Below are 56,796 nucleotides of genomic sequence, written 5' to 3' on the forward strand. Positions count from 1 at the left end.
AAAAAGGTAATAAGCAACAATAGTATATTGAGCCAATCAAGCGGCAATAAATAGGTAGCAATCCCCAAACTAATTAGACTAAACGCAAAAGCACGATCACTTTTACCCATTGGTCCATCATAACGTCGAGCGCAACCAACCATCAGACCTAACACGCCAACATACTCCGTTAAAAATGATAACAAAACAATGACTATCACCAAAATAGTATCGACTTGATTTATTTGCGTAAAGATTAATAGCAACGCACAATCCGAAACCACATCACAAATCTCATTCAAATAAGCCCCTAAATTTGATTTTTGGTTATATTCTCTTGCTAACATACCGTCAATAGCATTAAGCGCCATACGGATAAACATCCATATTGGAATAAGACCAAAAATCCATTGATAAGCGGCAAATCGACCAACAATAAAAGCGATTAAAATTGATCCAAAACACGCCATTAGTGTTACCTGATTAGCGGTTATATTGGCACTATAAAGATAATCGGCATAAGGTCGAAGAAATGCTTGGAATTTAGGTTTTAATTGATAAATCGACAACACGACTAATCCTTATTATAAATGCATAACTACGATTAATTTTTATAAACTATACCATAATATTGTGACTATATAATGATTAATTCAATTTAGCCATATAGGCTTTAATGAACTAATCATACTTTCAGTTTATTTTTAATAATCTAATCAAATAGCTAAATCCCCTTTTCTAATCCTTGCTTAGCGATAGCTATCACATTTTTTAAATCAACACCTTGCGCTTTGGCAGCAAAAATGCAACCACAATAACATTGCCGATATACATCATACTCTTTGCAAAGCTCAACCGAACGCTTATAACCATTATTCTTTTTAAAATCAGAAGGAAGATAATTTACTGAAAAAAGCTCTTGAATTTCAAATCCAAGATCATTAATTTTTTGACTATTTTTTTTAGGACTAAGCGTTAATGCACTAGCAAAATAATCAAATCCCAATTCTTGGGCTTTAATCGCAGCTAAGTCTAAACGCATTTTGTAACAAATATGACAACGCTCGCCACCTTCTGGAGCATCACGTAAATGGCTAACTTTCTTAATAAATTCTGCTGGCTGATAAGGTGCTTCTAAAAATTGTACGTTATTACCTGTTTTTTGATTAAAATCAGCAATAAATTTTTGTTGTACCATACTACGATGCTCATATTCAACTCGAGGATGAATGTTTGAATTAGCAAAATAAATAGTAATATCTGCGTACTGCGCTAAGTACTCTAAAACATAGGTACTACAAGGTGCACAGCAACTATGAATCAATAATTTAGGCCGCACCGATTTAGATTGCCAATGAGCTATCACCTCTTTTAATACAGAATCGTAATTTACTTTATTATGTGGATTTAATTTTTCTAGAATATTTTTAGCATTGATTAACATGAGGACTCTTTTATTTGTTATTTTGATGAATAAAGTCTTTATGGCGCGCTATGATATAGATATATATATTGCGACACAAGATCAATAGTTAAATCTTTATATTGAAATGTATAATTTACTTAAAAGATTTTGCCAAAAAACAAATTAATTGATATGACCACAAATAATTTAATTTAAAAAATTGCAATAATAGATCATTTGTAAATAACCAAATGGTATAGAAAACTGAATATTTTTTACAAAATATAATAAAAATAGTTAAATCAATTTTGTTAATACGTCGAATAAATATGATAAAACGGATATATGACAGTATTTAACTTTCTTTACTAGCATTTGCTATCATTGCCTTTTGCACGTACCGCTTTTCTAAAATAAAAGCGATACAGAAATAGACAATAGTTAATATCCATAAATGCCAATATTGTTGGCTAAATTCGGAAAAGTTTGCGCCCATTTGATTAATTTTTACCGAACCGACTATAGCGGGAACGGCTGGAAATATATCACCAATCAGATGAAACAAATAAGGCATTAATTCTTTGGGCCAAGACAATCCTGTCATAAAAAATATAATCATACTTGACGGTATAATTAAGCAAAACACATCGCTGACTGTATGAACAAAATGCGATACAACTTTACCGAATAATGCCGTAGACAAAATAAAGGGAATTATAAATGATAAAGAAACTAAAACGTGACCTAGCCTTGGTAAATCATACCAATAGTTAGCAAATACGGTATAAATAATAAAATAGATCAAATAAAGCGCTAAATAAGTTAATAACTTACCAGAAAGTAATAGTAATGCAGATGATGCTGCGTGACTTTGCTGCTGAATAAACTTTATTTCAAATTCTGAATTTTTACTAAATAAACGACACAACGTGCTACCAATAAGTAATGTTTGGTATAAAATCAAAATAAAAGCAGCAGGAATAATATACGTCGCATACCCCGATTGTGGATTAAATAAACTAATTAACTGCGTATTAAAAGGTGCGGTATTATTAGTGGCTATCGCAGGATCTGTGCCTTGTGCTATTTTCCGTGAAATTGAAATTTTAGCACCAAAATCACCAGCAACAGTATTAATAGCTGTTGCAACATTACTATAAATTAAAATATAGCTTGCATCACCATAATATATAACAGGACTAGGAGCCCCTTCTAAGATATGCTGCTGAAAGCGATATGGGATAAGTAATGCCCCATAGATTTTACGTTGCTCAATAAGTGATTTAGCCGTTTGCAAATCCGCAATATGTAAATCTATTTTTATCGATTTATTCGCATCCATTTGCCTTATTAGCTCTCGACTATAATTGGTATTATCTTGGTCGATCACAGCAATTGGTACATCTCTTATCGCTTCATGTAAATAAGGTTGCGGATAAAAGAAGAAATAAAGAAAGATCCCAATAAACATGACACTTGCGATCGCCTTAGTTTGGAAAATACGCTTTAATTCGTCATAGGAAATTAATAGCAAAGATTTAATCATATTAACCGCCTACGAATCTTTCGTAAATGAAAAGAGATCAGAATTGCCATAACACTAAATTGAATCAATAAATAAAAAAATGGCTCTAATGATGTTATCATATTTGGAGCTCTAAGTGTTTGATCTAGCCGAATTTGTATGTACCATGTCACGGGTAATAAAGCGCCCCAAATAGAAGCAAAAATGTTCATCGCAATACGAGGAAAAATAAGTCCTGTAAAACCAAAACCTGGTGATGCAACTAAACTTGCAGTACCATAAGCTTGCGCCAATGTTGAGCCTGTCAAGCCAAAAAAAATGCCGTATAAACAAGATGTTAAAATAAATCCTATATCACCAATCAAAAGCAATATAAACTGCCCATTGAGCGGTAAATTAAAATAAATTATTAAAATTGCATCAAATAAAATTAGGCAAAATAAAAAATAACAAAAATAAGGAAAGATTCGCCCCAATAAAAAAATAAAAATATTATGATTAGCTAATTGGAATATTTTTTGATAACTTGTTACATCAAACCGATCTCGGGTAACACTAGTAACCATTGCTAGCATAATAATTATCTGCAAAATGGTAGGAATTATGCCACTAATCAAGGTATACAAGTAATTTAATGTTGGGTTATATAATGGATGTAAACTCGTTGGAACAGTTTGCATTTGTTTTTGCGCAACTGGCGCAGCAACCCCTTTTTCTTGTAGTTGTTGCAATACTATTTGACTATTAGCTGTTTTTAACGCAGAGCTCATCGCTCGAAAAATAATCGTGCCTGCCGACATATACTGATTATTATAAAAAGCCACTACTTCTGGTTGATGGCCTGCAATAAGATCTTTTTCAAATTTAGGTTGAATAAAAAGTACCGCATAAACATCACCTTTAATCAAGGCATGCTTAGCAGACGAAAGATCTTGGTAGCGTTTAGCAACCTGTAACTGAGGTGAAGCGGCAACTTGTTGAATCAATAGACGTGATGATGATGTTGTATCCTGATCAACAACAGCTATTGGTACCTGAGTAATCACTCCTGCATGGTACATATAAAAAAACAAAAAAATAAACAATAAAGGATAGATGAAAACCAACAAAAACAAAAAACGCTGTTTAATTAATTTATGCAGTTCCCATATAATCACTTTTAATAGCGAATTAGCCATTAATGCCGTTCCCTTTTGTGTAAAATCTCCACATTATTATGTTAACGAGATTGCCATTTGGTGGTAACGCTCATTCCAGGACGGAGACCAGACACTTGATTAATTGGTTTGGCGCGCATTTCAAAGGTTTTTAAATCAAAGTCACCCGTCGCTTTAGTCGCTTGCCAATTGGCATATTGTCCTAAAGCATTTAAGACAGTTACTTTAACATCAATGACTTGATTATTTAATGCTGGTACCTTTACCTTGAACGTATCACCGACTTTAAGATCGCCTAATAAATCTTCACGAATATTAAAGGTAAACCAAATATCATTCAAATCAATGATAGAATAAAGTGGAGTTCCAGGGCTATATAATTGCCCTACTTCGGCAACACGAGTTGTAATTTGACCATTAATTGGAGAAACTAAAGTTAATTCATTTACATCAGCGTTGACTTGCTCAAGCGCTGCCTTTGATTGTTCAACCTGTACATCGGCTAATTTTTTCTGTTCTACACTGCTACCATTTTCGGCTAATGCTAGGTTAGCTTTAGCTGCTTCATGTGCTTTAATAGCCGCTTGATATTGGTTAAACGATTCATCGTAATTTTGTTTGGAAACCGTTCCATTTTTAACTAAGCGATTAATTCGCTCATAACTGGTTTGCGCTAATAATAAATCAGATTTCGCTTTATCTAACTGTGCTTTTTGCAGATCAATTGTTTCTGGTCTAGTACTATAAGTATTATCTCGACTTGCCATTGCCACTTTTAATTGGGCTTCAGATGTCGCTAACTGCGCTAATAATGCTGGATTTGAAAGATTAAGAAGAATATCACCCTGTTTAACATTATCTCCAACATCATAATTAAATTGAATAACTCGACCTTGTACTCTAGCCGCCACATCAACACGGTTAGATTCAACCTCACCTTGTAATATAATGGTATTAGGTTGATTTACAAAATATATAATTATAACCATGACAATAACAGCCATGATTGCTACAATCAAAGAAAGGCGTTTTTTATGCATAAAATTGTGCTTATAAATGATTAGCGAAAAACTAAAATAGAGTTACTAGAGGCATAATATAAAGCCAAATATTAAAATACGCAATAAAATGTGACTTTATATGGAACACGGTGTTTTTCATATTTGGAATGATTTTTGAAAATATTTATTCTTAGTGAAGGCTGAATTATTAACTTTAAAATTTATTTATTGAAAAGACATTGAATCATAATACACTAAAAACTAGCCATCTAAATATAAATGCAACGCTAAGCTTTCGGACAATAATTTGCGATATCTAAAGCTTTATTTTAGCTATTTCAACAGTAAAGGTATAGATCTACATGATAATAACAACACTACTCTATTACTATTTTTGATTTTGATTAAAAAGGCAAATTTCCTTTTATCGACGAAAATTGCTCAATATTAACACCAAGTGATTTAAAATAATTAACAGCATCAATAATATCAGAGAATTGTTTAATTTGCTCAATGCCATAATCCTCTATAACGTCCATCTTACTTTCAATGATATAAAAAAGGTAAGTGCTATAAAATCCGCTTTTCTTTTTCAATGCATATTGAAAAAAATAGCGCTCTCCATTTATTTCCTTTATTTCATCACATCCCCTGACTTTACCTTTTTCAATAGCGGAAAGTAAATTTTTGATTAAAATATTATCCATCTAAAAGCACCCAGCAGTTTACTACCCAAAGGTTAGTATTTTATTATGTTAAGGTAAAAGTTTGCTCTACTACATTTTTCAATCTTTAGATTATTGCGAATTCTAGCAAATTAGTCATCAACTACATATAATCAACCCAATAATGGATCCAAGTAACGTTAGCACAACAATCATTTTCCTTTCAACATGGCTGTGAGTCAGTTTGAAACGAAAAGCCTGCATTATAACTAGTATTAGCCCCAAGATTGCCATTACTAGACCTATATTACCGGAGCTATCTTTTGGCAATTTAGTCATGGTATTATCCATTTCTTGCATCCAATCGTATTTGCTAGAACCCATAACTAATAAGATAAACATACCGGCTAAGTAAATCACATAGTGTATAATAGCAATAATTTTTCTCATATAAATAAACTTGTAAAGTTGGTTAGAATTAAGTAGAAAGTGACCATAACTTATTGATTACTTTATTTGGATAATGGGATAGATCTTTTTCTCAATTACAAAAACGTTTACTATTTTTAATTCTCTACAACTATTATTTATTGTAGAGCCCAAAACAAAACTGAGTAAAAAATCGCAATTAAATCTAAACATACTAGCTTTATCAAATAAATAGCAGATAAGTAAAGCTGAACGATTTAAACGCCATCCTAAACGTTCATAACTACTTATAACATACTTCACATTGACCAATTACATCAAACACATGATCATAAGTACTTAAGATATAATGTTCATCACATTCGGTATCAAATACTTTATCAAAACAAGATTTTTTTACCAGTTGATATTTTGATTCATCAATCATCGTAATCGTTAAACTTTTTATATCTTTGAACTTAAAATAAACTAAAACTTCACCACTTAGCCCATTATTTAATTGACAAAAAGATAAATCAAGAGAAGTTACTACCTCTAGTTCCAGAGGATACATATCTAATATGACATTTTTTAGAATAAAGGCATCTCTTCCATATACTTCACCATATAGAGTCTTAATAGCCTGATTATTTATTGTTAGCACCTTACTTTTATCCTTGCTTATCCATTTTTGTTAAAATTATTAGATATCATACAATTTTTTTAAGGATCAGGATAAGGTAAAATCAAAAATGGTTAAACTTTATCTGCAAAAAAAAATCACACAGTAATTTAGCCGAAGAATATGATCTGGCATCCCTGCACTTTAGATCACTAAATAAATCAAGCAAAGTGTCTCATTCAAACCTACAGATCATCACAACCAGAAGAAAATAATCTGTTTGCATTACACAAAAAGCTTAAACAGTTGCAAATGGGAAATGGCATCCTAAATGCAAACCAATATCGTTATTCTGGTTACCTTATATAACTACTTAGAGGGCATTAAGAAATTAGGTTCATATTGTCAGGCTATTCTCCTCCTGTAGAATTTAACAAATCGCTTCTCTCTTAATTTTTTGTTTGCAAATGAGTTGCCATTCCAAAATATTGTAAATTTTATCTTACTTGTTCCTATGCTTATGCCCATAACAATTACCATACATAATTATAGAGTTAAATTCTATATGCTTGACAACACTTATGATCTTTGCATAATTGCAATCTAACATAAAATTAAATGATGATTTATGCCAATATTTTAATAAGGATTTATCAATGGAAAAAATACTAAAGATAGGTGTTGCCTCTTTGGTTTTAATTGGCGCTTTGCACACTGCTAATGCCTATGAAATTACTTGTCCAATAGCGGTGAAAGTTAAATCTGCTCAATTTGATATTGATAGTGCTCCTGATGGTTGGGAAGTTTCAGAAAAAAGAAATGAGCGTAAAGTACTTAATGTCGCAGGTATTTATTCCGATAAACCTGTTAAATTAATTCAATTAAAACCTGAAGTAGGTATTATTGATGGCAAAAAATATGAGTCGACTTGGAGTGTTAATACCATTTATGATAATGAGGGTAACTGGATTAGCTGTGGCTATAATAGCGACGAAGTGCAATTAATAAAGAAAATCGATCCATCAATGAAAAGCTGCTGGATGACTAGTTCAAAAGATCAATTCGATAATCCTCAAATTGTATTTAAATGCAGCACGAGTGAATTACAAGAAATTCATTAAGCCTATAACTAATTTTCACTCGTAGTAAAAGATTAGTCGAGTGACAAGCTATAAACTATTTCCCGAAAAATGCAAAATCAAATTTGAATGTAGAAAAATATCAGCTCATTAAACAAAATTAATATAGCAAGCGGTGAAAAACGATGTTTTATCTGTATTAAAGCGCTTTATTAAACGCCATTTTTTTGTTAATGGCAAGCGCAACATAATGAGACAGAAAGCTAAATCTGAGTTTCTAAGAGGCTAAAAGTTAGAAATAATTAAACTAAACAGATAATTGCAAGAAGAAAAGGATAACAACTCAATAAGGCTAAAACTGTTATTTCTTCAAGGGACATAAATGCTTATCAAAAAAGCTTAAAATAAGTATAAAACGACGAAAGATAATAAAGAGAAATATAACTGCAAAATAGTACTATTGCTAATATTGTACAGATAAACTTTAAAAATTTATTTTTACATGCAAAAACGATAATTATACTCAATACAAAAACAGCCAAATACACCCACCAAAAAACAATCAGCGATAATAAAAACATATCAATAATATTTAGTGGCATAGTCATAAACGCCCTTGTTTATTAAATATAAAAATTAGATAAATCATATAATGGTGGCCCCTACTGGACTTGAACCAGTGACCAATCGATTATGAGTCGACTGCTCTGACCAACTGAGCTAAGGGGCCATTTCGGCGTGCTACTAAGTTAGTAGGGTTGCGATTATAATAGAGTTAAATCTAATTTGCTATAATTAATTAATAAACCAGGTTAGTTTGATTATTTCTTAATCTGAAATGTGTTTATAAAGTTTTCCTCTCGCTTAATTACTAATATTTTTTGCTTAATGAAACTGATACAATAACTTGGTTCATTATTATTTTTTATTATATTGGCTAAGGAAATATTATGTCTATCAAAAAATCAGTATTTGTTGGTGTTGTAATATTAGCAACTTTGCTTTTAAGTGCGTGTAGTAGCGATAAATATCAACCGACTGCTGCTGGTCGCCAAGTCCAATTTATTGATACTAAGCCTGCAGATTCTTGCCAGTTTTTGGGGAAAACAGAGGGGCGTCGTAGCAGTTTCTTTTCTGGACTTAAAACACATAGTGAACTTATTCGCGATGCGGCATCAGAACTTATGAACAAAGCGGCTACGATGGGTGGTAATGTGATTTATAATGCGCAAGATACTTCCATGCAATATATTTCGGATATTGCACCAACAGATGCGGTTATGGTTGGTGAAGTATATAGTTGCAAATAGGGCTAGTTAATTAAAAAAGGGAGGTCTTACCTTTCCTTTTTTAATTGGCGTCACTACTTGTATAGCTTTTAGCTATTTTGCTTTTCAAATTGCTGCATAAAGTCAATTAAATAATTGACCCCTTCTTGATCCATGGCGTTATAAATTGATGCACGCATTCCTCCGGCAATTCGATGCCCTTTAATACCAATAATGTTAGCTTGGCTTGCTTCGCTTACAAATTTTTTATCTAGCTCTTCATTTGGCGATAAGAAAGTTACATTCATAATTGATCTGTTAGCGGTTGCAACAGTATTTCGGTAAAAATTAGATTGGTCGATATATTGGTATAGCGATTGTGCTTTGGCTTGGTTACGTTGCTGCATGGCTTTTAGCCCACCAAGATTTTTTATCCATTTAAACACTAACCCCGACAAGTACCATGCAAAGGTAGGTGGTGTATTAAACATAGAATCGTTATCCATTAAAATTTTGTAATCTAATATTGATGGTAAGATTTTTTGTGCATGACCGATTAGATCTTCACGCACAATAACAATAGTAATACCTGATGGACCAATGTTTTTTTGGGCACCCGCATAAATGATACCATATCGGCTTATATCAATTGGTTGTGATAATATGCATGATGATAGATCGGCAACGACTGTTTTATTACCAAAATTTGGCTCTTCAAAAATTTCAATACCATCAATTGTTTCGTTGGGACAATAGTGTACATAAGCGGAATCATCATTTAATTGCCATTCAGACATAGGTTTGATAACGGTTAATCCATTTTGCTTTATGACCACATTTTGCTCGTGAATTTGGCAATATTTACTGGCTTCTTTGGCAGCACACTGGCTCCAATAACCGCTATTGATATAGTCTGCATTGGTTTTATTGCCTAAAATATTTAATGGCACTGCGGCAAATTGTGCTCTAGCACCACCTTGGCAATAGAGAATTTTGTAATTATTAGGGATATCTAATATTTCACGCAGGTCGTTAGAAGCGTCAACAGCACAGGCATCAAAATCTTTACCTCTATGACTCAATTCCATCACCGATGCACCTGTATTATGCCAATTCAATAACTCAGCTTGAACTTGTTTTAATACATCTGCAGGTAATTTTGCAGGACCTGCACTAAAGTTATAACTTTTACTCATAACAATTCACTTTAATCCATTCAAAAAAGAATTCTATTTTTACACCGTCTTAACAGATATACAATCAGATTTTTTAAGAAAAAGATGCATACGTCTATACCCTTTGGCTATTTTATCTCTGTAATCAAAAACTATTGCTTTATATGGCATTATTGATTTAATTGATATAAAAATACCGGCAAATGCCGGCATAGTTATGAAGAAGAGTGAAAAGGCTAGGATAATTGTTGCTTTGCATTTTTAATTGCTAATTTAACTTGTTGTGGTGAAACCCCGCCTTTAGCGCAACGTTTGGCTAAGCATGATTCTAACGATAATATTGAATAAACGTCATTACCAATGACAGGGCTAAATTTCTGTAATTCCTCAAGCGAGAGCTCTTCAAGCGCCTTTTTCTTAGTGATTGCATCAATTACTGCTTCACCAACAATATGATGTGCTTCCCGAAATGGTATACCTTTGGCAACTAAATAATCAGCAAGTTCGGTCGCATTGGAATAACCTTGTTTAGCCGCTTCTTGGCAGTTTGCATAGTTAATTTTAATATCTTCTAATACTAATATGGCAATATCTAAACATTCATGCCAAGTATCCAGTGCATCAAATAGATGTTCTTTATCTTCTTGTAGATCTTTATTATAAGCAAGCGGTAAACCTTTCAAGGTCATAAGCGCTCCAGTTAATGCGCCAGCCACTCGACCTACTTTGCCACGAATTAGTTCTAATGCATCGGGATTCTTTTTTTGTGGCATAAGTGACGAGCCCGAAGTAACGCGATCAGATAATTCAACAAAGTTAGCTTCACCACTGTTGAAAATGATAAGATCTTCAGCAAAACGTGATAGATGCACCATACCAATTGAAGCATTATTTAATAGCTCAAGAATGTGATCACGATCAGACACCGAATCTAAACTATTATTTGTTGCTACCGAAAAACCTAACCAATTTGCTAATTGATCGCGATCCATGGGATAAGCAGTTCCAGCCAATGCACCTGTCCCTAATGGGCTTACATCTAAGCGTTTTAAGGTATCTTGTAAACGACTAACATCACGGGTGAGCATTTCAAAATAAGCTAAACACCAATGTGCAAATGTGATTGGTTGTGCTCGCTGTAGATGGGTATAACCAGGCATAACAGCATTTTGATGTTGTTTTGCTGTTGTAACGAGAGAATGTCGCAATTGATTAATGGTATTAATTAAATAAGGAATTTGATCTTTACACCATAGTTTTAGATCAGTGGCGGATTGATCGTTGCGGCTTCGACCTGTATGTAATTTTTTACCCAAATCACCAATTTTCTCGATCAGTTTTTGCTCAACCCAACTGTGTATATCTTCAGCATCACTTTGTAAAATCTGATTGGGATCTTGTTGTACCAAAACCAGTAATTCGTTCAAAGCTTTTTCTAACTTTTTTTGCTCATCATAAGATATAACGTTAACAGTCACCAATGCTTTTGACCAAGCAATTGAACCAATGATATCTTGCTCTGCAAGACGATAGTCAAAGCGCAATGAATCATTAAAATGCTTAAATTGTTGATCTGCCGCTTGGCTAAAACGCCCACCCCATAATGCCATAATTACCTCTATATTATTTTTAATAACTAGTTAAACCCGTACAATTTTATCTAAAATAACAACATACAGACATTAGCCTGTATATTGTTGTTATTTTATTTGTGATATCGGAAATCACTTTTTTACTTTTGTTGCTATGTTTTACTCTCTGGTTCCGCTGTTTTAACAGATTTAGCTGATTTGGTCTTTTGAGCGGGTTGTTTTTTCTTATCTTCATTTAAAGCTCGTATACGTGAGGATAACGAGAATAGACGAATAAAGCCACCTGCATGGCTGTGATCATAAACTTCATCTTCTCCAAATGTTGCAAACTCTTCATTATATAGACTATTCGGCGATTTTTTTTGTACTGCTGTTGCATTACCTTTATAAAGTTTAACAACAACTTCGCCTGTCATGTCTTGTGCTAATACTTCAGCGGCCGCTTGAATTGAACGGCGATATGGAGCAAACCAACGACCATCATAAACAACATAAGCCATTTCAATTCCGAGTTGTTCGCGCCATTTAAAGCTGTCACGGTCTAAGATTAATTGCTCTAAACCACGTAATGCTGTCATCATTATTGTGCCACCTGGAGTTTCATAGCAACCACGTGATTTAATGCCAACTAGGCGATTTTCAATAATATCTACGCGACCAACACCATGTTTTGCACCAATTTTATTCAGTGTTGCCACGCAATTGTAAGGCGATAATTTTTTGCCGTTAACCGACACTACTTCACCTTTTTCTATTCCAATAGTAACCAGTTCTGGTTTATCTGGCGCATCTTCGGGCGAAACAGTCCAAGCCCAGCAATCAGCATTAGCCTGGTTCCAAGTACTTTCTAGCACACCACCTTCAGTCGAGATATGCCATGCGTTTTCGTCACGGCTATAAATTTTTTCAACCGTTGCCGTGGTTGGGATTTTACGAACTTTTAAATAATCAATTAACGCTTCACGTGAACGTAGATCCCACTCACGCCAAGGTGCAATGACTTTTAGTTGTGGTGCAAGTGCAGCGTAAGTTGTTTCAAAGCGTACTTGGTCATTACCTTTACCTGTTGCACCATGACATAGTGTATCTGCACCAACTTCTAATGCATATTCTACTTGTGCTTTTGCAATAATTGGACGAGCCATCGAGGTACCAAGATAATAAGTGCCTTCATATAAGGCGCCTGTTTTCAAAACAGGGTATACATAGTCTTTAACAAATTCTTCTCGTAAATCAACCACTTTACAAGCCACAGCCCCCGAGGCTTTAGCTTTCTTTTCGACATCTTTTAATTCTTTGGGATCTTGACCTACATTAGCAACAAAAGCGTAAACTTCACATCCGCCATAGTTTTCTTTTAACCAAGGAATAATTGCTGATGTATCCAAACCACCTGAATAAGCTAATACAACTTTTTTTGTTCCACTTTTTTTCATGTTACACCCTTTCCAAATTAACTTACGATAAATAAATGCGTTAAAGATATGTACTTTTATATTTGTATTGATGATAACTAGCCTAATACAAATACTTATTATTTAAGCAATAATTTTTGTACCCGTTGCTCCTGATATTCCATTAAATAATTTGATAAGTTGATCGGACTCTTTCCAACTGGCAATCACAATCGGCTGCCCCAGTTCTTTAACTGCTTCAAAAGCCGAATTCACTTTTACCACCATACCATCGGTAATAATACCTTTAGCGATCAATTGATCCGCCTGCGGTTGTGTTAAAGACTCAATTCGTTGCTTATTTTCGTCAAGCACGCCAACGACATCAGACAATAATATTAAGTCTGCACCTAAAGTTTTAGCGAGCGCTACCGCAGCATGATCGGCATTAACATTCATCATTTGCCCACTTTCGGTGATGCCAATTGAGCTAACAATTGGCAAATAACCTGCATTAATCAGTAAATTTATTAATGTAGGATCGCCTGCTTGAGCTTCGCCAACATAACCTAGCTCTTCCGAAATTTGTTTGACTTTAACACTATTACCATCAGCAAGACAGAGCCCAACACTTGGTATTTGATGTTTTTTAGCCTCAGACAATAATTTGGTGTTTGCGCTACCAGCAAGGCTTCCTACAATAACATCAATTTGATCAGCTGGCGTTACACGTAGCCCATTTCGGCGTACTACGGGTAAAGAAAGCCTATCCATTAATGAATCAACTACCGTACCACCGCCATGAACAATAATTAAAGATCGTTGATAATTCTTTTTATATTCACTAATAACAACAAATAATTGGCTTAAGGCATCTTTGTTATCAAGTAATACGCCACCAAGTTTTATAATTAATGGTCTCATTTTAGTTTCCTAGTAATTTAACTTATTGTTAAGATGTTCAAAATTTAAAATAGAAATTAGTCCATTTTTATAATAATGCGGTTGTTTCATCAAAACCATACCGAATGTTCATGCACTGTACAGCCTGCGTTGCTGCGCCTTTTAATAAGTTATCCTCAACAGAAATTAAGATTAAATGACGATCTTTTAATACAAAGCCAATATCGCAATAAGGCAAACCAACAACTGATTTTAATGCAGGCAGATCTTTTTGATACACTCGAATTAAAGGTTTATTTTGGTAGTATTTATTTAAAGCAGCAAGAATGTCTTGTGATGTTACACCCGCTTTTACTCGGCAAGTGATTGTGGCGTGGATACCTTGTTTAAAACTACCTAGATGCGGTGTAAAAATAACTTCTTGCCCTAAGTGCGTTGCAATTTCGGGCTGATGGCGATGAGTAAATACCCCATAAGCATGTAAACTTACTTCGCAAAATAAATTATTATGTGAAGGTTTTCGGCCTGCGCCACTCACACCACTTACAGCATTAATTACCGGCCATTGTGAATTATCCAATAAATTCTCTTCGATTAACGGTTTTAGTGGTAATTGCGAAGCGGTAGGATAGCACCCAGGCACAGCAATAAGCTGTGCATGTTTGATCTGCTCAGCATTCCACTCAGCTAAACCATAAACAGCTTTATCTAACCATTTAGGGTGTTGGTGCGTGAAACCATAGTAATCGCTATAAAAAGTAGCACAATTCACCCTAAATGCGCCTGACAAATCAAATACAGTGCAACCATGCTCTAAAAAGTAAGGAGCAATATTGTGACTAACGGTATGTTCGGTGGCTAAAAAAACAATATCAACATCATTGATATAAGCAGAATAATCAGACGTGGCTATAAGTGGCAGATCAATAACCCCTTTTAGCTGAGGATGCAGCTCATAATCAGAAATCAGCCTGCCACCATCTTGACTATTTTCCGACACAATTAAAGCGGTAAGTTCGACATGGGGATGCTTGTGCAAATAATAAGCTAATTTTGCGCCCGCATACCCGCTTGCACCGATAACAATTGCCTTTAACATATTCATCCTTATTAATTCTTACGCAATAATTGTGCATATAGTAAGCCATTCAAAAGACTAACACAAGCACAAAATGAATTTTTATTCACTTTTTATGAATTTAATTTCATTATTTCTATCGAAATTGATTTTAAGATAAGGCTTAAATGCTAAAACATTTTTTGCAAAAATAAGGTGCAAACAAATAATGTTAATACCTACCAATAACGATCGGTAGGTATTTAATGAGCTATATTATTTTAAAAAACTTGCTGATTTTAATATTGCTATCAATAATTCCCAATAACGATAAACACTTTGGATATTGACTTTCTCATCTGGGGAATGTGGTGAAACAATTGTTGGTCCAATTGAGATCATATCCATATTTGGATAACTTTGCTTAAATAGACCACATTCCAGCCCTGCATGTATCACCATTATTTTTGCCTGCTGAGAAAAAATTTCGTGATATTTACCTTTTGCAAGTTTAAGTAATTGCGAATCTAAATTGGGTTCCCAACCCGAATAGCCACCACTGATTTCGTAATTAGCATTAATAAGTTGGCTAAACGATACCAAGGTTGATACAACAGCATCTTTTGCACTATCCACTTGAGAGCGAATCAAAAAATGGGCATTAAATTGGTTGTCTTCGATACTGACTATACCTAAATTAAGTGATGTTTCAACCACACCATGAAGCTGATCGCTCATTCTAATCACACCATTAGGTGCGGTATTGAGATAGTTTATAATCTTATTTTGATGTTCAGCTGTTAATACCCTTTTGACTTTATTAGATTCAACTTCAGATAATGTTATTTCGATAGAAGGTTCTACATGGCCTAATTCGTTGTGTAAAATAGTTTGATATTGTTTAACAATGGCTTCTAATTTAGGTAGATCTTGTTTATTTAAAGTGATTTCAATAAAAGCTTCTCTTGGAATAGCGTTACGTAGTGAGCCACCTTTTATGTCGGCTAATCTAAATGGGATATCTTGTACATACTGCGCTAAAAAGCGAGCCATTAATTTGATTGCATTACCACGCCCAAGGTGAATATCACAACCAGAATGCCCACCTTTTAGTCCTTTTAGTGAAATGCTTATATAACAATCATGCTTTTCCGGTATTACCGCATAGGTCACAGCAAAAGTTGTGGAAAAATCAACACCTCCAGCACAGCCCGTAAATATTTCCCCCTCATCTTCAGAATCAGTGTTAATCAAATAACGGCTCTTTAACCAATTAGGTTGTAAACCAAAAGCACCGTGCATACCTGTTTCTTCTGAGGTCGTTATTAATACTTCAATCGGCCCATGTTCAACAGCCGGATCAATTAACACAGCTAGCGCAGATGCTAAGCCGACACCATTATCTGCACCTAACGTGGTACCTTTGGCTTTTACCCATTCACCATCAACATAAGCTTGAATTGGATCAGTGAAAAAATCGTGCACAGTACCTTCATTTTTTTGTGGCACCATATCCATATGAGCTTGCAAAGCAATCGATGGACACTGTTCCATTCCTTTGCTTGCTGGTTTAGTGAGTAAAATGTTACCTACTTTATCAAGTTTGCAGTCGATATGATGCGTATTAGCAAAATCGACAATGTATTTAGTTATCATTTGCTCATGATGAGATGGATGCGGGATTTTACAAATATCATTAAAAATCTGCCAAACAAATTTGGGTGCTAAAGTAGAAAGCATGATATAACCTCAAAATTAATTAAGTTAGTATTAAATTAAGGAGTGGTTTTTTTTAACTAATCACTCTATAATAAGGTGCAATTTTACATCTATTTTTAGTTCATGAATATTTATTTATTCACACATTCGATTAAAATTGCAGGTTACTCATGTCAACAGAACAAACTTTATTAACAGAAGAAGAAATCCAAGCCAAAAAACAACACAAAGCAGAACTTATTGCTGAAAAGAAAAAATTCACCGTTACCTGGGAAATGTTGCAATCCTACGGGCGTCAACTATCAGAACGTTTATTACCTGCTAATCAATGGAAAGGTATCATTGCCGTTAGCCGTGGTGGTTTAGTCCCTGCCGCTATTTTAGCTCGAGAACTTAGTATTCGTTATGTTGATACTGTTTGCATTTCAAGTTATGATCACGATCATCAACGCGAAAAACTGATCCTAAAGCAAGCCAATGGTGATGGCGAAGGCTTTATTGTCGTTGATGATTTAGTCGATACGGGCAACACTGCTCACACTATTCGTGAAATGTATCCAAAAGCTCACTTTGTTACTATTTTTGCAAAACCAGCAGGTAAACCACTTGTTGATGATTATGTTGTAGATATTGCTCAAGACACTTGGATCGAACAACCTTGGGATACAGGTGTTATGTTTGTTAAACCTATTTGCGATCATAAATAATCAATAAGGATACCAAGGTTGTTATGGCAGCTACCGAAAATCTAACAGCACAGATATTCAAACCACAATTGAATTATCCTGAGACTTCGACGCTAATTAACCGTACTGATAGTAGTAATGGCAGTAGCATTAGTGCGTTAGATGGAGAGGTCGACTCAAAATGGTATCGAATTGTCAACCCCATTTTGTGGCATTGGCGGGGGTTACCAAAATTAGAAGCTGAAGCGGTTTTATCAAAAATTGCCGCTTCAACAAGATGCCACACAAATGATAAATGGTTAGATACTGTTATCGGTTATCAATCTGGTAACTGGATTTATGAGTTTTTAAACCAAGCAGCAATGTGGCAAACTAAAGCAGAGTCAGTAGATAAAACAAATCTTACCGATGCAGATAAAGATAAGCTACTCAACGAGTACCTTATTGCCAGTGAATATGCAAGTATTGCCAGTTATCCACATTTTAAAAATGATGAGCTGGCAATGTATGCCCAAGCCTGTGCTTATCAAACTTATTCCAAAGCCCTTAATTTTTCACCTTTTTTGGTTAAAGAACTTGAATTTAGAGTTGATAATCACAACGTTAAAACAATTTTACACCTACCAAAAACTGAAGGGGCTTGCCCTGTGGTACTAATCTGTAATGCTTTGGGTAATTTACAAATCGATTATTATCGATATTTTAGTGAATTTTTAGCCCCTCAAGGGTTTGCCATGTTAACTGTTGATTTACCTTCTGTTGGCTATAGCCGTAATTTTGCTTTAACACAAAATAGCAGCAAAATTCATCAAGCTATATTAGAGCAATTGTCCAACATACCATGGATTGATGATCATCGTGTTATTGTTGCTGGTTTTCGATTTGGTTCGCATATTGCCACTCGCTTAGCTTATTTAATGCCAAATAAAATTAGAGGATTATTTAACTTTACGCCATTTGTTCATCAAATTTTTGCTGACAAAGAACTGCAAAAAGATCTCCCTAATAGTTATAAAGATATGCTAGCTAGCCGTTTGGGTTTACCTTCGATATCCAATCAGCAATTAGCCGCAGAGCTAAATTATTTTTCTCTAAAAAATCAAGGTCTTTTAACACATGCTTGCCAAGTACCGGTCATGAATATCATTTTTGAAAATGATAAATTAAGTAATCTTAGTGAAGCAAAATTGATTCATTCAACTAAACAAAATAAAATAGTAACCGTGCCAAAAACACCACTACAAAAAAGTTTACATCAGGCGTTAACCCAATCAGTCAAATGGATGAGGTCTGTTTTATAATTCACGATTAACCAAAAGAGTCATATTATGTCCAATAATAAACAACAAACTATTGTTGTTAAATTAGGCACCAGTGTACTAACTGGTGGTACTAAACAGCTAGATCGGGCACGAATAGTTGAGTTGATACGACAATGTGCAACTTTACATCAAAATGGACATAAAATTATTATTGTTACTTCTGGCGCCATTGCCGCAGGTCGCGAATACTTAAACTACCCTACCTTACCTAATACTATCGCCTCAAAGCAATTACTCGCCTCTGTTGGGCAAAGCAAACTGATACAACTTTGGGAACAGCTATTTTCTATCTATAAAATCTATATTGGCCAAATGTTACTAACTCGTGCAGATCTAGAAGATCGTGAAAGATTTTTAAATGCACAAGATGTATTAAAAGCCATGTTAGATAATCGTATCGTTCCTGTAATCAATGAAAACGATGCAGTAGCGACAGCCGAAATAAAAGTGGGCGATAACGATAATTTATCTGCCCTTGCTGCTATTTTAGCTCAAGCTGATAAACTGATATTATTAACCGATATTGATGGTTTATATACAGCCGATCCAAGAACAGATAGTAATGCAAAACTTATCCAAGAGATCGACCAGATCGATGATAATTTACGTAGTATTGCTGGTGGTAGTGTTTCTGGACTGGGTACAGGAGGTATGAGCACAAAATTACAAGCTGCGGAAATTGCAGGTAGCGCAGGTATTGAAGTGGTAATTGCAGCTGGAAATAGATCTAATGTGATTATTGATATTATCAATAATCAATTTGTTGGAACAAAATTTTTGCCGCAAAAAACGCCACTAGAGCACCGAAAATACTGGTTATTTGGCGCGCCTAAAGCTGGTAAAGTATTTTTAGATGATGGTGCGGTTAATGCAATATTAAACAACGGTAGTTCACTACTACCAAAAGGCATTATAAAAGTTGAAAAAAACTTTTCTCGTGGTGAAGTGATTGATATTTGTAATAGCATCGGCAAGCATATTGCTCAAGGTGTTAGCCGATACAATAGCGATGCACTGAGGCAAATTGCAGGACACCATTCAAAAAAAATTAGCCAAATTATTGGCTATGAATATGGTTCTGTTGCTGTTCATCGAGATGATATGATAATTAAATAACAGATAATTGAATTAATATTTTTCCGATATAACCCAATCATAAACAAAAAATAATGTATTATTGTATTAAACGATTAACTCATTAGGATAGAAAATCAAGTCATCTTAAGGGAGAATCTAATCCAAAGTTTGCGTATTTACTCATTAAAAGTGATGAGAAGTTCTGTTACCAAATTCTACAATAAACCAACCGATTGTAGCGTTACAATTTCAGGTTTCGCATTATGAGTTCTTCAAAAACTTATTATATAGCTAAATACATCATCTTTTGACCAAATCATCCATCGGAAACCTTACGTTTCTCAGATTGTTAGATAACTCCATTACTAAATCTTTGAAGATTTTTTATTCATTTTCAGTTGCTTATTTTTTGTATATTACAAATATTAAAAATAAGTAAATACAACAATTATTTATAGGATTGGATAAAACACATTTTCAGCCAATTATTGCAGCGCTTATCACATCACTTGCTGTTTATAAAATGTGTTAATCCTTTTAAAACTTTAGCTGTTCCAATTAAATAATTTATCTTGCTGCGCGCTCTAAAATAGCTTCAGCGGGCTGTCTTTGTATGTAAACCATTCTAGCAATTAATAATAATGCTGCAACAGCAAGCCCTGATATAATTCCTATCCAAAAACCAGCGGCACCGATTGGTTTAATGATTAGATCGGTCAATCCTAGAACATAACCAACAGGCAATCCAACAACCCAATAAGATAGTAGTGTAATAAAAAAGATGCTTTGAGTATCTTTATAACCTCGCAACACATTACTTGCCACAACTTGCAAATAGTCAGATGCTTGATAGATAGCAAGTAAAATAATTAACTGCATACAGATAGCAATGACCGCAGCCTCGCTGGTAAATAGTGCGATAATTGGTGTTCTAAAAATGACTAGAACTAGTGCAACAAAAACAGCCATGCAGAGCGATATTGATAAACTAATATAGGCGGTTTGTTTAGCTAACGCTGGTTTTTTATTACCTAGTAAATAGCCAACACGTATACTGGTTGCAACACCAAGAGATAATGGAATAGCAAAGGTCAAACTACTGATAGTAAAAATGATTTGGTGAGCTGCAACGGTTATTTGCCCTAATGGAGCTATTAATAACGCAATCACAGCAAAAAGGCTCATTTCAAAGAAGTAAGCCAGCGCTAAAGGGGTACCCAGTATAATAATCTTTTTGATTATATTAAAATCAACCAGTTTTGTGATTGGAGTATTACGTATATCTTGTTGGCTTGGACTAACTAGTGTATATAAGCGTATTAAAATAAACATAAGCCAAAATATAATTGTTGCTGTAATGCCACAACCAACGCCACCAAAAGCAGGTAAGCCTAACTTTCCATAGATTAAAATATAGTTAATTGGAATATTGGCAAGAAGAGCAATAAATATGATGACCATAGCGGGTTTAGTATTCGATAGTCCCTCACATTGATTTCGGTAAACTAAAAAGAGTAAGAACGCAGGCACCCCCCACATGATAGCGCGTAAAAATGAGACGGCAACGTTAACCATTTCGGGATCAATCGGGTGCTCAACTGAACTCCTTAAATTAATTATTTTGTCAGAATGATATAAGAAAATCATCATTAATATCGACAATATTAAAGCAATTACCACGCCTTGACGAGTTTGGCTTGCAACCTGATCACGTTTAGCTGCACCATTTAAGTTTGAGATAATGGGGGTTAGCACCGTTAACAAACCTTGGCCAAATAAAATTGTTGGTAACCAAATTGATACGGCAATAGCTACTCCAGATAAGGCTGTTTTGCTATAATTTCCCGCCATGATGGTATCGACAAAGGTGATTGCCGTTTGAGATACTTGTGCAATAAGTACAGGAACTGCTAATTTACCAAGATTTTTTACTTCGTGTTTATAATGTTGTTTCATGGTTTATTACCTTTTAACTGTTCCCCAGAGGTCGTATTCATCAGAATGTTCAATATTAACTTGAACAATATCACCTACTTTAACTTGGTTTTCTTCATTTAAATATACAACACCGTCTATTTCAGGAGCATCAGCCATGCTACGGCCTATTGCGCCTTCATCATCAATTTCATCAATAATAACGGGAAGCGTTTTACCTATTTTGGCTTGTAGCTTTTGTGTTGAGATTTTTTGCTGTAATTGCATAAAACGATCAAAACGCTCTTGTTTGATCGTTTCTGGTATTTGGTTAGCTAGTTTATTGGCAGCAGCACCTTCTACGGGGCTATATGTGAAGCAACCAACACGATCCAATTGTGCTTGAGATAAAAAGCTAAGCAATAGCTCAAAATCTTGATCTGTTTCACCTGGGTATCCGACTATAAAAGTGGAGCGCAAAGTAATATCTGGGCAGATTTCACGCCATTTATCAATTCTTTCTAAGGTTCTTTCAATTGTTCCCGGTCGTTTCATTGATTTTAAAACTGATGGGCTTGCATGTTGTAATGGCACATCTAAATAAGGTAGGATTTTTCCTTCAGCCATTAATGGTATTAAGTCATCAACACTAGGATAAGGGTACATATAATGCAATCTTACCCAAATTCCTAAGTTAGCTAACTGTTCACAGAGGGTCTGAATATCGGTTTTTAATGGTATACCATTCCAAAAGTTAGTACGGTTTTTTATATCGATACCATAGGCTGACGTATCTTGCGCAATAACTAATAGTTCTTTAACTCCACTATCAGCTAAGCGTTTAGCTTCATCTAAAACGTTACCAATTGGTCGGCTAATCATATCTCCGCGCAAAGATGGAATAATACAAAATGTGCAACGGTGGTTACAGCCTTCTGAAATTTTGAGATAAGCATAATGTTTCGGTGTTAATTTCACACCTTGTTGAGGAATCAAACTCGTATAAGGATTATATGCAGGTTTAGGGACATATCTATTAACATGACTTAATACAGATTCATAGCTGTGTGGGCCAGATATTTCAAGTACTTTGGGATGTACAGATCTAATTTGATCTTCTTTTGCGCCAAGGCATCCAGTAACAATGACTTTACCATTTTCGTTCAATGCTTCACCAATTGCTTCGAGAGATTCTTGTACGGCACTGTCAATGAATCCACAAGTGTTAACAATAACCAGATCGGCATTATCATAGCTTGGCACAACTTGATAACCTTGCGTGCGTAATTCAGTTAAAATTCGTTCAGAATCGACTAAGTTTTTAGGACAGCCAAGGCTCACAAATCCAATTGTAGGGGGTGATATATTCATAGTGTTTATAATTGTGTTTTATATAAAGAGGTATTGTTTGAGAATTTAATAAACTATTTTTATAATTATTTGCTAATCAAAATAACCTCGGCATTCTATCACATTTCATTACAGTTGATACACTGATTTTCAAATTTGAAAGGAATATTAGATATGTATTAACTGATTTAGTTAATAGTAGTAATAAGATTTAACCTATTATTTTTAAACAGAAAAAACAACTTATTGAATAACACCTCCACTTCAATCAAATATAGCCTTTATTACTAATAAAGGCTATTTTAATAATAGGAAGATAAATTTATTAACAATCTTATTTTAATGCATTAGTGACTTCGTCTATCTGAAGATTTATGCTTTCAGCACCACCACCAGACAAATACCAAAGATCAGGTGTTAAATAAACTACTTTTGTTTTGCTTTTGTTTAGTACTTTTGGAGAAAAATAGTGTTCAATCATACCTTGATTACCAATTGCTTTACTGCGGTCAACGATAAAAACGATATCTGGTTTCACTGATTTGATGTAATTATCATCAATAAAAACTGGCGCAGGTTTCCCGAGTTTTGATTGCGCAGGCATAATAGTTAGTGGCACAGCACGCTTAACGTTTAGCACATCATGAATCAGCGCTGCACTTGAGCTTGAATTAATAAGTATCATCTTTCCATCATTGTGGATAGTTACAATAGCCTTTTTGGGGCTAGTTTGAGCTACAGATTGGGCATCTTGAATTTTTTTATCTAATGATTGAATAATTTCATTCGCTTTGCTTTCTGACCCTGTTATATTGGCTAGCACTTGAATATGGTTTTTGACCGATTCAACATAATTTTTAGCATCAACGCTTAAATTAATGACAGGCGCTATTTTTGATAGTTCTTCAGTTTTACTAGCTTGACGCCCATCAATGACAATCAAATCAGGATTAACTTTTTTGATTACCTCAATATTAGGCTCTTTCATATTACCAGTATCGGAGAGCGACGCATGATTAAATTGTTGCAAATAAGATGGAATAACTGATAGTGGAGTTGCAGCAACTATCGATCCTTTTCCTAACGCATCTAAAGTATCTAATGCACCATAATTCATTACCACTACTTTTTTAGGTGATTTAGGGACAACTACCGTTTGGCTATCAGTAGTTACGCTCATTGTTGATGATTGACAGGCGGTTAATCCTAATACAATCACAGCAATACTACTCAAAAGTAACTTTTTTTTCTTATTCATATCTAAATTCTCGCATTGTTTTAAATGATAATAATTATTATTCAACAAAGAAAGTTTGTCTAGATCTAAATAATTTTTTACAAAGATATTGATAATCATTATCATATAGTGTAGTGTGCTTAGAGATGAAAGGAAATGTAAATATCATTATAAATAATGGGGTTATAATAAATGAACGCAAAAAAGAAGTTTAAGTTGGCAACACATGTCATTAATACTAGTATTTTGTTGTCATTATCAAGTACTGCTATGGCTGCTGGCAATTCAGATACTGATACCATGGTGGTTACCGCATCAGGTTTCTCACAACAAGTGAAAGAAGCGCCTGCGACTATTTCAGTTATTACACCTAAAGAAATCGAAAATAAACCTTACCGCGATGTTACTGATGCACTAAAAGATATTCCTGGCGTAAATATTACCGGTGGTGGTGATTCTACTGATATAAGCATTCGTGGTATGGATGCAAAGTATACCTTGATATTAGTTGACGGCAAAAAAATTAGTACACGTGAAACAAGACCTAATAGTGACAATTCTGGTTTTGAACAAGGCTGGCTACCACCATTAACCGCTATTGAACGTATTGAAGTAGTGCGTGGGCCGATGTCGTCACTATATGGCTCTGATGCCATGGGTGGGGTTATTAATATCATTACCAAAAAAGTGTCAAATAAATGGCAAAGTGGCCTGCGTCTAGAATCAGTTATTCCTTATCGTTCAGAAGAAAAAAATACCTATACTGGTAGTTTCTCAACTATGGGACCGATTATTGATGATATTTTGGGTATCCAACTTTATGGACAATATTCAAGACGCCATGAAGACAAATTTCTAAATGGTCATTCAGGACAAAAATTACGTAGCTTAAATGGTAAATTATCATTAAATGCATCTGATACACAAAAATTTGATCTTGATTTTGGACGATCTTTGCAAAATAGTAACGCAACCGCAGGCAAAACAAGAGATAAATCTAGAAATAATTTTAATCGGGATAATCGCCGTAATTCGTTTGCTCTGACACATAATGGTTTGTTTGGCGATGTATCTACCACTTCCTTTGTTGCTTATGAAGGCAATAACAACCCTAAAAGAAATATGAAAATTCGAAACACCGACGTAGATACACGTGTGACTATTCCTTTTAGTATCAATATGCTGACTTTAGGCGGAAAATATAATTATCAAGAATTACATGATAAAGGAAACCAGCTAAAAACAACATTATCTAAAATCGATCGTTGGAATTATGCGCTATTTGGCGAAGATGAATTACGCATTTTAGAAAATTGGAGCTTAACTTTAGGATTACGTTATAACAAAGATGAAAATTATGGCAGTAACTGGAATCCAAGAGTTTATAGTGTTTGGAATATTGATGATAACTTTACCCTAAAAGGGGGGTATTCTACAGGCTATGCAACTCCACAGCTACGTTATGTTGTAAGTGATTGGGGACAAGTAACTGGAGGCGGATACTCAGATGGGGTAATCATTGGTGATCCAAATTTAAAACCAGAAAAATCAAATAATTTTGAAATCGGGATCGGATATACTAATGATTATGGTATTGATACTTCTGCAACAGCATTTTATACAAAATATAAAGATAAAATTCAGTCATATTATATCTGTAATCACAAACATAACTGTGAGTTAAATGGTTATAGTAAAATATTTGACTTTATACAAGGCCGTGAAAATGTGGGTAAAGCCGATCTTAAAGGTTTTGAATTTTCATTCAAAACACCATTATTAACTGATTTTTTACTAAGCTCTAACTACTCTTGGATAAAAACAGAACAAAAAAGTGGCAAATATAAAGGACGTCCTTTAAATCGAACACCAAAACAAAAATTCAATACCCAACTAGATTGGTATGCTACTGAACAATGGGATTTATGGGCTAAAATGGCCTATTATGGTGTAGAATCATCTAATAATCGTAGTGGGCAAAAAATTGAGTACCCAGGCTATACTTTCTGGGATGTGGGTGCCTCTTTCCAAATAAACAAAGATGCTAAAGTTTATGGTGGGGTTTATAACTTATTTGACAAAAACGTTTCTAACGAAGACTTCGGTAAAACCTTAGAAGGTCGCCGTTATTTTGTGGGCACCGAAATTAATTTCTAATCAACCAATATGTTATTTTAGTTTATTATTCTAAGGCAGCTTTAATTTAGCTGCTTTTTTTGTAAATAATCCATTAACTTATGAGTTTATTTACTAAAAAATAACCCATATAAAATGTTGATTTTATTTTTTTGTTTTTGATAAAAATACTCTGTATCAATCATAAATTGAGTTTGCGATATATCTAGGCTTTTACTTACTTGCTCAATTAATGCGATATTGTCAATGTGTTTTTTAAATCTTCTACTTCAAATCTTCGTTTTGAGCTGTTTCAGTTACTGGTTTTGCCATAAATCACCTTGATTGATTAAATATCTGTTGATATATTTAAAACAGGAGGTGGCTACGCCCCACCTTTGATGGTTAATAGACTGCAAATGATATCAATATTATAAACAAGAGAATTAAGCGTATATTTATTCTTTTACTCTTTTAAATCCTTATCGAAAGCTGAGGGTTTATTTTATCAAGTTTCTTGCAGGATGGTTCTGTTGCAGGATGCTCTACTATAAAAATCGATGTTTTATATAACATATTAAATTTTTTACAGTTATTGGATTTATTTTAAATGGATTTTATGGGAAAAATAGCTATCTTACTTTTATTTACTCCATTATTGGTTTATTCAGCACAGAACTTTAATTCAGCTAAAACACATTTAACTAAATTATATAAATCAACCCCTGATCAAACTACATTTTATTGCGGATGAAAATTTTCGTGGATAGATAAAAATGTGTTGTTGATTTTGACAAATGTGGATACCATACAAGAAAAATCAGGCTATAGCTGAATGCATTGAGTGGAACCATGTTATACCTGCCGAAAATTTTGGTAGACACTTAACATGCTGGCAAGCAGGTGGACGTAAAGCGTGTCAATCAAATAGCAAGTGATATGCATAACTTTCAAGCGGCTATTAGTGAAGTGAATGGCGATAGGTCTAATTATCGTTATTCGCTATTCACTAAAGCATTTAATCAGTATGGAAAGTGTAAAAGTGCTGTGGATTTTAAAGCTTGCATATTCCAGCCTCGTGACGAAATTCGTGGAATGATAGCACGTACATATCTTTACATGTCTGATAAATATAAAACCAATTTATCTAATCAAGAAAAGAAGCTAATAATGGCTTGGAATAAAATGTATGCACCTGAAAATTTAGAGTGTAAACGTAATGCGCATATAGCAAAAGTGCAGGGTAATGATAACAAGTTTGTTACTGGGCGATGTACACAATGAAAAAGTTAATCGTATTATTTTTAATTATTTTTTGGTCGCAAATTGTAGATGCGGCAGTAATCCATAATATAACGTATCGTGGTTCAGATCCTGATGCAATTAGGTTGATCGGTGGTGTATCTTTTTTTGCTTTGATTTATATCTGTTTTATTATGGTCAATTTTCTATTAGAAGAGAGTGACAAACCAAAGGATGAGCAAGACAAATTAAAGCAAAATGGAGTGCGTTCTAGCAAAAAAAACAAGCCAGTGAACGAGAAATTCAAAAAATACGAAATATACACTTCTAAGAATTTTAAAAAGAAAAAATGAAGTCGCTTGACTGCGTTTTTTTGTGCCTAGATTTTGAGTAATTCACTCAATACCAAATCGACAGCAATGCTATATACACATCATAATAAACAGCATTAGACTAAAGAGCGATTTAACTTTATGAAAAAATTAGGGAAGTAAGCAGGTAGAATGTTATTAAACTGGAAACGAGTTAAGTCAATTATTGAAAATAAGACCCATTCCTTTCACCAAAATAAAACTCAAAATTCAAGTAAAAATCAGTCATAACAATCGCCGATTTTATTGAAATTTTTTCATGTGGAAATTCGTTTATTTTGAAATTGTTAGCATTTAAAGGGCTATTTAATGGTATCTATTTTACCCTACTAATAAAATCTGAATTCAAGGTAATCACTTTAAAGATTTTCTAGATAAGGCTTTAGAATGGTACGCCCGGGTGGACTCGAACCACTGACCCCCACCATGTCAAGGTGATGCTCTAACCAACTGAGCTACGGGCGTATATTTGAAACACGCAAATATTAACTGGCAAATTGCTTTGTATCAAGTAAAAAAATAAAAAATAGCTGTTTTTTTAAGCTGTCGAACAATATTGACTATATAATAAACATTATTTACTTTGAAATTGAAAAAAACTTTGTATTACCATTGATGAAGTCTTTTATTAGTATTTTTTTATTTTTGCGAACAATTGTAAATTTATGAAAATTCTGGGTGGTTTGTTTAAATTAATTTAGCTATACTCGCTTCTTTACGTAGGTGTTACATGTTTAGGATTGTATGTCGATAAAAGATCAGATTGAAGATGTGTTGCAAAATGTATTTGGTTATAAATCATTTAGAAACCAACAAAGGGAAATTATTGAATCTATTATCGAGGGACGTGATACTTTAACAATTATACCAACTGGCGGGGGAAAATCTTTATGTTATCAAATTCCCGCAGTTTTGTTATCAGGAACAGCAATAGTTATTTCCCCATTAATTTCCTTGATGAAAGATCAGGTTGATCAATTATCAGCTAACGGTATTGCTGCAGCATATCTTAATGCATCACAATCACAAACCGAACAACAAGAAGTACTAGCTAAATATTTAAATCATTCGATAAAGCTATTATATGTTTCACCAGAAAGGTTGGCTGTATACTCTTTTTCAACATTAATAGATGAACATCCACCTTCATTAATCGCTATTGATGAAGCGCATTGTATTTCACAATGGGGACATGATTTTAGACCAGATTATCGTCAATTAGGTCAGCTTTCATCTCGTTTTCCAAAAGTGCCAATTGTTGCATTGACGGCAACCGCCGACAAAATGACTCAGGCTGATATTATTCATCAACTTAATTTAATCGACCCATTAGTTATAGTAAGAAGCTTTGATCGGCCTAATATTCGTTATACGGTGGTTGAAAAATTTAATCAAACCGAACAAATTGTCTCGTTTATTGAAACACAAAATGGTAATAGTGGAATCATTTATTGTTCAAGCCGTTCTAAAGTCGAAGATATGACCACAAGGCTTGCTGCCCGCGGTTTTTCAGTTGCAGCGTATCATGCTGGGTTGACGAATAATGAACGCCAACAAGCCCAGGAATCCTTTTTAAAAGATGATGTTCAAATTATTGTTGCCACCGTTGCATTTGGAATGGGAATCAATAAACCCAACGTGAGGTTCGTTATTCATGCAGATTGCCCTAGAACTATCGAAGCGTATTATCAAGAAACGGGGCGAGCAGGACGAGATGGTGTGCCGGCTGAAGCGGTACTATTGTTTAATAAAAAAGACTTAGATTGGTATTATCGACAAATTAACGAAAAAATGGATGGTCAACATAAAGACGTTGAACAACATAAAATAAATGCCATGGAAGCATTTGCACAAAGTTTGACTTGCCGCCGAATTGTGTTGCTTAATTATTTTGGTGAGGATCGAACAGAGCCTTGTAATAACTGCGATGTTTGCTTATATCCACCTGAACATTATGATGGTTTAGTTGATGCACAAAAAGTTTTATCTTGCACTTATCGTATTGGGCAACATTACGGTGCTCAATATATTATTGATGTTTTACGTGGATCTGGGCGTTCCCAAATTAAAGAAAGTGGTCATGATAAATTATCAGTTTATGGAATTGGCAAGCAGCATTCATCAGCTTATTGGCACAGTGTTATTAGGCAGCTCATTTATTTGGGATATTTATGCCAAAACATATCAACTTATACAACACTACAATTAACGCAAAAAGCGCGTTCAATACTTAGAGGCGAAATACCGCTATCTTTGGCTAAACCTCGTTTAGAAATCGTTAAGAAAAGCCGTATAAATCGATATGCTAGAGCAATTAATTTAACAACAATTTTATCTTACGAAGAACGAATTTTATTTGGTAACCTTAAGCGATTGCGAAAAAATATTGCTGACGCAGAGGATATCCCTCCATATATTGTTTTTAGTGATGCGACATTGCTTGAAATGGTTCAAACCACACCAGCAAGTAAAAAACAGCTAATTAATATTACTGGTGTAGGTAAAATCAAATTGGAAAAATATGGTAATTTGTTCTTAGATGAAATAAAGGAATTTATGATAAAAAACATGTAATAATTTTTCATCAATTACATATAATAACCATCTTTAGATAATTTTGATTTATTTGACTCTATAAATAATTTTATGTATTTGCTTATTTTTTAGCGTATTGTAGTGTATAAAAATAAGTAAATGAAAATGAAGACCAAAAGATTAAAATAGTTAGTAACTAAGTTAGCTAACAAGATACTCCCCCAATTGACTTGGATGAGTGAATATCTTTTCAAATAAATTGACCATCGAAACCACTCTTAATGCAAAATGACTGAATATTTCGGTCATAACAAATATCACAGCGAAGCAACAATCAGCGCAATGATTATAGCAAAAAGCGGTGATGAGTAGTCATAGCGAGCTAGAGCTACCTTATACTATTCTCACCGCAAATTACATTATCTTTGTGTGTTATATTCAATATATGTTCATGTTTAATAAATGTGTAAAAAAGATTCAGGAATCTATACCATTTCACCGTAAAGATGATTTATTACATAACATCCAATTGCGAGTAATAATAAAAATGTCAATAATTGGTTTTCCACATGCTAATTGAATAGCTAATTACAGAGGCAGAGTCGGTTATTTACAACAAGCTATCTAGTTAAATTTTATCAGATTGAAGAGCAATGCTTTATTCTATGATTGGATAACTGACTGGAAAAATGAATGGTGGGGGTTGTTAGGGGATCGAGTTACAGCAATAACATATTGATATATAATAATATTATAAAAATAAATCATTAGGGATATAACATAATGTATAACATTAAATATTGATGACCCACTCAACTTATCACCAACATGTAATACCTCGTCCATTAGTAATAAAGCAAAAAGTTAAAAGAAAAACTTCTTTTTTTCAATTTTATAACACTAACAACACCAATAAAATTAATTATTAATAATCAACACGTTAACCAAGTGTTATTATAGTGTTGTATGTTGTTAATGACATGGTAATATAAAGTTACTATCACATAACATTAGAGGAATAACTATGGCAAAAAAACAACGTGCAAGCTTTAAAGAATTTCTAATTAATAGTGAAAGTTTTTGTGAAAGCTGTTTAGCTATATTAAATAGTTCTATGCCATGTATACTAATAACAGGGTTTATTTTTTTAAGCATGAAGAAAGGTACTTCATTATATGGTTTTGATTGGATAGTACCAATTTACCTTTTAATTTTTCCTTGGGTTATTTGGTTAATTCCGACCTATATGAAGATAAAAAAGCTTGGATTGAAAAATAAAAAAATGATTTTAGCTCTTATAGTTATATATGTTTTAATGATGATACTATTCACTTTAATGCCCTTTACAAAAGATTAGTTACAACTCAATCCCTTTAAAATTATCTAACGCTTGTTGTTGTTCGTCGGATAGATTGATATCTATCTCACCATATTCAAGCAAGTAAGTGCCGAATGACATGAGGAAAGCAACCGCAGGATCTATCTTGTTGGCTGCTTTCTTTTTATTGGGTTTAATATTTGCATTCGCATCGGTTTCCATCACCACATTACTTACCGCCCAAGAAAGAACAGGATCGCCATTGTGCCTAATGCGTTTACGGCTAATAAATACTTCTGCTGTTTTTGAAGTTGGGCTGTATCGTGCATAGGTTTGAGGGAATGGCTCAACATCTAAGCCGATATTTTGTAATTGCGTGCGTAATTGTGTGGCGTTCCAAACATCAAAACCAATTAACTTAATATTAAATTGTTCGCTGTCTTTTAAAATATCATATCTAATCTGGTCATAATCGATACAATCGCCTTTAGTTACCCTAATCCAACCCTGATCAACCCATTTACGGTATATTTCTCTGTTTTTGTTAGCTACGTTAGTAAGCTGAAATTCAGGAATATAATGCCTTGTTAATAGTCTTACCTCTGTTTCAAACGGAAACGAGTAACAGACGCTTGTAATATCACTAGTAGATGATAAATCTAATCCAGCATAACAATCTAAACCGTTTAAATCGTTTTCCTTTGGTTTGGCTAACTTGATTTGAGTATCATTTAAAGGTTTTATTATTTTTGCCATGTTATATGAGGATGTATAACATCAAAATTTAAATTTAGCTAAATCTTCTTGAATTTGGATGAACAAGAAATCTACGTTGATGCTCGTGATTTAAAGGCTTTTTGAACGATTTTAAACTTGTTTGTTTTATGAAATGGTGGGTTGTGAGGGGATCGAACCCGCGACCAATTGATTAAGAGTCAACTGCTCTACCGACTGAGCTAACAACCCACAGGAATTTATATAGGTATTCTATATAAATTTAACCAACATTGCAAATTACTAATCAATTTTATTTATTAACAATTTGAGATAAATCTCAAAAATATCAAATTTAATATGATAAGATGATTAAAACAATATAATTACTCTATTTAACTTTAATTTCTCATTGGTTAATAGTTACTACCCTTAGCAATTAAAATTTAATACAGCTTTTATGAAAATAATTTAGATTGTTATTGTTTTTAGTGCTTCAACAAGATTTTATGTCATAAATTATAAATAAGGAGGCAAAGAATGAAAATATCATCGGTAGCTATGGTGATTTCAATGGGGTTAGCAAGTTCAACTGCTTATGCACATACTGCAAATGAAATTATTATCCGAGGTGGACCTGTTTATGTTCACCCTCAAGATAAAAGTGATCATGTCAAAGTAGGCGGAGCAAAAACTGATCTAAAAGCAAAAGCGGATAACGACACTCAGCTTGGATTAAACTTTCAATATATGGTTACAGATAATATTGGTGTTGAATTATTAGCTGCAACCCCATTTAGCCACCAAGTTAAATTAGGAGGGGGAAATTCAACAGGGCTTTCTGGCGCTCATCTTGGTAAAATCAAACATTTGCCACCTACATTAAGCGCTGTTTGGTATCCACTTGATTCACAATATGAGTTACAACCCTATGTTGGATTAGGCATAAATTACACGTTCTTTTTTGATGAAAAACTTAGTAGAGAAGCTAAAAATGCAGGATTTCATGGTTTAGATCTTGATAGTTCTTGGGGATGGGCTGCACAAGTCGGTACAGATTATACCTTTAATAATAATTGGCTTATTAATGCTCAGATCCGTTATATTGATATTGAAACTAAAGCAACTACTCATTTAGGCAATACTAAAGTTACAGCTAATTATAAACTTGATCCATGGGTTGCAATGATTGGTGTGGGCTATAAATTTTAATTTAATAACGCATAAAAAACCTCTCATCTGAGAGGTTTTTAATTACAAAGATTAGAGATTTTTTATTGCAGCATACTGCTCTTGCAGTTTTGCTTTATCATCAATATAACCTTGTTGTTTTTCTTTCTCTTTGGCAACAACTGCTGCGGGAGCCTTGTCAACAAAGCTTGCATTAGATAATTTATTAGTAATGCGAGTAATTTCACCTTCAATGCGAGCAATTTCTTTCTCTAAACGAGCAAGTTCATCTTCTTTATTAATTAATCCCGCCATCGGCATTAATAATTCTGCACCATCTACTAATTTTGTTACCGATAATGGTCCACTTTCACCTTCATCTAATAATACTATTTCAGATAATCTAGCGAGTGATTCAATAAAGCTAATATTATCGCTAATGATTCGGTGCACCGTTGGTGTTGCTTTGCGAATTAATAATTGCAAAGGTTTGCTTGGTGCAATATTCATTTCAGCACGAATGTTACGAACCGCAATAACAACATCTTTAATCCAATTGATATCGGCAACAGCTTCATTATTTAAATGCTGTTTATCACAAGCAGGCATTGGCTGTAACATGATAGTATCAGCTTTGATTTTCATTAATCCTTTTACATTTTGCCAAATTTCTTCAGTAATAAATGGAATAATAGGATGAGCAAGACGCAGCAAAGCCTCTAAAACAGTAACTAAGGTGTGACGAGCCGCGCGTTGCTGTGAAGATTCACCATGGGCTAAAATAGATTTTGTTAGCTCTAAATACCAGTCACAGAATTGGTTCCACGTGAACTCATATAGAATGTTAGCAGCTAAATCGAAACGATAAGTATCAAAAGCTTCACGATAAGCCTTAACTGTTTGATTAAATTCAGCCAAAATCCATTTATCCGCTAGAGAGTAATCAAAATCGCCACCATTAAATCCACAATCATGCCCTTCTGTATTCATCAATACATAACGGCTAGCATTCCAAAGCTTGTTACAGAAGTTGCGATAACCTTCCAAGCGTTTTAGATCCCAATTGATATCTCGTCCTGTTGAAGCTAATGCGGCTAAAGTAAAACGTAGTGCATCCGTGCCGTGAGCTTCTATACCATTAGGAAATTGTTTTTGAGTGCGTTTAGCGATTTTTTCCGCTAATTGAGGTTGCATCATGTTGCCAGTACGCTTTTCTAATAGTTCTGGTAGTGAGATGCCATCAATCATATCTAAAGGATCGATAACATTTCCTTTAGATTTTGACATTTTTTGCCCTTCTTCATCACGAATTAATCCAGTTACATAAACCGTTTTAAATGGAACCTGTGGCTTGCCATCTTTATCTTTAATAAAGTGCATAGTCATCATGATCATTCGCGCAACCCAAAAGAAAATAATATCAAAGCCAGTAACTAAAACATTAGTTGGGTGGAACGTGGCTAAATCATCAGTCTTATTCGGCCAGCCTAATGTTGAAAATGTCCAAAGCGCTGAAGAGAACCAAGTATCAAGCACATCTTCGTCTTGGTTAAGCTCAATATCATCAGCAAGGTTATTTTCTCGACGCACTTCCGTTTCATCTCGCCCGACATAAACATTTCCTTGTTTATCATACCAAGCTGGAATACGGTGTCCCCACCATAATTGTCGAGAAATACACCAATCTTGAATGTCATTCATCCAAGAAAAGTACATATTTTCATACTGTTTTGGCACAAATTGAATATCGCCATTTTTTACCGCTTCAATAGCAGGCTCTGCAAGCACTTTAGCACGTACATACCATTGATCGGTTAGCATAGGCTCAATAACAACACCACCGCGATCGCCATATGGAACGGTTAAATCATGTGGCTCAATTTTGTCTAAAATACCTTGTGATTCACATTCTGCCACAATCGCTTTACGTGCGGCAAAGCGCTCTAAGTTTTGGAACTGAGCTGGAATTGTTGTTTCATATGCTTCGCTTGGCTCGCCATTAGTATCAAATACTTGAGCTTGCTCACCAATATGACCATCAAAAGTTAAGATATTTATCATTGGTAATTTGTGGCGTCGCCCTACTTCATAGTCATTAAAGTCATGAGCTGGCGTGATTTTTACGCAACCAGTACCTTTAGTCATATCGGCATGCTCATCTCCAATAATCGGTATACGACGATTAACAAATGGTAATACAACAAATTTACCAATCAGATCTTTATAACGCGGATCTTCAGGATTAACAGCAACACCGGTGTCCCCCAATAAAGTTTCAGGACGGGTTGTAGCAACAACTAAATAATCTTTACCTTCAGCTGTTTTTACGCCATCAGCTAATGGATAACGTAGATGCCACATTGAACCTTTAACCTCACGATTTTCAACTTCAAGATCTGAGATTGCTGTACGCAATTTGGGATCCCAATTGACTAAACGTTTACCGCGGTAGATTAAATTTTCTTGGTATAATTGGACAAAGACTTCTTTAACTGCATTTGACAAACCTTCATCCATTGTGAATCGTTCACGATCCCAATCAACCGAATCGCCCAAACGTCGCATCTGCTTGGTAATGCTTCCTCCAGACTCTGCTTTCCATTGCCAAATTTTTTCGATAAATGCATCACGCCCATAATCATGCCGCGTTTTATTCTCTTCAGCGGCAATTTTCCGCTCAACCACCATTTGCGTTGCAATACCAGCATGATCAGTACCCGATTGCCACAAAGTGTTATTGCCTTGCATACGATGATAGCGAATTAAAGCATCCATAATAGTTTGTTGAAACGCATGCCCCATATGTAAACTACCCGTTACATTTGGCGGTGGAATAGCAATACAATAACTTGGTTGAGACTTGTCACCATTGGGTTTGAAATAACCGCTTTCTTCCCAATGTTTATAAATAGGTTGTTCAATTTCGTGTGGATTATAAGTTGTATTTTTCATAATAAATGCACAAATCCTGATTTAAAGCATAAAATGGTTGCTATTCTACAGTAAAATAGCCAAACAATAAATTGGCATAACAATAAACTCACGGATTTAATCTGCTTTTTAAGAATTTTTATCAGAGAATGAATTACAAAAAAATACCGCTGACTATTAAGCGGTATTTTCATAATTGTCATTCATAATTTTGTCTACAATTATTGCTGTTGGTAAATAAAATTATCAATTAATCGTGTTTTACCAATATAAACCGCCAAGGCACATAAACTATCTTTGGCAAGCATATTAATCGATGCTAATGATGCTAGATCGACAAATTCAATATAGTCAATTTTAGCCAAAGGTTGGTTGGAAATAACATCATCCATTGCTTTCTTAATAACTGTTACTGACTTTTCGCCCTGCTTTATCATTTTTTTAGCGCATTCAATTGCTTGATAAAGACAAACAGCAGCCTTACGTTCATTTTCAGATAAATAGCTATTACGTGAGCTTTTAGCCAAACCATCTGCTTCGCGCACAATCGGGCAACCGATAATATCAATATCGAAATTTAGATCACTGACCATCCGTTTAATGACAGCTAACTGTTGCGCATCTTTCTGCCCAAAATAGGCGCGATCGGGTTGAGTAATATTAAATAATTTGGTAACAACCGTACATACACCTTTAAAATGTCCTGGGCGCCTTTTTCCACATAACGCATCTGTTAAGTTATTCACATCAACATAGCTACTAAAATTAGGCATATACATTTCACTTGCCGTTGGGTGAAAAATCAAATCAACGCCCATTTGCTCACAAGCTATTTTATCTCGTTCTAAATCGCGTGGGTAACTATCTAGATCTTCTGACGGACCAAATTGTATAGGGTTAACAAATATGGTCACAATTACTTTTTGGTTATCTTTTTTAGCCGCAGCCATTAAACTTTGATGACCTTCGTGCAAAAATCCCATTGTTGGAACAAGACCAATACTATAACCTGCTTGTCGCCAAATTTTAACTTGTTCTCGCACTTGTTTTATTGTCGTTACAACATTCATTTGTATTAACCCTTTTTGTTAACAGTAAATTCAAGTTTAAGTTTTTCTATAATGTCGTTATCAATGGCGAACTCATGAATTGCCGCTGGGAACTGTTGTTCATTGACTTCTTGACAATACTGTTTAAAAGCTTGTTTCATTTGATCGCCAATTGCCCCAAAAGATTTTACAAATTTTGATGATATGCCATCATACATGGATAACATATCTTGATAAACAAGCACTTGCCCATCACAATTCACGCCAGCGCCAATACCAATGGTAGGTATACTTACTAATTCTGAGATAATTTTTGCTAAATCAGCAGGCACACACTCTAATAAAATGGCTACAGCGCCGGCTTGTTCAACCGCTAAGGCATCAAGAACAATATTTTTAGCCTCTTGATAATCCTTGCCTTGAACTTTATATCCCCCTAAAGCAAGCACGGATTGAGGCATTAATCCTATATGTGCAATAACAGGAATCGAAGCTTGCGTAATCATTTTGATATGCTCACAAAATGCTTGCCCTCCTTCAAGTTTAACCGCTTGCGCTTGACCTTCTTTAACTAAGCGACCCGCATTTAAAACAGCATCGTAAACCGAGGTGTGATAAGACATAAAAGGTAAATCTGTAACAACAAATGCGGATTTTGCTGCTCTTGCGACCGCTTTTGAGTGGTGGATCATATCATCCATCGTAACCGATACGGTGCTATCGTAGCCAAGCATAACCATACCTAAAGAATCACCAACTAATAAACAATCCACGCCACTTTCGTCCATCAATTTGGCTGTCGTATAATCATACGCCGTCAACATGGTAATTTTCTGACGGTTTTGTTTACGCTTTTGTAAAGTAACAATAGTATTTTTCAAGATAACAACTCCAATTCTAATTGTCGATAATCCTTATTTGGATGCTTTGTTCGACTCATTTTAAGTAAAATAGCGGATAATTGTTGATAAATAGACTTATATTCGGCTGGCAAAGCATTTAAATGTTGTTTAATTGTTTCAACATCTCCTCGCTCAACAGGCCCAGTTAAGGCTCCAATACCCCCCACACGGCAAACCGCATTAGCATTATCTAGAAATAAAGCGTGCCAAGCCTGTTCAGTAAATTCTTTGTCTAATCCACTTTGAGCCAGCAAGCTAGTCCCAACTTGTGCTAAAGCAATAACCTGATTACTTAACATAACACAAGCAGCATGATAAAGATGCTTTTTCTTGGCTGAAAGGATCGCGATAGGATTTTTTAATAGGCTTAAACGCTTTTGTAGCTGAAAAATCACGTTGTTATTAGCTTCTAACGTAAAAAAAACTTTCGGCATGGCATGATAACAATCAAACCGATCATATATGGCATATAAGGGGTGTAAAGAAAAAGCCAAAGGATGAACAGATTGATTATTGATAAAGATATGCGATGTAAGCAAACCACTACAGTGACCAATCCATTTATTAGTAATAGGCAACAGACAAAGATCTTGCCAAACATTAGTTACTTGGTCATCGGGCACTGTGAGCAATAAGCAATTACAGTCATTAACTAAATCAGCTAAAGTTGAATATGCTTGGCTTTGGGTAAAATCGCTCGCCTCTTGTGTGTGAGCATAGGTTCGACTATAAAATCCCGCTACCTTTATGCCACATAAAGTAAAATGCTTTGCTAGTGTACATCCTACTTTACCTGCACCAATAAAACCAATAATCATTATCACTATAAATTGTTTAATAATTATCGCATTATAGCCCAATCGGTTTGATATTCAATCAATTTAACTATTGATAACAAATAAAATTTATTGTGGTATTCCTAATATCAAGTAGAGACAAAACCACTAAAAAACAGAAAATTATTTGCAATTCAAGCACAGAAAAACAAGTCCTCCGATAAAAAGATGTTTAATAATATTACGATGTTTATATGTAAATATTTAACATTACAAAAAACTACTAAGCGCCTTATTTTTAGGTATAATAATTGTATAGAGATAGTTACTGTTTTTTGTATATAGTGGATACGAGGGCTAAAATAACTGATCATACTCAGTTGGCTATTGTTAAGCACCCCCTCACACCACCATAAGTATCTTCCATTTCAAGTATTAATAACTATCTATTTTACCTTTTATTCATAACTAATGATGTAAAAACAAAACACCAAAAAATATTAATTATATCTATTAACTTTAGATAATTATCTTCTTAATTTAACAATCATAGGCACTTATATGAATTCATATTTATTACTATTTTTTGCAATTATTTGTGAAGTAATAGCTACATCTTCATTGAAACTATCAAATGGCTTCACTAATTTGATGTTCTCAATTATTACTATTATTGGCTATAGTGCATCGTTTTATCTTCTTTCATTAGCATTAAAAACCATCCCTGTTGGTATTGCCTATGCGATTTGGTCTGGAATCGGCATTATATTAATCAGTTTAATTGCGTGGATCTTTCTAAAACAAACTTTAGATTTAGCAGCACTAATAGGCATGGGATTTATCATGTTTGGTGTGGTGATTATTAATTTATTCTCGAAAGTTGCGGGGCATTAACCTCTAAATATGATGATTTTTTTTATTAAAAATAGCATTAGCTTGAACAAAATATTGAAGTATTTTATTCAGCTAATGCTATAAATTGCGTTATTAATCGTTTTTTAAAACCCTTTTATAATCGAACGTCATTTTAAATAAACCTAAAATACAATTCACTGTTTTAGCAAGATTATTAATTTAGGCATGAATTACAAAATATTTTGTAATTGGATATATCAAATAATGAATAAACCAGCAATGCTTCTATTGCTATTATGCTTGAATTATACCTATATAAAATAATCTTAAACGATTACCCAACGTTATTAGCCATTTGACACATTATCATTATGTAAAAAAATATTTACATTTAATTTGCAAGTAAACGGCAATAGTGAGTTAACAAAGATATCGACTAAAATTAAGTTAGGTCGAGTTCTAAAAAGCCCAATTGAAGTTTAATAATTTTTATCGTTTTATTCATTTGTAACTCTACTCTTAGATTATAAACACTTAATTATAAAAACTTAGATATCAAATTAAGTTGAAATCATTAAAAACGGTTCTTTGATTATCGGCGGATTAAATCATCGCCATAACCAACCCATTTATAAGTAGTTAAAGCTTCAAGCCCCATTGGTCCTCGTGCATGTAATTTCTGTGTGCTGACCGCCACTTCAGCGCCTAAGCCAAACTGTCCACCATCGGTAAAACGTGTTGAAGCATTGACATAAACTGCTGCCGCATCAACCAAATTAGTGAATTGCTGTGCATTAGATAAATTACGGGTTAAAATGGCCTCGGAATGACCGCTACCATATTCACGAATATGTTCTACGGCGAGTTCAAGTGAGTCAACAATGACTACATTTAAATCTTTTGATAGCCATTCTTGGCGTAAGTGCTGATCTTCAACAGCAAAAACATTTGCAACACAAGATTTTAATATTTCATAAGAATTGGGATCAGCATGCAACACAACATCATTATCAGCCATAATTTGACTAAATTTAGGTAAGAATTTATCTGCAATGTTTCGATGAATAAGAAGCGTTTCAAGCGTATTACACGTACTTGGTCGTTGAGTTTTAGCATTTACGATAATAGAAAGAGCTTTATCATAGTCAGCGCTTTCATCAACAAAAATATGACAGACACCAATACCACCAGTAATGACAGGAATTGTTGAATGCTCACGGCATAATTTATGTAAGCCAGCGCCTCCACGTGGAATGATCATATCAACATATTGGTCAAGTTTAAGTAATTCAGTAATGTATTTGCGATCAGGATTATCAATACATTGTATTGCTGCTTTAGGTAATCCTGCTTGGTCTAATGCCTGTTGAATGATAGAAATAGTCACAGCATTTGTGTGCATGGTCTCTTTTCCACCTCGCAATATTGCTGCATTACCCGTTTTTAAGCAAAGCGTAGCAATATCAATGGTGACGTTTGGCCGAGCCTCATAAATAACGCCAATCACCCCTAAAGGCACTCGGCGACGTTGTAGCTTTAAGCCACTATCTAGGGTTGAACCATCAATAATTTGACCAATGGGATCGGTTAATGAAACCACTTTACGTACATCATTAGCAATAGCCATTAACCGCTCAGGGGTTAATAATAACCGATCAATAATAGCCGCGCTCAGCCCCTGTGTTTTTGCTATTTCAATATCACGCTCATTTGCAACTAAAATAGCTGTGCAGTGCTGTTCTAATAAATCAGCAATCATCGTCAATACTTTATTTTTGATTGTTATTGGACATTGGGCTAATTGGTATGATGCCAGTTTTGCAGCTTTACCCATTTGTTGTAACATTATTATCACCATTAAGTTATATTATTGTTTGCATCACTTCATTTCTTTAATGACTGTGTTTTACTAGCTATATCATTCTAATCTATAAAAATTTATTTACGAGCAGTATTTTTGAGCCTATCTAAATTATAGGTTTAATTTCTTAAATAAAACACGAGCATAACTGTTAATATAATATTGAAATAAACCAGTATTATAAAAGCAAACATTTTCACCTCAAAAAGTCGTTCAGAAAACCCATTGATTTTATTGAAGTTTTTATTTCAATTTATTTATACTAAATCAACATGTTATAAATGGTAGGTAAGTGCATTTTAAATGATAAAGTTGCCTAAATTATTTTTTTATCTGCTTAAATTAGTGCTGCACAATTAACCTAATTTAAAACTTGATTTTAATGTAACTAATAGAAATATTAATTTTGTTGCCCAAAAATATGATTTATCAATTAGATTAATAGCATAAAATGCAAAACTGAAATCTTTTAATCTTTTCTAATCAAAAAGAATTTGTTTATCGCAAAAATAGATTATATGCCGGCCCAAATTACCTTGCAAAATATGGTGTGACGGATTGCACTAGTCAACTAAAAAATCATAAATACATTAATTTTAGTTCTAACCAAAACAATAAATGGTTTCAATGGGTATTTTGAAATATAAAAAAATATTTAAAGATAATATTTAAAATAATCAAATACAAATATTCGATAGTATTTACACAACTAGATTTTAAGCTTAAATAATAACGGTATAGTTAAAATATTCAGCTCCTTCAAATTAGAAAACTAATGAAAAATAAATTGATTGAAATTTTACCAGAATACAATAAGAAAAATGTTTGGGAAGTTTGCTTTCTTTATCCTTCAACATATAAAAATTCAATAAAACTTAAAGTATTCGTGAATTATTTTACTGAAATAATCAAACTAACCTATTGAAAAAATCCAATTTACAAATGATGTTTTCAGTCATTATGACCTTCTTTTTAAGTAATGCAATGGTATTTTATTGGGAGATTAAAGATAAGTCTTGCCTATTCTTTTTTGCTGACTCATCAACGACTGATGACTTTTCTATTGACTGTATATCTTCGATATCAGACATACATACCCTTGAACAAGTTAAGAATGAAAATACTGTTATTTTATTGTTAATATACGAGCGAATAGAAGAGCGCATAACAGGAAATCATTTACAATCTATACTTTTTATTTTAGACAATTATGCTATATTGATAAAAATACCAGTATACCTATAAATGGAATAAAACTTGATAAAAAGCTAAAAAAACTTTGTAAAATACAAAAAATATTTATAATGACAATACCTTTCTAGAAAATATCAGAAGCTTTATCAATATTATTGAAAGTAGGTTAAATGTAAATAGTGATATTTTAAAAAGCTGCTAATGTGGATAATTTAATTGGTTATAAAATATGAATAATATTACTAACAAAAAGCAATTACCTTTTAAGGTATCAGCTAGAATGGCAAGATTGATTGGTAGAGAAAATATAGCAACATCTAAAGGTGCGATCATAGAGCTAGTTAAAAATGGTTATGATGCCGATAGTAAAATTAGCATTGTTTATTTTGATAATAAATTTTCTATATTACACAGTGAAATTTCATCACGTTATTATGAAAAATTAAAAGAGCAGATTGAAAATCATTATACAAAATTGATTAATAGTTTTTCTAAAACTCATAGTGAAAGATTGGAACAAGAACGATTTGAGTTTAAAAAGCTTTTTTCACAGTCATATACTCAAAATGAGATAGGTAACTATGTATTAAATAATGTAGTCAATGAAGATTCCATAAAAAAATTAAAGCAATATCTATCTACACTTGCTACCTTATATCTTATAGATAGTGGCGAAGGAATGACACTAGATATCATTGAAAATGATTGGATGGTAATTGGTACAGATAATAAGCATGAGAATTATGTAACAAAATCAGGTAGAATAAAAGCTGGAGCTAAGGGAATAGGCCGTTTTGCCTTAGATAAATTAGGAAATCATTGTGAAATGATTACTATTTATAATCCTTCATACCATAGAGATTCAATTAAAGACAATGAAGTCGGTTATATATGGCGTGTGAATTGGGATGATTTTGAAGGGTCGTCTAAAACTATTGATAATGTCAATGCAGAGCTATTTGCACTGGAAGACGCTAATCTTAAAGAATATATAACACAATTATTACCTAAAAATTTCATAGAACAATTAGATGAAAATATAAATTTAAAATTTGGAACTATATTAAAAATAAGTAATTTAAGGGATATCTGGAGTGATTATTATGTTGATCAAATTTATGCTGACTTGGAAGCGTTAGTTCCTCCCAAAGAGGTGGATGGATTTCAGATTTATTTATTTAGCTCATTGACTCCTAATAAATATGGTTCTATACCAAGTGTTCTTTGCGATGATTTTGATTATAAAGTAATTGCTAAAGCTGATAATAACCAAAATATAAAAATTAAAATTATTCGTAATGAATATGATCTTGATAGAATTCCGCTTGATTTTTTTAAACGTAAAAATTTAACTAAATATCCATATAGACTCGAAGATTTCAAAAAAGGAGAATGGGAATTGCAAAAAACATTTTCCCAACTAATGCCTGGATATGAAGATGTTGATAAAGATGATGTATTTAAATTAATAGGACAATTCGAGTTTAGTTTTTATTTTCTAAAAAAACAAAAAAGTCCAGATGCCGAAAAATTTTTTCATAAAGATAGTTCACTCAAGTTTAGAAAAGATTGGTTAGCCAAATTTGGTGGAATAAAATTATTCCGTGATAATTTTAGAGTGAGGCCATATGGAGAAGTTAAAAATGTTGCTTTCGATTGGTTAGGATTAGGGATGAGAAAAGCAGCAAGCCCTGCTGGTATAGGGAGAAAAAAAGGTGGGTATCGTGTTGAGCCTGATAATGTTACAGGTGCTATAAGTATTTCTCGTTTAGCAAATATTGGCTTTGAAGATAAATCGAGTCGAGAAGGCTTACAAGAGAATAAAACTTTTCTCATTTTTAAACAATTAATTATTTCTCTTATTAATATTTTTGAAGAAGATAGAGCATATATTGCTAAAGAAATGGTTGACTATGATAATCAAAAATATTCAGAACAAAGGACTAGAGAAGAAGCTGAAAAAATAGCGCAGCGCATATATGAGGAATCCAAAAAATCTCAAAAAAATAATAATGCTAGCAAGGAAGACAATAGCCCAGATCAAAAAGAGAAATTTATTTTAGCTGAGCTAAATGCAAAAAAAGATGACGAGATTGAGCGTTTGCGCGAAGAGCAAAAACTACTACGCGGTATGGCTAGTGGGGGGATTGTTCTTGCTGCATTTACACATGACTTAAGCCATCTTAATAATCAATTGAGGTCAAGAGTTACTAAAATTAGGAAATTATTACTAGATAAAATTCCTGAAAACGATTACAAAGAAGTAGAGGAAAGAAAAAATCCTTATATTTTACTTGAACGCATGAAAAGTCAAGATTTAAAAGTACAGAACTGGCTTAATTTTTCATTAGGAGCTGCTCGTAAAGATAAGAGAAAAAGAAATCAGCTTTTTTTATCTAGATATTTCCAAGAGTTTAAAAATGACTGGGCAATCGTTTTAGATGAACGGTCTATTGATCTCGATATTAAAGATATTGCAAATACTAATTTGAGAATATTTGAAATTGACATGGATAGTATTTTTAATAATTTAGTTGTTAATAGTATTGACGCCTTTACTAAATCGAGAGAGCCAAGAGATAGAATTATAAATATCAAAGCAAAAGAAACATTAAAAGAAATATGTATTGTATATCAAGATAATGGGCCAGGATTGTCAAAAGATATCCTTAAGCATGAAGATATTTTTAAGCCTTTATTTACGACAAAAAGGCATCCTGATTCAGGTGAGGAAATAGGTACGGGACTAGGGATGTGGATCATTAAATCAGTAGTAGAAGAAAATGATGGGACTGTTAGGCTTCTATATCCTAATGAAGGTTTTTCTTTGGAAGTTAAATTTCCTGCTAAATATAGAAGATAAAATTATGTATAAGATATTATTTATAGATGAAGAAAAAGAAGTTTTTGATAACTTTCTTGATTATGTTGATGAAACTGATAGTGATCGTAAATTTCAAGTACTAACAGAATATCCTTTAGAAAGTATGGATGAAATGATTGCAAAAATTATTGATCTATCGCCAGATGCGATCATTACGGATTTTCAATTAAACGACAAAAAAATAGATGTAGCATACAATGTTCCTTATGATGGTGTTTGTCTTATAGAAACATTTTTAGATATGAGAGAAGATTTTCCTTGTTTTGTTATAACATCCTTTGATGATGATGCTATTCTAATTTCTAAAGATGTTAATAAAATTTACATTAAACAAATATTACATGAGCCATCTATAGAAAAGCAATCAAAAGCTAATTTTCTAGATCGAGTTGAAAAACAAATTCAACACTATAAGTCTAGAATTAATAAATCAGAAGAGCGTTTAGAAGAGCTATTTAATTTACGAAAGCTTGGAAAAACTACACTAAGAGAAGAAGAAGAGATGATTGCATTGGATAGTTTTCTTGAGCATTCTATTAATAAAAAGGTTGCTATACCAAAAAATCTAAAAGCTCCCCGAAATAAAGAGTATTTGCGGGAAATATTAAGTAAAGCTGATGTATTAATCAGTAAGTTCGAGAGTGATAAATGATTAAATTTAGGGAAAAAACTCCTAAACGGGCTTATCAGAAAAAACATAATAATTATAGAGATTATAAGCCATATTTGGCAGAAGATTTTCATTATCGTTGCGGGTATACAGATTGTATTGACTTCTGGTTTGGAGGGAAACATAATTTTCACATTGATCATTTCTTACCCAAGAAAAAGTACCCTAACTTAGAAAATGAGTATAGTAACCTAGTTTATGCTTGTTCATATGTTAATATATTAAAGTCAGATGATGTTGGGAATTATCTAGATCCATGTAACGAAGATTTTAATCGCCATTTTTATAGAGATAATATGGGTTGTATTTATCCGCGGCAAGAGAGTGAACAAGCTATTTATATGTATAAAAAACTGAAATTATACTTAGCCAGATACTCTATTATCTGGACTCTTGAACAACTTGAAGCCAAAATAAACAAATTATTATCTTTGAAAAAAACTATCAAAAACATAGAAAGTATAAATGAAATTAATGACATGATTGTTGATTTAACAGGCTCATTCCTTGAGTATAAAAATTATTTAAATAATAATAATAATTATTGAGTTTAGTGATAGTGAAAAAAGATATTTTAGCATTTTTAAAAAAAAATAAATTGTTTGCTCCTGATGACGTTAATAGTTTAATTGTATCATCTTTTTTAATTTATAATAATTTTACAGTAAAATTTAATCAACTACTAATAAAATGTATTGATCATCAAATTCCACAAAAAAATGATCTATTAAAAGGTTTGCTAAGTATAATTTCTTGCCATCAAAAGTGCTTTGATTTCGAAGATCTTATCCAATTATTTGAATTTGTTATTTCTCCTGCTAATCGTATTACAAACGGAGCTGTTTATACGCCACAATTAATTAGACAGTTTATTATCAAAGAAACGCTTGGAAGGAAGAATAATAAACTAAATATTCAAACTAAAACTGCTGATATTGCATGTGGTTGTGGAGCATTTTTAATAGATGTTGCTCAATATATGAAGCACACTTTTCAATTAACTTATAAAGAAATATACTTTAGAAATATATATGGTATTGATATAGAGGACTATGCGATAAGTAGGGCAAAATTATTATTATCGTTATTGGCATTGACACAAGGTGAAGATGATAATTTTTCTTTTAATCTTTTTATTGGTAATACTCTCTCATTTAACTGGCACGCAAACTTAGGCGATTTTAAAGGATTTGATTTTATCTTAGGAAATCCTCCTTATGTTGCTGCTCGGCATCTAAGTTCGACAACTAAAAATCTTTTATCAAGATTAAGAACTTGTAAAACTGGTAACCCTGATTTATACATACCTTTTTTTCAGATTGGTATTGAAAACCTCTCACATTCAGGTGTATTAGGGTTTATTACAATGAATAGTTTCTTTAAAAGTTTAAATGCTAGGGAATTAAGGCTGTTTTTTACTGAGAAGTCACTAGATTTTAAGATTTATGATTTTGGTGCTGAACAAGTTTTTAAATCTCGCAATACATATACTTGTATTTGTATTATTAAAAATAAAGTTAACAAAAAAATTAGATATACAAGACTTAGCCCAATGCTTCTTAGCTGTAAAAATATAGAGCTATCTAGTATTGAGTACAAGAAATTAGCCCCTCATAAAGGTTGGAATCTAAAAAACCATGAGTTAATTGAAAAAATTGAAAAAACAGGTAGGCCTTTGGGCGAGCTATTTAGAACAAGTCACGGATTAGCTACTTTAAGAAATAATATCTACATATTTAGCTCAATTAAAGAAGATAACGATTTTTTCTACTTAGAAATGGATAAAAAAATCTTCCCCATTGAAAAAACAATTTGCTGTGAAGTTATTAATTCCAATAAGTTAAGTAGAACTGTTTCACTAAACCAATTAAAAGAACAGTTGATATTTCCGTATACAAACGAAAAAAAGCCTAAACTAATCAATGAAAATGATTTTAAAAAGAAATTTCCTAAAGCCTATGCTTATTTAGAAGCTAATAAAATTGCTTTATCTGAAAGAGATAAAGGTAAAGGGAAGTATTTAACGTGGTATGCTTACGGTCGGTCTCAAGGATTAGAGCAAGTTACTTATAAAATGTTTTTTCCTAAGTATTCAGATATTACACCTCATTTTCTGATTAACTCTGATAAGCGACTTTATTTTTATAATGGATTAGCTTTCTTCGGAAAATCAATCAGAGAATTAACTATTTTGAAAAAAATACTTGAGTCGAAAGTTTTTTGGTTTTATATACAGAGTACGAGTAAACCATATTCTTCAAATTATTATTCATTGAATGGTACATATATAAAAAATTTTGGAATTTGTACCTTAACTGAAAAAGAAGAAAATTTCATTTTAAAACAGAATACTGATACCATTTTAAATGAGTTTATAGCAAAAAAATATGATATCAATTTAAATGATTTAGATTCTAAATAAGTTATTGTATGTATCTATTACAAGGTTAAATTAATAGAAGTGCACTATACACCTGCTTAATCATACTAGCTCAAGCTTAATCTGACAGATACTACCTACTCATTGAAACAGAACATGATAAATAATAACAGAATGATGAGATAAATGGGATATAGCAAAATAAACAGGGAAATATTGAAATTGTTTTTTGAAAAAGTGTTACAAAATATGAAATAAAAAATTGCCTAAAAAATTTTGTCCTAAAAATTGATTAGGCGTCATTGAAATCAAATAAGGCTGGTTGTTTTTCTTTTATCATTCGTTTATGAACTCGGTCGATTACTTTTCTAATACCTCGTTCTGTCATATTATATTTTTGGCTGAGTTCTGCATAATTATTACCTTTAAATGCATCATAAATTTGTAGATCGCGTTTGTTTAACTTAAAAAAATAATCTCTTGGAAATGTGAAATTTTGACCACCAAATAGTTCTGAAATTGTATTTGCAATGTTATCACCTAACTGTGCTGCAATATCCTCAGGTAAACCATAATCCATTGCGTCGTTAGCAGCAGATAATGATACATGTGTTAGTAATTCGTGACGTTTGATAGACATTGCAGACTTTGTCATAGTTTACGCTCCTGTTTTCTTCTTATACCAATCTAGTGCACCAGGTATATTTTTTTCTAATTTATTAAAATCAATACCGGCTCTATACATCTGTTCAAAATACTCTTCATTACTGCTACGAACAGGTTTATCTTCTTCTTTATGTTCAACGTACGCAAATAAATGCTTAGTAGAATCATAAACTGACTTTAGATAATTATGATTTTTAAACGGCTTATATTCACCTAGTGCACGCTTAGCGTGAATATTATTAACGGTTTCTCTTAGTGCATGAGCCAGATGTCTGCTGGGTTGATATAATTTTAGGACCTCATTAATTAAGTTTACTGCTCTAGAATTGCTTAAATTTGATTTTTGAGTACGAAATAAACCTATATAGGCAATCATTGGTTTAGCACAGCCATAGTTTAAATTACTTACTAATATCAGTAATTCTCTGCCAGAATCATCCTCAACCAATGCGTCTAAATTAATTTCGTTGTGACAGATTGGGCAACGTGTTAATTTCATGCTTCTTCCTTTATATGCGTGCTTGCCAACTTTTTAGGCTTTCAATTACAACCATTGCTTGTTTTTGAGTCAGCCAATCCATCACTTCAACACCAGTAATACGTTTTACATAAGAATTGATAGCTTTTTCAGAACGATTTTTGATTTCACCTGCATCAGCTAGTGCTAGCCATAATGAGCGTATTTTTTTATGAACTGGTTCTGTAGCTGTTATCTTCCCCGTTTTTTTTGATGATTTAACTTTAAAACCTTTTAATTTCAAATTAGTTATAACTTTTTCTAGTTCCCAAACTGTCATATCCTTAGTGCTAGTTTTTTTAGTTATAGTCAGTAATAGATGACGATATGTATCGTCATCTAGATTAAGTTGAGATTTTGCAATATGAATCAGCTTGATGTATTTAGATTTCATCTATTTAACTCCTATTAATGATGGAGAATTACCTGAACCAGATAAACCATGATTCAGTTTTATGTTTTTTCCAGCTAAATACCCTTTATATTTAGCGTCATCTGCACCATTGCAGTTTTTAGTGTTGCGTAATGTTGCTTCTGATAAATCAAGCTTTTCCTGTTCATATTTATTTAGTATTTTATTTTCATCATCAGGTATAACGAACTTACTTAAAACATTATAAATTCCATTAATCCACCCAATGCAAAATTGATCTGCTCTAGCCATTTTTGTTGATTTTTTAACACGCTTATTTTGGCCATTCAAAAACTCTTTACGCGCCTTAATAATCAATCTTACAAGAACATCAAAAGCATATGCCGCAAGCTGAGGGCGTTCTCTCATTCCATAAAATTTAACAGTCATGTGATTCGTTTCATTGTTATAACAAAAATAACCTTTAACCCCAAATGCAGAACAAATAACATTAGCCAATATACCGACATAAGACGGTTGTTTTTCTGCATCAGTTGGTGTACGTTTTGCCATTGATTCGTTAATTGAAAATAGTTCAACATCACTAGCATTAATATCGTGTTCTTTCATTAACTTTAGTGCTCTTTGCATAGCAATAGCAGCTTCATGTGGATTAGTTGATTTTGCTAATGCTAAAAGTTTTTTGATTTTATCAATGTACTTTTCATTATTATTTGTCATAAAAACACCTTAAAAAACTAACAAAACGTTGTTTTAATGTTTTAGCTGATTTTAATTTTGTATATTCAGCATAGAGTTCATCGTACAACTTTCCATCAACATAGCCCTGACCAGTTACTTCACGCATAAATGAATGTTCATGGCTGATTGAAATATAATGGTCGGGCATATAACGCTTAGGGCTAGAGAATTTAGCCATTTGCTAATTCCTCCAACTCATCGATGATGCGATCAGCTTCACATTCAGATAAACCATACTCTTTACAATGAGCTATAAAATTAGCTATCTGGCTTAATATAAATTGATGCAAAATATAAAAATCTTGTGTTTGCATGATTACATAACCTCCTGTTCAAAAGGTACTATCGCAAAATCCTCTACATCTTTTTTAATGGTAATACCTGGTACATGAGCGACAACGTTTGCTTCATTTAAAATAGCTTCTTTATTAACTTCTTCTTTTGTACGAATAAATCGTTCCAGTTTTAGTTTTTTCAGGGTTTCTATAACCGTTTCTACACCACGAATAACACACGATGGCGGTCGATTACGCCACTGAACCTCTCCAGTAACTAGATTTGCAGTCTTAACTTTACCGTTATTTGTCAGCTCGTCACGGTTTGCTTCGCACCAAATTTGGATACCTTGTTGTATTTCCGCTGACTTCTTTTTTAATACTTCAATATTTGATGAATAACTTGCGGTAATTTCAGCGATTTTATCGTTCATTTCAGCTTCTAAACGAATCAATTCACGTTGAATATCACCCAGATATTTAATAGCTTCTGATGCTTGTTTTTTAGATTGCACAACATAGATTGACGCGGTAGCTTTAATACGTTTTTTGGCTTTTATCATTTTTATCGCTCCTAATTAATGCAAACGACTAATATCGCGCTCTTTCCACACAATTCGGCAACCATTTAATTCAAATTGCCCAAATCGATAATAACCTTCGTAACGGTAATATGTTGCTCGACCAGCTTCTATATACTTATTGCACTTGGGATGATGCTCAATTTCAATTGTCGGTTTTGACAGTGAATCATGATAAAAACCAATGACCGTTAGATCTTCGTTAGATAATATATTTACAGCTTGATTAACCGCATTTATCCCATTATTAATTAACTGATTAGTTTTCATCATAGATCTCCCCGTTCTTTAATACATTCAGCAATTACTTCACCAGTAACTTTTGGTGCACCAATGCGTGCAGCTAAATTTAATGCATTTGATACCAAATTATTAACAGCTAATGGGTAACATAATGACCGCACTTGCTTTTCGCCCCGGCGAGTTGTTGCAATACGTAATCGATTGATAATTTCAGTAAATGCTGATGAATCAAATAACGTTGTATAGTCCATATCAACACGTGAAAACTTATGTTTGATATATTCTTCAACTTTAAAATCTAATGGTTTTAGGTTTACCACCTCGCAACGTTGCACAACTTCACGAACTTCGGGGTTATACTCTGATAGTTTTGTTTGTAACTCTGTTTGACCAATTAAAATAATTGATAGTAGTTTTTTAAAGCCTTCTTGTAACTCATAAAATCGCTTTAAGTGCTTTAATGTCGGGATTGGTAATCCATGTGCTTCTTCAATAATTAACAAATGTTTACGACCAGATAATGCACTATTTTTAAGTAAAGTATGCATTTGCCTTGCCCGTGCTTCAGCACTGCGTTTTTGCTTGACTTGTGGATCAATCGCATTAATGATTGCGCCACTAATATCCATGCTTTTTAGTGATTTACCTTTGACTTCGTTATCTTCCAACCCTAATACATACGGCTCAATAACCGTTATTGGTTCATGATTAATATTGATCCAATCAATTAAATCGTGCCGTAGTGTTGATTTACCGCTACCTGATTCACCAATTACTGCTAACATTCCGCCGTGTTTTGCTGTTTGGCGCATTGCAGCACGTACATAACGAATATCATCAGATAGATAAACATCGGCATCCTGTGTCATTTCGTCAGTGAACGGATCACGAGGAATGCGAAAATGTGCCCGTGCATCTCGATTTATAGTTTGTTTTCGTAGTAACATATAGGCTGACTCCTTTGTTAAGTTTTCATTTGAGTCAACTGGCACAGCGTCGTCCGCCAAGATTCCGGCTGTGCCAGTTTCTTCTTCAAAAATATTCAGTAAATAATCGTTATTTAAACCTAGTTTAATTAACGCTTTTTCAATTTTTTGCTCTAGTTCATTACGAACTATTGAGCGTGGCCAAATATCATGATTAACAAGCTGATTAATAACGGCTTGACTGATTGAGTTGCCTTTATATTCAATCATTCGAGCCAACTGTGCTTGTTTAATATTGAACTGTGCCATTACACTTTTTAATTTCAGCATTATTTAACAATCCTTAGCCCTGTTGTGCCGTCACAAACTGCAATTGGAGCTGTAAACGAATGAATTAATGACTCTAGCGCGTCTTCCGGAACGCCGTTTTTATAACTTGCTGATAACCATTTATTTTCATCTATTGTTAATCTGCGCCCGATTGAACTCGTAATACGCATTAAAGCGGCTGTTAGCGTTAATGTTGTTGCGGCTGGCTTTAAATGCTCAGGTGTTTCAATTTCATTACCTTTTTTAGCACTTGCTAAATAAGTTGGATGTTCAATATCATCTAAATAATCCAGTGTGTTAAGCTTGCCACCGAACGGTGCTACTTGTTTTTGCTTCGCTTTTTTGATTTCATCTTCGGTCATGTTTGGGTATGCCACTTGATCCATCGCTTTAGCTACTTGTTCAATTTCGGTATCACCTTTCGATTTATATTCCTCGCCAATCACCGGCGCATCTAAACGCTGTCCAAATTGATCATAATTACGGTCAGGTTCAACACGATAAATCAGCGCTTCACCGTCATAACGAGGTACTTCAATTTGAATAGCGCAATCACCATAAACTAATGAACGAACGCTGACTTTATCTTTAACAGCAATACCATCTAAGCCTTTTAAACTATAAATAAGCGAACTATCTGCCTGCGGATGTTTAAAGCTGATGGTTAAATCAGGGCGAACTTGACGCTCTTGCTCACGACTTGCCATCAGTGCTTTACAAACATCAATCGGCGGTAATAAGCGTAATTGCTCTGCGGTAATGTATTGCCAAAGCCCCTGCCGTGAAACTGGCTCTGATAACCCAATACGACGCAAACGTGTATCTTGCCCCGGTAAACGATTGGCGTTATATGCTTCTGCCCAGTTCATTGCAGAATGATTTAGCTCTTCAATACTACCAACGGGTTGGAACTTTAAACGGCTTTCAAATTGTGTTTCGATGATATTATTGGCATTTTCAACACCACCTTTCGCTCTTGCATTACCTGCTTCGTGCTCTAGATATTTAACTTCCAAATGGTCTAACAAATTCTTGATTGCTGATGATGTATTAGCAGAACCTTTATCCCAGTAAAGTAGTTGTGGCACACCATGAAATAAGCGTCCATCTTGCTTACCCCAAGCAAACATTAAAAACTGGAATAATGAGTGTTGGTTTTCGCCTACTGCTTCAACGTACCACGGAATAATGATGCCACTTGCGCGGTCATAAAGCGTATAACGCCAAACTTTGTATTTAACTTTTGCGTAGTTCTCTAGCTTGTTTTTATAAAAATCACGGTCACGCATAATATGTTGTTTATCTTTCATGTAATAAATTAGGCATAGAGAGGGATCTACTTCGTGCACATGATTGGGATGTAATGCACGTAATGATTGAACAGGATTTGCTACTTGTTGTGCTTTTACATTCATTTTGCGGTTTCGTAATAATCTTGCAAAATGATTAGTACTTACACCAATTTCATAACCATTTTGTTTTGCAATACTTGTTGCTGTTGTTGTAAACATAGTTTGTTTACCATTATCACGCACTGACTCTTTACATATTGCTCCGACCACATTTAAAGCAATATCAGAAACACTTGTATCACCTTTATCAGCTCTGCATTTCCGATCACTTGACCAACCACAAAACTCTTTTAATTGTCGGTAAATAGTTTGTTTAGAAATACCTAAAAAGGCTTGTGCTTCACTCATAATAGCGCTTCTTGAACCAAAATCTGTTTTATCTAACTTAATTGCTAATTCATTTAAATAGTTGCGAATATTAGGTGATACCATTTTTAATTCCCTTGATATGAAATATCATTTATATAAATCTTGGATATTCTCATTTACTAAAGATTCTTGTCGCTGTTGAGCTTCCATGATATCGCTATCAAATTTGCTCCAAAGTTCACGATGCACATAACGAGCTTGATCTAAAGTTAATACAGCCGAACCATTCAACGTTAATAATGCAATTTGCATTGATTCAGGCAATGAATATGGTTTTTCGGGATCGTAATCAGGGTCATTCTCAAGTATTTCGAGCATTAATTTATACATAATGTCTACATACTGCCTTTGTTCTTCAAATAGCTTATCCATGCGTGATTGCGTTTCTGCTATCTGTTTTTTAAACGGCTCTAAACGCTCATCTAACGGCACGGTTTTCATTTCAAATTGAGCCAGTTTTATTGCTAATTCTTCCTTTTCTTTCGCTACATCCGCATTACGCTTGCTTAATGCTTTGTAGTCAGCTTGCAAATCACTGTTTTCTTTTTTGAGTTGCTCTTTTTCTTTAGCATTTTTAGCAATAAATTCTTCAGCAAGTTCTACTAAAGCTTCTTTATCACCTGCTTTAGCCACTTCAATTAATGCCGTTTTTTGGTCCTCGGGTAGTTTTCGGTATTGACGTAATTCACGGTAACCGATGCCCATACGAGACATAGACTCAAGGGCTTCCTCGCCGAATGATTTTAGGTTTGCTATATCTTGATTAGCTTTTTCATCAGATACTCCTAACAATGAACAAAATTCTTCCCAAGTTCCTTTTAACTCCAAACCGTTTGGAGTTTTTTTCCCTGATAAATTACGATAAAGCTTGTTTTCTTTAACAAAATTTAATTTAGAAGCCCAAACGGTTTGGGAAAATTT

At 33.6% G+C, this 56,796-nt stretch carries 47 protein-coding genes, 3 tRNA genes and 2 pseudogenes (1 of these 52 running past the window's edge); 16 read left to right on the top strand and 36 right to left on the bottom strand.

Going from position 1 to position 56,796, the window contains the following annotated elements; genetic code table 11:
* The 7 genes from A9G47_RS11985 to A9G47_RS12020 form a co-directional block, all read right to left on the bottom strand.
* Window positions 1-551: the 5' portion of a CDP-alcohol phosphatidyltransferase family protein gene (locus tag A9G47_RS11985; protein ID WP_065642985.1), read on the bottom strand. The gene continues 67 nt to the left of window position 1, outside the view; only the first 551 of its 618 coding nucleotides appear in the window; it begins with the start codon at window positions 549-551; the stop codon falls past the left edge of the window.
* A 152-nt stretch (window positions 552-703) separates the two neighbouring features.
* Window positions 704-1,423: an epoxyqueuosine reductase QueH gene (locus A9G47_RS11990; RefSeq protein WP_065566245.1), complete on the bottom strand. Its 720-nt coding sequence runs from the start codon at window positions 1,421-1,423 to the stop codon at window positions 704-706.
* A 316-nt stretch (window positions 1,424-1,739) separates the two neighbouring features.
* Window positions 1,740-2,930, bottom strand: a complete 1,191-nt coding sequence (locus A9G47_RS11995) for an ABC transporter permease (RefSeq protein WP_065642986.1) — start codon at window positions 2,928-2,930, stop codon at window positions 1,740-1,742.
* The gene (locus A9G47_RS12000) at window positions 2,927-4,087 is read right to left on the bottom strand and encodes an ABC transporter permease (RefSeq protein WP_065642987.1); all 1,161 of its coding nucleotides are present in this window, start codon (window positions 4,085-4,087) and stop codon (window positions 2,927-2,929) included. Before A9G47_RS12000 ends, A9G47_RS11995 begins: the two co-directional genes overlap by 4 nt.
* A 41-nt stretch (window positions 4,088-4,128) precedes the next feature.
* Window positions 4,129-5,106, bottom strand: a complete 978-nt coding sequence (locus A9G47_RS12005; RefSeq protein ID WP_065642988.1) for an HlyD family secretion protein — start codon at window positions 5,104-5,106, stop codon at window positions 4,129-4,131.
* A gap of 365 nt (window positions 5,107-5,471) precedes the next feature.
* Window positions 5,472-5,774: a hypothetical protein gene (locus A9G47_RS12010; RefSeq protein ID WP_065566476.1), complete on the bottom strand. Its 303-nt coding sequence runs from the start codon at window positions 5,772-5,774 to the stop codon at window positions 5,472-5,474.
* 670 nt (window positions 5,775-6,444) lie between these two features.
* Window positions 6,445-6,804 carry a hypothetical protein gene (locus A9G47_RS12020; RefSeq protein WP_065642989.1) on the bottom strand — a complete coding sequence of 120 codons (360 nt, stop codon included), beginning with the start codon at window positions 6,802-6,804 and terminating at the stop codon, window positions 6,445-6,447.
* A 614-nt stretch (window positions 6,805-7,418) separates the two neighbouring features.
* Here A9G47_RS12020 and A9G47_RS12025 point away from each other — a divergent pair.
* Window positions 7,419-7,883, top strand: coding sequence for an STY0301 family protein (locus tag A9G47_RS12025; RefSeq protein WP_065642990.1), 465 nt, complete (start codon window positions 7,419-7,421; stop codon window positions 7,881-7,883).
* 611 nt (window positions 7,884-8,494) lie between these two features.
* Here A9G47_RS12025 and A9G47_RS12030 read toward each other — a convergent pair.
* Window positions 8,495-8,571: transfer RNA gene (locus A9G47_RS12030), tRNA-Ile, on the bottom strand.
* A 220-nt stretch (window positions 8,572-8,791) separates the two neighbouring features.
* Between A9G47_RS12030 and A9G47_RS12035 the strand changes: the two genes are divergently transcribed.
* A complete protein-coding gene (locus A9G47_RS12035; protein WP_065566472.1) occupies window positions 8,792-9,151 on the top strand; it encodes a DUF4156 domain-containing protein in 360 nt (119 codons plus the stop codon).
* Between the two features lie 68 nt (window positions 9,152-9,219).
* On the opposite strand, the gene serC is transcribed toward A9G47_RS12035, so the two are convergent.
* The 6 genes and pseudogenes from serC to A9G47_RS12065 form a co-directional block, all read right to left on the bottom strand.
* Window positions 9,220-10,305, bottom strand: a complete 1,086-nt coding sequence (gene serC / locus A9G47_RS12040) for a 3-phosphoserine/phosphohydroxythreonine transaminase (protein WP_065642991.1) — start codon at window positions 10,303-10,305, stop codon at window positions 9,220-9,222.
* Between the two features lie 215 nt (window positions 10,306-10,520).
* The gene (gene argH, locus A9G47_RS12045; protein WP_065642992.1) at window positions 10,521-11,894 is read right to left on the bottom strand and encodes an argininosuccinate lyase; all 1,374 of its coding nucleotides are present in this window, start codon (window positions 11,892-11,894) and stop codon (window positions 10,521-10,523) included.
* Between the two features lie 200 nt (window positions 11,895-12,094).
* Window positions 12,095-13,312: pseudogene (locus A9G47_RS12050) on the bottom strand (argininosuccinate synthase); the annotation flags it as partial.
* A gap of 102 nt (window positions 13,313-13,414) precedes the next feature.
* Window positions 13,415-14,194: an acetylglutamate kinase gene (argB, locus tag A9G47_RS12055; RefSeq protein WP_065580383.1), complete on the bottom strand. Its 780-nt coding sequence runs from the start codon at window positions 14,192-14,194 to the stop codon at window positions 13,415-13,417.
* A gap of 67 nt (window positions 14,195-14,261) precedes the next feature.
* Window positions 14,262-15,272, bottom strand: a complete 1,011-nt coding sequence (argC, locus tag A9G47_RS12060) for an N-acetyl-gamma-glutamyl-phosphate reductase (RefSeq protein ID WP_065642993.1) — start codon at window positions 15,270-15,272, stop codon at window positions 14,262-14,264.
* Between the two features lie 234 nt (window positions 15,273-15,506).
* On the bottom strand, window positions 15,507-16,970 hold the full coding sequence (locus A9G47_RS12065) for an aminoacyl-histidine dipeptidase (RefSeq protein WP_065566467.1): 1,464 nt from the start codon (window positions 16,968-16,970) through the stop codon (window positions 15,507-15,509).
* A 149-nt stretch (window positions 16,971-17,119) separates the two neighbouring features.
* Between A9G47_RS12065 and gpt the strand changes: the two genes are divergently transcribed.
* The 3 genes from gpt to proB are packed head-to-tail and all read left to right on the top strand — an operon-like array spanning window position 17,120 to window position 20,073.
* Window positions 17,120-17,656, top strand: coding sequence for a xanthine phosphoribosyltransferase (gene gpt / locus A9G47_RS12070; RefSeq protein ID WP_081295616.1), 537 nt, complete (start codon window positions 17,120-17,122; stop codon window positions 17,654-17,656).
* A 23-nt stretch (window positions 17,657-17,679) separates the two neighbouring features.
* Window positions 17,680-18,936: an esterase FrsA gene (frsA, locus tag A9G47_RS12075; protein WP_065642994.1), complete on the top strand. Its 1,257-nt coding sequence runs from the start codon at window positions 17,680-17,682 to the stop codon at window positions 18,934-18,936.
* Window positions 18,937-18,963: 27 nt separating this feature from the next.
* Window positions 18,964-20,073 (top strand): glutamate 5-kinase, encoded by a 1,110-nt coding sequence (gene proB, locus A9G47_RS12080; RefSeq protein ID WP_065566465.1) that lies wholly within the window; start codon window positions 18,964-18,966, stop codon window positions 20,071-20,073.
* Window positions 20,074-20,601: 528 nt separating this feature from the next.
* Here proB and A9G47_RS12085 read toward each other — a convergent pair.
* The 3 genes from A9G47_RS12085 to A9G47_RS12095 all read right to left on the bottom strand — a co-directional run bounded on the left by A9G47_RS12085 (window position 20,602) and on the right by A9G47_RS12095 (window position 24,556).
* Entirely contained in the window at window positions 20,602-21,990 is a 1,389-nt protein-coding gene (locus A9G47_RS12085) for an MATE family efflux transporter (RefSeq protein WP_065566464.1), read from the bottom strand.
* Window positions 21,991-21,996: 6 nt separating this feature from the next.
* On the bottom strand, window positions 21,997-23,319 hold the full coding sequence (rimO, locus tag A9G47_RS12090; RefSeq protein WP_065566463.1) for a 30S ribosomal protein S12 methylthiotransferase RimO: 1,323 nt from the start codon (window positions 23,317-23,319) through the stop codon (window positions 21,997-21,999).
* Window positions 23,320-23,632: 313 nt separating this feature from the next.
* Window positions 23,633-24,556, bottom strand: a complete 924-nt coding sequence (locus A9G47_RS12095; RefSeq protein ID WP_176700709.1) for a siderophore ABC transporter substrate-binding protein — start codon at window positions 24,554-24,556, stop codon at window positions 23,633-23,635.
* 171 nt (window positions 24,557-24,727) lie between these two features.
* On the opposite strand from A9G47_RS12095, the gene A9G47_RS12100 reads away from it, so the two are divergent.
* From A9G47_RS12100 to A9G47_RS12110, 3 genes are all read left to right on the top strand, one after another.
* On the top strand, window positions 24,728-26,692 hold the full coding sequence (locus A9G47_RS12100) for a TonB-dependent receptor domain-containing protein (protein WP_065642996.1): 1,965 nt from the start codon (window positions 24,728-24,730) through the stop codon (window positions 26,690-26,692).
* A gap of 897 nt (window positions 26,693-27,589) precedes the next feature.
* Entirely contained in the window at window positions 27,590-27,934 is a 345-nt protein-coding gene (locus tag A9G47_RS12105; RefSeq protein WP_141674860.1) for an endonuclease, read from the top strand.
* Window positions 27,931-28,245, top strand: a complete 315-nt coding sequence (locus tag A9G47_RS12110; protein WP_065580376.1) for a hypothetical protein — start codon at window positions 27,931-27,933, stop codon at window positions 28,243-28,245. Before A9G47_RS12105 ends, A9G47_RS12110 begins: the two co-directional genes overlap by 4 nt.
* Before the next feature lie 406 nt (window positions 28,246-28,651).
* On the opposite strand, the gene A9G47_RS12115 is transcribed toward A9G47_RS12110, so the two are convergent.
* Window positions 28,652-28,728, bottom strand: a tRNA-Val gene (locus A9G47_RS12115).
* Window positions 28,729-29,007: 279 nt separating this feature from the next.
* On the opposite strand from A9G47_RS12115, the gene recQ reads away from it, so the two are divergent.
* Window positions 29,008-30,837: a DNA helicase RecQ gene (gene recQ, locus A9G47_RS12120; protein WP_065642997.1), complete on the top strand. Its 1,830-nt coding sequence runs from the start codon at window positions 29,008-29,010 to the stop codon at window positions 30,835-30,837.
* A gap of 985 nt (window positions 30,838-31,822) precedes the next feature.
* A complete protein-coding gene (locus tag A9G47_RS12125; RefSeq protein ID WP_065642998.1) occupies window positions 31,823-32,155 on the top strand; it encodes a hypothetical protein in 333 nt (110 codons plus the stop codon).
* On the opposite strand, the pseudogene A9G47_RS12130 reads toward A9G47_RS12125, so the two are convergent.
* Together A9G47_RS12130 and A9G47_RS12135 are read right to left on the bottom strand one after the other, a co-directional pair.
* Window positions 32,156-32,815 (bottom strand): annotated as a pseudogene (locus A9G47_RS12130) (terminase TerL endonuclease subunit); the annotation flags it as partial.
* A gap of 191 nt (window positions 32,816-33,006) precedes the next feature.
* Window positions 33,007-33,082 (bottom strand) — tRNA-Lys (locus tag A9G47_RS12135).
* A gap of 288 nt (window positions 33,083-33,370) precedes the next feature.
* Between A9G47_RS12135 and A9G47_RS12140 the strand changes: the two genes are divergently transcribed.
* Window positions 33,371-34,042, top strand: a complete 672-nt coding sequence (locus A9G47_RS12140) for an OmpW family outer membrane protein (protein WP_065580373.1) — start codon at window positions 33,371-33,373, stop codon at window positions 34,040-34,042.
* Window positions 34,043-34,093: 51 nt separating this feature from the next.
* Here A9G47_RS12140 and A9G47_RS12145 read toward each other — a convergent pair whose 3' ends face one another.
* The 4 genes from A9G47_RS12145 to A9G47_RS12160 form a co-directional block, all read right to left on the bottom strand.
* Window positions 34,094-36,952, bottom strand: a complete 2,859-nt coding sequence (locus A9G47_RS12145) for a valine--tRNA ligase (RefSeq protein ID WP_065642999.1) — start codon at window positions 36,950-36,952, stop codon at window positions 34,094-34,096.
* Between the two features lie 200 nt (window positions 36,953-37,152).
* A complete protein-coding gene (panC, locus tag A9G47_RS12150; protein WP_065643000.1) occupies window positions 37,153-38,001 on the bottom strand; it encodes a pantoate--beta-alanine ligase in 849 nt (282 codons plus the stop codon).
* A gap of 5 nt (window positions 38,002-38,006) precedes the next feature.
* Entirely contained in the window at window positions 38,007-38,861 is an 855-nt protein-coding gene (gene panB, locus A9G47_RS12155; RefSeq protein ID WP_065643001.1) for a 3-methyl-2-oxobutanoate hydroxymethyltransferase, read from the bottom strand.
* Window positions 38,858-39,700, bottom strand: a complete 843-nt coding sequence (locus A9G47_RS12160) for a Rossmann-like and DUF2520 domain-containing protein (protein WP_065643002.1) — start codon at window positions 39,698-39,700, stop codon at window positions 38,858-38,860. The genes panB and A9G47_RS12160 overlap by 4 nt, the downstream gene beginning before the upstream one ends.
* A 519-nt stretch (window positions 39,701-40,219) precedes the next feature.
* Here A9G47_RS12160 and A9G47_RS12165 point away from each other — a divergent pair.
* Window positions 40,220-40,552 (top strand): DMT family transporter, encoded by a 333-nt coding sequence (locus A9G47_RS12165; protein ID WP_065643003.1) that lies wholly within the window; start codon window positions 40,220-40,222, stop codon window positions 40,550-40,552.
* A 553-nt stretch (window positions 40,553-41,105) separates the two neighbouring features.
* Here A9G47_RS12165 and proA read toward each other — a convergent pair.
* Window positions 41,106-42,359 carry a glutamate-5-semialdehyde dehydrogenase gene (gene proA, locus A9G47_RS12170; protein WP_065643004.1) on the bottom strand — a complete coding sequence of 418 codons (1,254 nt, stop codon included), beginning with the start codon at window positions 42,357-42,359 and terminating at the stop codon, window positions 41,106-41,108.
* A 1,438-nt stretch (window positions 42,360-43,797) separates the two neighbouring features.
* Between proA and A9G47_RS12175 the strand changes: the two genes are divergently transcribed.
* From A9G47_RS12175 to A9G47_RS12190, 4 genes are read left to right on the top strand one after another with little or no spacing between them, the layout of a single operon-like run.
* Complete coding sequence (locus tag A9G47_RS12175; RefSeq protein WP_065643005.1) at window positions 43,798-46,431, top strand: ATP-binding protein; 2,634 nt, start codon at window positions 43,798-43,800, stop codon at window positions 46,429-46,431.
* A gap of 4 nt (window positions 46,432-46,435) precedes the next feature.
* The gene (locus tag A9G47_RS12180; protein WP_065643017.1) at window positions 46,436-47,104 is read left to right on the top strand and encodes a hypothetical protein; all 669 of its coding nucleotides are present in this window, start codon (window positions 46,436-46,438) and stop codon (window positions 47,102-47,104) included.
* Complete coding sequence (locus A9G47_RS12185; protein WP_065643006.1) at window positions 47,101-47,670, top strand: hypothetical protein; 570 nt, start codon at window positions 47,101-47,103, stop codon at window positions 47,668-47,670. Before A9G47_RS12180 ends, A9G47_RS12185 begins: the two co-directional genes overlap by 4 nt.
* Window positions 47,671-47,681: 11 nt before the next feature.
* A complete protein-coding gene (locus A9G47_RS12190) occupies window positions 47,682-49,544 on the top strand; it encodes an Eco57I restriction-modification methylase domain-containing protein (protein WP_065643007.1) in 1,863 nt (620 codons plus the stop codon).
* 250 nt (window positions 49,545-49,794) lie between these two features.
* On the opposite strand, the gene A9G47_RS12195 is transcribed toward A9G47_RS12190, so the two are convergent.
* The 11 genes from A9G47_RS12195 to A9G47_RS14380 all read right to left on the bottom strand — a co-directional run.
* Window positions 49,795-50,157, bottom strand: coding sequence for a Mor transcription activator family protein (locus tag A9G47_RS12195; protein ID WP_065567026.1), 363 nt, complete (start codon window positions 50,155-50,157; stop codon window positions 49,795-49,797).
* Window positions 50,158-50,160: 3 nt separating this feature from the next.
* Window positions 50,161-50,667 (bottom strand): hypothetical protein, encoded by a 507-nt coding sequence (locus A9G47_RS12200; RefSeq protein ID WP_065567025.1) that lies wholly within the window; start codon window positions 50,665-50,667, stop codon window positions 50,161-50,163.
* Between the two features lie 10 nt (window positions 50,668-50,677).
* Entirely contained in the window at window positions 50,678-51,079 is a 402-nt protein-coding gene (locus A9G47_RS12205; protein ID WP_065569113.1) for a gp16 family protein, read from the bottom strand.
* Entirely contained in the window at window positions 51,080-51,778 is a 699-nt protein-coding gene (locus tag A9G47_RS12210) for a DUF2786 domain-containing protein (protein WP_065588367.1), read from the bottom strand.
* The gene (locus tag A9G47_RS12215; RefSeq protein ID WP_065567022.1) at window positions 51,768-51,977 is read right to left on the bottom strand and encodes a hypothetical protein; all 210 of its coding nucleotides are present in this window, start codon (window positions 51,975-51,977) and stop codon (window positions 51,768-51,770) included. The genes A9G47_RS12210 and A9G47_RS12215 overlap by 11 nt, the downstream gene beginning before the upstream one ends.
* On the bottom strand, window positions 51,970-52,113 hold the full coding sequence (locus A9G47_RS14375) for a hypothetical protein (protein ID WP_176700710.1): 144 nt from the start codon (window positions 52,111-52,113) through the stop codon (window positions 51,970-51,972). Before A9G47_RS14375 ends, A9G47_RS12215 begins: the two co-directional genes overlap by 8 nt.
* Window positions 52,114-52,115: 2 nt before the next feature.
* Window positions 52,116-52,637 carry a host-nuclease inhibitor Gam family protein gene (locus A9G47_RS12220; RefSeq protein ID WP_065588366.1) on the bottom strand — a complete coding sequence of 174 codons (522 nt, stop codon included), beginning with the start codon at window positions 52,635-52,637 and terminating at the stop codon, window positions 52,116-52,118.
* Window positions 52,638-52,652: 15 nt separating this feature from the next.
* Window positions 52,653-52,928: a hypothetical protein gene (locus tag A9G47_RS12225; protein ID WP_141672017.1), complete on the bottom strand. Its 276-nt coding sequence runs from the start codon at window positions 52,926-52,928 to the stop codon at window positions 52,653-52,655.
* A complete protein-coding gene (locus A9G47_RS12230; RefSeq protein WP_065643008.1) occupies window positions 52,925-54,154 on the bottom strand; it encodes an ExeA family protein in 1,230 nt (409 codons plus the stop codon). The genes A9G47_RS12225 and A9G47_RS12230 overlap by 4 nt, the downstream gene beginning before the upstream one ends.
* A complete protein-coding gene (locus tag A9G47_RS12235; protein ID WP_065643009.1) occupies window positions 54,154-55,938 on the bottom strand; it encodes a DDE-type integrase/transposase/recombinase in 1,785 nt (594 codons plus the stop codon). Before A9G47_RS12235 ends, A9G47_RS12230 begins: the two co-directional genes overlap by 1 nt.
* Before the next feature lie 24 nt (window positions 55,939-55,962).
* Window positions 55,963-56,796: hypothetical protein (locus A9G47_RS14380; RefSeq protein WP_065643010.1), on the bottom strand; the 834-nt coding region annotated here is incomplete at its 5' end.

Origin of the sequence: Gilliamella sp. WF3-4, from assembly GCF_001690275.1 — a bacterium.
Lineage (GTDB): Bacteria > Pseudomonadota > Gammaproteobacteria > Enterobacterales > Orbaceae > Gilliamella > Gilliamella apicola_C.

Bases quoted from the DNA above. Each gene is read 5' to 3' on its own strand.
- A9G47_RS12200 (WP_065567025.1), bottom strand. From the start codon at position 50,667: ATGAAATTAACACGTTGCCCAATCTGTCACAACGAAATTAATTTAGAC.
- rimO (WP_065566463.1), bottom strand. From the start codon at position 23,319: ATGAATATATCACCCCCTACAATTGGATTTGTGAGCCTTGGCTGTCCT.
- A9G47_RS12140 (WP_065580373.1), top strand. From the start codon at position 33,371: ATGAAAATATCATCGGTAGCTATGGTGATTTCAATGGGGTTAGCAAGT.
- A9G47_RS12210 (WP_065588367.1), bottom strand. From the start codon at position 51,778: ATGACAAATAATAATGAAAAGTACATTGATAAAATCAAAAAACTTTTA.
- A9G47_RS12000 (WP_065642987.1), bottom strand. From the start codon at position 4,087: ATGGCTAATTCGCTATTAAAAGTGATTATATGGGAACTGCATAAATTA.
- proB (WP_065566465.1), top strand. From the start codon at position 18,964: ATGTCCAATAATAAACAACAAACTATTGTTGTTAAATTAGGCACCAGT.
- A9G47_RS11990 (WP_065566245.1), bottom strand. From the start codon at position 1,423: ATGTTAATCAATGCTAAAAATATTCTAGAAAAATTAAATCCACATAAT.
- gpt (WP_081295616.1), top strand. From the start codon at position 17,120: ATGTCAACAGAACAAACTTTATTAACAGAAGAAGAAATCCAAGCCAAA.
- A9G47_RS12205 (WP_065569113.1), bottom strand. From the start codon at position 51,079: ATGAAATCTAAATACATCAAGCTGATTCATATTGCAAAATCTCAACTT.
- A9G47_RS14375 (WP_176700710.1), bottom strand. From the start codon at position 52,113: ATGCAAACACAAGATTTTTATATTTTGCATCAATTTATATTAAGCCAG.
- A9G47_RS12145 (WP_065642999.1), bottom strand. From the start codon at position 36,952: ATGAAAAATACAACTTATAATCCACACGAAATTGAACAACCTATTTAT.
- proA (WP_065643004.1), bottom strand. From the start codon at position 42,359: ATGTTACAACAAATGGGTAAAGCTGCAAAACTGGCATCATACCAATTA.
- A9G47_RS11995 (WP_065642986.1), bottom strand. From the start codon at position 2,930: ATGATTAAATCTTTGCTATTAATTTCCTATGACGAATTAAAGCGTATT.
- A9G47_RS12215 (WP_065567022.1), bottom strand. From the start codon at position 51,977: ATGGCTAAATTCTCTAGCCCTAAGCGTTATATGCCCGACCATTATATT.
- A9G47_RS12175 (WP_065643005.1), top strand. From the start codon at position 43,798: ATGAATAATATTACTAACAAAAAGCAATTACCTTTTAAGGTATCAGCT.
- A9G47_RS12220 (WP_065588366.1), bottom strand. From the start codon at position 52,637: ATGATAAAAGCCAAAAAACGTATTAAAGCTACCGCGTCAATCTATGTT.
- A9G47_RS12035 (WP_065566472.1), top strand. From the start codon at position 8,792: ATGTCTATCAAAAAATCAGTATTTGTTGGTGTTGTAATATTAGCAACT.
- A9G47_RS12230 (WP_065643008.1), bottom strand. From the start codon at position 54,154: ATGCTGAAATTAAAAAGTGTAATGGCACAGTTCAATATTAAACAAGCA.
- frsA (WP_065642994.1), top strand. From the start codon at position 17,680: ATGGCAGCTACCGAAAATCTAACAGCACAGATATTCAAACCACAATTG.
- serC (WP_065642991.1), bottom strand. From the start codon at position 10,305: ATGAGTAAAAGTTATAACTTTAGTGCAGGTCCTGCAAAATTACCTGCA.
- A9G47_RS12165 (WP_065643003.1), top strand. From the start codon at position 40,220: ATGAATTCATATTTATTACTATTTTTTGCAATTATTTGTGAAGTAATA.
- A9G47_RS12225 (WP_141672017.1), bottom strand. From the start codon at position 52,928: ATGATGAAAACTAATCAGTTAATTAATAATGGGATAAATGCGGTTAAT.
- A9G47_RS12100 (WP_065642996.1), top strand. From the start codon at position 24,728: ATGAACGCAAAAAAGAAGTTTAAGTTGGCAACACATGTCATTAATACT.
- A9G47_RS12185 (WP_065643006.1), top strand. From the start codon at position 47,101: ATGATTAAATTTAGGGAAAAAACTCCTAAACGGGCTTATCAGAAAAAA.
- A9G47_RS12125 (WP_065642998.1), top strand. From the start codon at position 31,823: ATGGCAAAAAAACAACGTGCAAGCTTTAAAGAATTTCTAATTAATAGT.
- A9G47_RS12105 (WP_141674860.1), top strand. From the start codon at position 27,590: ATGCATAACTTTCAAGCGGCTATTAGTGAAGTGAATGGCGATAGGTCT.
- A9G47_RS12160 (WP_065643002.1), bottom strand. From the start codon at position 39,700: ATGATTATTGGTTTTATTGGTGCAGGTAAAGTAGGATGTACACTAGCA.
- A9G47_RS12005 (WP_065642988.1), bottom strand. From the start codon at position 5,106: ATGCATAAAAAACGCCTTTCTTTGATTGTAGCAATCATGGCTGTTATT.
- argH (WP_065642992.1), bottom strand. From the start codon at position 11,894: ATGGCATTATGGGGTGGGCGTTTTAGCCAAGCGGCAGATCAACAATTT.
- A9G47_RS12065 (WP_065566467.1), bottom strand. From the start codon at position 16,970: ATGCTTTCTACTTTAGCACCCAAATTTGTTTGGCAGATTTTTAATGAT.
- A9G47_RS12025 (WP_065642990.1), top strand. From the start codon at position 7,419: ATGGAAAAAATACTAAAGATAGGTGTTGCCTCTTTGGTTTTAATTGGC.
- A9G47_RS12085 (WP_065566464.1), bottom strand. From the start codon at position 21,990: ATGAAACAACATTATAAACACGAAGTAAAAAATCTTGGTAAATTAGCA.
- A9G47_RS12110 (WP_065580376.1), top strand. From the start codon at position 27,931: ATGAAAAAGTTAATCGTATTATTTTTAATTATTTTTTGGTCGCAAATT.
- panC (WP_065643000.1), bottom strand. From the start codon at position 38,001: ATGAATGTTGTAACGACAATAAAACAAGTGCGAGAACAAGTTAAAATT.
- recQ (WP_065642997.1), top strand. From the start codon at position 29,008: ATGTCGATAAAAGATCAGATTGAAGATGTGTTGCAAAATGTATTTGGT.
- A9G47_RS12095 (WP_176700709.1), bottom strand. From the start codon at position 24,556: ATGAATAAGAAAAAAAAGTTACTTTTGAGTAGTATTGCTGTGATTGTA.
- A9G47_RS12180 (WP_065643017.1), top strand. From the start codon at position 46,436: ATGTATAAGATATTATTTATAGATGAAGAAAAAGAAGTTTTTGATAAC.
- argC (WP_065642993.1), bottom strand. From the start codon at position 15,272: ATGTTAAAGGCAATTGTTATCGGTGCAAGCGGGTATGCGGGCGCAAAA.
- A9G47_RS12195 (WP_065567026.1), bottom strand. From the start codon at position 50,157: ATGACAAAGTCTGCAATGTCTATCAAACGTCACGAATTACTAACACAT.
- A9G47_RS12010 (WP_065566476.1), bottom strand. From the start codon at position 5,774: ATGGATAATATTTTAATCAAAAATTTACTTTCCGCTATTGAAAAAGGT.
- A9G47_RS12235 (WP_065643009.1), bottom strand. From the start codon at position 55,938: ATGGTATCACCTAATATTCGCAACTATTTAAATGAATTAGCAATTAAG.
- argB (WP_065580383.1), bottom strand. From the start codon at position 14,194: ATGAGACCATTAATTATAAAACTTGGTGGCGTATTACTTGATAACAAA.